General features: G+C 59.8%; 38 protein-coding genes (1 of these 38 running past the window's edge). 15 read left to right on the forward strand and 23 right to left on the reverse strand.

All coding sequences use genetic code 11. From position 1 onward, the window contains the following. On the reverse strand, positions 1 to 990 hold the 5' portion of the coding sequence (locus OK411_RS19255; protein ID WP_024013629.1) for a lipoprotein-releasing ABC transporter permease subunit. Its footprint begins 261 nt before the window's first position; 990 of the gene's 1251 nt are visible here — the first part of the coding sequence; its start codon is at positions 988 to 990; its stop codon lies beyond the left edge, outside the window. A gap of 94 nt (positions 991 to 1084) precedes the next feature. On the opposite strand from OK411_RS19255, the gene OK411_RS19260 reads away from it, so the two are divergent. Together OK411_RS19260 and OK411_RS19265 are read left to right on the forward strand one after the other, a co-directional pair. Next, on the forward strand, positions 1085 to 1666 hold the full coding sequence (locus OK411_RS19260; RefSeq protein ID WP_016775478.1) for a PilZ domain-containing protein: 582 nt from the start codon (positions 1085 to 1087) through the stop codon (positions 1664 to 1666). 14 nt (positions 1667 to 1680) lie between these two features. After that, on the forward strand, positions 1681 to 2403 hold the full coding sequence (locus OK411_RS19265; RefSeq protein WP_008087738.1) for a glycerophosphodiester phosphodiesterase: 723 nt from the start codon (positions 1681 to 1683) through the stop codon (positions 2401 to 2403). Positions 2404 to 2445: 42 nt separating this feature from the next. On the opposite strand, the gene sthA is transcribed toward OK411_RS19265, so the two are convergent. Beyond that, on the reverse strand, positions 2446 to 3840 hold the full coding sequence (sthA, locus tag OK411_RS19270) for a Si-specific NAD(P)(+) transhydrogenase (RefSeq protein ID WP_016775479.1): 1395 nt from the start codon (positions 3838 to 3840) through the stop codon (positions 2446 to 2448). A gap of 201 nt (positions 3841 to 4041) precedes the next feature. Continuing rightward, positions 4042 to 5088 (reverse strand): FAD:protein FMN transferase, encoded by a 1047-nt coding sequence (locus OK411_RS19275; RefSeq protein WP_136493876.1) that lies wholly within the window; start codon positions 5086 to 5088, stop codon positions 4042 to 4044. Positions 5089 to 5162: 74 nt separating this feature from the next. On the opposite strand from OK411_RS19275, the gene OK411_RS19280 reads away from it, so the two are divergent. Continuing rightward, positions 5163 to 6464, forward strand: coding sequence for an MFS transporter (locus OK411_RS19280; protein WP_136493877.1), 1302 nt, complete (start codon positions 5163 to 5165; stop codon positions 6462 to 6464). Between the two features lie 107 nt (positions 6465 to 6571). Here the strand turns inward: OK411_RS19280 and OK411_RS19285 are convergent, their stop codons facing one another. Next, positions 6572 to 8035: a glyceraldehyde-3-phosphate dehydrogenase gene (locus tag OK411_RS19285; protein WP_016775482.1), complete on the reverse strand. Its 1464-nt coding sequence runs from the start codon at positions 8033 to 8035 to the stop codon at positions 6572 to 6574. A gap of 354 nt (positions 8036 to 8389) precedes the next feature. Here OK411_RS19285 and mfd point away from each other — a divergent pair, with 354 nt between their 5' ends. The 3 genes from mfd to OK411_RS19300 are packed head-to-tail and all read left to right on the forward strand — an operon-like array spanning position 8390 to position 15118. Beyond that, entirely contained in the window at positions 8390 to 11839 is a 3450-nt protein-coding gene (gene mfd, locus OK411_RS19290) for a transcription-repair coupling factor (protein ID WP_264365546.1), read from the forward strand. 10 nt (positions 11840 to 11849) lie between these two features. Next, the gene (locus OK411_RS19295) at positions 11850 to 12416 is read left to right on the forward strand and encodes a CsiV family protein (protein ID WP_071173055.1); all 567 of its coding nucleotides are present in this window, start codon (positions 11850 to 11852) and stop codon (positions 12414 to 12416) included. Positions 12417 to 12427: 11 nt separating this feature from the next. After that, positions 12428 to 15118: a DEAD/DEAH box helicase gene (locus OK411_RS19300; protein WP_264365547.1), complete on the forward strand. Its 2691-nt coding sequence runs from the start codon at positions 12428 to 12430 to the stop codon at positions 15116 to 15118. 125 nt (positions 15119 to 15243) lie between these two features. Here the strand turns inward: OK411_RS19300 and OK411_RS19305 are convergent, their stop codons facing one another. From OK411_RS19305 to OK411_RS19320, 4 genes are all read right to left on the reverse strand, one after another. After that, on the reverse strand, positions 15244 to 18537 hold the full coding sequence (locus tag OK411_RS19305) for a DEAD/DEAH box helicase (RefSeq protein ID WP_264365548.1): 3294 nt from the start codon (positions 18535 to 18537) through the stop codon (positions 15244 to 15246). 9 nt (positions 18538 to 18546) lie between these two features. Further along, positions 18547 to 19284 (reverse strand): S-methyl-5'-thioinosine phosphorylase, encoded by a 738-nt coding sequence (locus OK411_RS19310; protein ID WP_016775487.1) that lies wholly within the window; start codon positions 19282 to 19284, stop codon positions 18547 to 18549. Positions 19285 to 19297: 13 nt separating this feature from the next. Next, positions 19298 to 20308: a beta-N-acetylhexosaminidase gene (gene nagZ, locus OK411_RS19315; RefSeq protein WP_264365549.1), complete on the reverse strand. Its 1011-nt coding sequence runs from the start codon at positions 20306 to 20308 to the stop codon at positions 19298 to 19300. A 158-nt stretch (positions 20309 to 20466) separates the two neighbouring features. Beyond that, positions 20467 to 21174: a TetR/AcrR family transcriptional regulator gene (locus tag OK411_RS19320; protein WP_016775489.1), complete on the reverse strand. Its 708-nt coding sequence runs from the start codon at positions 21172 to 21174 to the stop codon at positions 20467 to 20469. A 229-nt stretch (positions 21175 to 21403) separates the two neighbouring features. Here OK411_RS19320 and lexA point away from each other — a divergent pair, with 229 nt between their 5' ends. Continuing rightward, entirely contained in the window at positions 21404 to 22012 is a 609-nt protein-coding gene (lexA, locus tag OK411_RS19325) for a transcriptional repressor LexA (protein WP_016775490.1), read from the forward strand. Between the two features lie 10 nt (positions 22013 to 22022). Further along, positions 22023 to 22496, forward strand: a complete 474-nt coding sequence (gene sulA / locus OK411_RS19330) for an SOS-induced cell division inhibitor SulA (protein WP_024013637.1) — start codon at positions 22023 to 22025, stop codon at positions 22494 to 22496. Between the two features lie 97 nt (positions 22497 to 22593). Here the strand turns inward: sulA and OK411_RS19335 are convergent, their stop codons facing one another. The 7 genes from OK411_RS19335 to OK411_RS19365 all read right to left on the reverse strand — a co-directional run bounded on the left by OK411_RS19335 (position 22594) and on the right by OK411_RS19365 (position 30997). After that, the gene (locus tag OK411_RS19335) at positions 22594 to 22827 is read right to left on the reverse strand and encodes a hypothetical protein (protein WP_003226592.1); all 234 of its coding nucleotides are present in this window, start codon (positions 22825 to 22827) and stop codon (positions 22594 to 22596) included. Positions 22828 to 22933: 106 nt separating this feature from the next. Further along, positions 22934 to 23458: a DUF6586 family protein gene (locus tag OK411_RS19340; protein WP_095182364.1), complete on the reverse strand. Its 525-nt coding sequence runs from the start codon at positions 23456 to 23458 to the stop codon at positions 22934 to 22936. Positions 23459 to 23602: 144 nt separating this feature from the next. After that, positions 23603 to 26236: a type I DNA topoisomerase gene (gene topA, locus OK411_RS19345; RefSeq protein ID WP_041477349.1), complete on the reverse strand. Its 2634-nt coding sequence runs from the start codon at positions 26234 to 26236 to the stop codon at positions 23603 to 23605. Positions 26237 to 26350: 114 nt separating this feature from the next. Then, positions 26351 to 26587 carry a DUF1653 domain-containing protein gene (locus OK411_RS19350; protein WP_125918335.1) on the reverse strand — a complete coding sequence of 79 codons (237 nt, stop codon included), beginning with the start codon at positions 26585 to 26587 and terminating at the stop codon, positions 26351 to 26353. 92 nt (positions 26588 to 26679) lie between these two features. Further along, a complete protein-coding gene (gene fadA / locus OK411_RS19355; RefSeq protein ID WP_016775495.1) occupies positions 26680 to 27855 on the reverse strand; it encodes an acetyl-CoA C-acyltransferase FadA in 1176 nt (391 codons plus the stop codon). Between the two features lie 29 nt (positions 27856 to 27884). Beyond that, the gene (gene fadB / locus OK411_RS19360) at positions 27885 to 30032 is read right to left on the reverse strand and encodes a fatty acid oxidation complex subunit alpha FadB (protein WP_024013640.1); all 2148 of its coding nucleotides are present in this window, start codon (positions 30030 to 30032) and stop codon (positions 27885 to 27887) included. A gap of 527 nt (positions 30033 to 30559) precedes the next feature. After that, entirely contained in the window at positions 30560 to 30997 is a 438-nt protein-coding gene (locus tag OK411_RS19365) for a hypothetical protein (RefSeq protein ID WP_024013641.1), read from the reverse strand. A gap of 103 nt (positions 30998 to 31100) precedes the next feature. Here OK411_RS19365 and OK411_RS19370 point away from each other — a divergent pair, with 103 nt between their 5' ends. After that, positions 31101 to 31538 (forward strand): universal stress protein, encoded by a 438-nt coding sequence (locus OK411_RS19370; protein WP_016775498.1) that lies wholly within the window; start codon positions 31101 to 31103, stop codon positions 31536 to 31538. A gap of 192 nt (positions 31539 to 31730) precedes the next feature. On the opposite strand, the gene OK411_RS19375 is transcribed toward OK411_RS19370, so the two are convergent. Continuing rightward, complete coding sequence (locus tag OK411_RS19375; protein ID WP_039760799.1) at positions 31731 to 33653, reverse strand: ATP-binding cassette domain-containing protein; 1923 nt, start codon at positions 33651 to 33653, stop codon at positions 31731 to 31733. Between the two features lie 214 nt (positions 33654 to 33867). On the opposite strand from OK411_RS19375, the gene OK411_RS19380 reads away from it, so the two are divergent. Then, positions 33868 to 35796, forward strand: coding sequence for a transglycosylase SLT domain-containing protein (locus tag OK411_RS19380; RefSeq protein WP_016775500.1), 1929 nt, complete (start codon positions 33868 to 33870; stop codon positions 35794 to 35796). Positions 35797 to 35901: 105 nt separating this feature from the next. Here OK411_RS19380 and OK411_RS19385 read toward each other — a convergent pair whose 3' ends face one another. Further along, positions 35902 to 36930, reverse strand: coding sequence for a Fic family protein (locus OK411_RS19385; protein WP_136493884.1), 1029 nt, complete (start codon positions 36928 to 36930; stop codon positions 35902 to 35904). Between the two features lie 55 nt (positions 36931 to 36985). Beyond that, positions 36986 to 38770, reverse strand: coding sequence for an ABC transporter transmembrane domain-containing protein (locus OK411_RS19390; protein WP_264365550.1), 1785 nt, complete (start codon positions 38768 to 38770; stop codon positions 36986 to 36988). 258 nt (positions 38771 to 39028) lie between these two features. Between OK411_RS19390 and OK411_RS19395 the strand changes: the two genes are divergently transcribed. Continuing rightward, entirely contained in the window at positions 39029 to 39208 is a 180-nt protein-coding gene (locus OK411_RS19395; protein WP_024013646.1) for a PA1571 family protein, read from the forward strand. Between the two features lie 167 nt (positions 39209 to 39375). Here OK411_RS19395 and pdxB read toward each other — a convergent pair whose 3' ends face one another. Then, complete coding sequence (gene pdxB / locus OK411_RS19400; RefSeq protein ID WP_136493886.1) at positions 39376 to 40518, reverse strand: 4-phosphoerythronate dehydrogenase PdxB; 1143 nt, start codon at positions 40516 to 40518, stop codon at positions 39376 to 39378. A 160-nt stretch (positions 40519 to 40678) separates the two neighbouring features. On the opposite strand from pdxB, the gene OK411_RS19405 reads away from it, so the two are divergent. Continuing rightward, entirely contained in the window at positions 40679 to 42088 is a 1410-nt protein-coding gene (locus OK411_RS19405; RefSeq protein WP_136493887.1) for an MATE family efflux transporter, read from the forward strand. Positions 42089 to 42136: 48 nt separating this feature from the next. Here the strand turns inward: OK411_RS19405 and tusA are convergent, their stop codons facing one another. After that, positions 42137 to 42385: a sulfurtransferase TusA gene (tusA, locus tag OK411_RS19410; protein ID WP_136493888.1), complete on the reverse strand. Its 249-nt coding sequence runs from the start codon at positions 42383 to 42385 to the stop codon at positions 42137 to 42139. A 144-nt stretch (positions 42386 to 42529) separates the two neighbouring features. Next, positions 42530 to 43603, reverse strand: a complete 1074-nt coding sequence (gene rlmM / locus OK411_RS19415) for a 23S rRNA (cytidine(2498)-2'-O)-methyltransferase RlmM (protein ID WP_264365551.1) — start codon at positions 43601 to 43603, stop codon at positions 42530 to 42532. Between the two features lie 222 nt (positions 43604 to 43825). Between rlmM and acnA the strand changes: the two genes are divergently transcribed. Next, the gene (gene acnA / locus OK411_RS19420; protein ID WP_264365552.1) at positions 43826 to 46567 is read left to right on the forward strand and encodes an aconitate hydratase AcnA; all 2742 of its coding nucleotides are present in this window, start codon (positions 43826 to 43828) and stop codon (positions 46565 to 46567) included. Between the two features lie 314 nt (positions 46568 to 46881). Here the strand turns inward: acnA and OK411_RS19425 are convergent, their stop codons facing one another. Further along, positions 46882 to 47370, reverse strand: a complete 489-nt coding sequence (locus OK411_RS19425) for an SRPBCC family protein (protein ID WP_016775506.1) — start codon at positions 47368 to 47370, stop codon at positions 46882 to 46884. Between the two features lie 176 nt (positions 47371 to 47546). On the opposite strand from OK411_RS19425, the gene OK411_RS19430 reads away from it, so the two are divergent. Beyond that, the gene (locus OK411_RS19430) at positions 47547 to 48461 is read left to right on the forward strand and encodes an ADP-ribosylglycohydrolase family protein (RefSeq protein ID WP_136493891.1); all 915 of its coding nucleotides are present in this window, start codon (positions 47547 to 47549) and stop codon (positions 48459 to 48461) included. Positions 48462 to 48501: 40 nt separating this feature from the next. Next, complete coding sequence (locus tag OK411_RS19435) at positions 48502 to 48906, forward strand: lysozyme inhibitor LprI family protein (RefSeq protein ID WP_110646747.1); 405 nt, start codon at positions 48502 to 48504, stop codon at positions 48904 to 48906. A gap of 46 nt (positions 48907 to 48952) precedes the next feature. On the opposite strand, the gene mrdA is transcribed toward OK411_RS19435, so the two are convergent. Beyond that, complete coding sequence (gene mrdA, locus OK411_RS19440; RefSeq protein WP_123441975.1) at positions 48953 to 50845, reverse strand: penicillin-binding protein 2; 1893 nt, start codon at positions 50843 to 50845, stop codon at positions 48953 to 48955. Positions 50846 to 50975 lie beyond the last annotated feature (130 nt).

A 50975-nucleotide genomic window follows, 5' to 3' on the forward strand; every position in this document is an offset into this window, starting at 1 on the left:
CACGCCGATTACCGTGCCCTGAACCATGAACGTGCGCATGATCGTGCCCGGTGTCGCGCCGAGGGTGCGCAGAATGGCGATGTCGCCCTTCTTGTCGTTCACCACCATCACCAGCGTGGAAATGATGTTGAACGCGGCGACGGCGACGATCAGCAGCAACAGCAGCCCGATCATGGCTTTTTCCATGCGGATCGCTTGATACAGGTTGCCGTGGGTACGCGTCCAGTCGCGGGCGTAGTAACGATCTTCGCCGAGCTGCTGGGCAATGTTCCACGCCTCGCGCGGGGCCTGGAACAGGTCGTCGAACTTCAGCCGCAGGCCCTGCACCTGATCGGCTTTCCAGCGGTGCATTTTCGCCAGATCCTGCAGATTGGTCACGCCGAGGTAGCCGTCGAGCTCACCGGCGCCGACATGGAAAATCCCGACCACGGTGAAGCGCTTCATGCGCGGGAACATGCCGGCCGGGGTCACACTGACCTCGGGAGCAACGAACGTAACCTTGTCGCCAATGCCGACGCCGAGCTTGGTCGCCGCCTTGTCGCCGATGACGATGCCGAAGCTGCCCGGTGTCAGGTCGTCGAGTTTGCCCTGCTTCATGAAGTTGTCGATGATCGACACATTGCGCTCGAGCGCAGGATCAATGGCATTGAGCAACACCTTGGAAACCTGACCGTTGTTGGTCAGCAGGCCCTGCATCTGGGTGAACGGCGCCACCGCCGTCACCTGCCGGTTCTGCTTGACCTTGTCGGCCAGGCTCTGCCAGTCATTGATCGGCTCGCCGGTCTCGAGAGTAGCGTGGGGCACCATGCCCAACACGCGGGTGCGCATCTCATGATCGAAGCCGTTCATCACCGACAGCACGACGATCATCACGACCACGCCAAGGGCGAGCCCGATCATCGAAGTCAGGGAAATGAATGACACAAAATGATTGCGACGCTTTGCACGGGTATAACGCGTGCCGATAAATACGAAGAGAGGTCTGAACATGTCGGGGCTTGTTCGGAGGGAAAAGGAACGTCCTTGTGGCGGGGGTCGAAAACCAGCTTTACACTCAGACCACCGCCGCTACCATGGGTTCGCCATGTCGACATTAGATGAAGAAGATCGCCGCGAATACTACCGTATCGAGGACACGATCGCACTGGAAATTCGGCCCCTGTCCGCTCCCGAAGCCGCAGGCCAGGAAGTGTTGCAGGATGCATCCCCACTCTTCAACCTGCTCAGCGAACTGCACCTGAGCGAATTCGAGTCGCAGCACCTGTTGCGGCAGATCAGCGAGCGCGACCGCGCCATCGCCGCGTTTCTCAAATCGCAGAACAAACGCATTGACCTGCTCAGCCAGGTGATCGCCCTGACCGTGCTCGGCCACATCGGCGAGCCGCAGCCAGTGATCATCTCCGAGGGCGGGATCGACTTTCAGTACCCGACCCCGATTGCCACTGGCGCACACCTGTCGGTGAAACTGGTGCTGATGCCGCAGGCACTCGGCCTGCTGCTGCGTGCCCGGGTCACCCATTGCGATCCCAAGGGGGATGGGTATGACGTCGGCACCGAGTTCGAGCGTCCGACCGATGCCCAGCGCCAATTGCTCGCGCGCTACATCTTGCAAAAGCAGGCTCAGGAACGCCGTCTGGCCCGCGAACAGAACGAATCTGGCATTTAACTTAAGGAAGCACCGTGACCCTCATCTACGGCCACCGCGGCGCCAAGGGCGAAGCACCGGAAAACACCCTGAGCAGCTTTCAGGAATGCCTCAAGCACGGCGTGCGCCGCTGCGAACTGGATCTGCACCTGTCCAAGGACGGCGAGCTGATGGTCATCCATGACCCGACCCTCAAGCGCACCACCGACCGTCGCGGCAAAGTCGTCGAGCACACCGCTGCCGAGCTGGTCACCTACGACGCGCGCAAGGGCGGCCCGGGCTGGATCAAGCCGTGCCCGATTCCGACGCTGGAAGAGTTGTTCGAGCAATGTGATTTCGAGCACTGGCAGCTGGAAGTCAAAAGCGCATCACGCACCCGCGCGGCGACTACCGTGCTGGCGATTCGGGAAATGGCTCAGCGCCACGGCCTGCTCGACAAGGTGACGATCACTTCGAGTTCGCGGGAAGTCTTGAAGGCAGCGCTGGATCTGGTACCCGACGTATCCCGTGGCTTGGTGGCCGAATATGCCTGGCTCGATCCGCTGAAAGTCGCGGCGAGCTACGGCTGCGAGATTCTCGCCTTGAACTGGACGCTGTGTACGCCGGAACGCCTGCAGAAGGCGCAGCGTCAGGGCCTGCATGTGTCGGTGTGGACCGTCAACGAGCCTGCGCTGATGCGCAGACTCGCCGACTTCGGCGTTGACAGCCTGATTACAGACTTTCCCGGTTTGGCCACTGCCACCCTTGAGAATTGCTGAAATCGGTCTCCCCGGCCGGCTCAGGCCACCGGCCGGAGCCCGTCAAAAAAGCCGGTTGAGGCCGTCGTACGCCGCGACCCGATAGGCTTCGGCCATGGTCGGGTAGTTGAACGTGGTGTTGACGAAATACTTCAGCGTATTCAGCTCACCCGGCTGGTTCATGATCGCCTGACCGATGTGCACGATCTCCGACGCCTGATAACCGAAGCAGTGCACGCCGAGCACTTCCAGCGTTTCGCGGTGGAAGAGGATCTTCAGCATGCCCTGCGGCTCGCCGGCAATCTGCGCCCGCGCCATGCTCTTGAAGAAGGCCTTGCCGACTTCGTACGGCACTTTCGCCTGGGTCAGCTCCTGCTCGTTCTTGCCGATCGAGCTGATCTCCGGAATGGTGTAGATGCCGGTCGGCACGTCATTGACGAAGCGCCAGCTGCCATTGTCGACGATGCTGCCAGCGGCCGAACGACCCTGGTCGTGGGCGGCACTGGCCAGGCTTGGCCAGCCGATCACGTCACCGGCGCCGTAGATGTTTTCCACGCAGGTGCGGTAGTTCTGGTCAACTTCGATCTGGCCACGGCTGTTGACCTTGACCCCGATGTTTTCCAGACCCAGCGTGTCGGTGTTACCGGTACGGCCGTTGCACCAGAGCAAGGCGTCGGCCTTGATCTTCTTGCCGGATTTGAGATGCAGGATCACACCGTTGTCCACGCCTTCGACGCGGTCGTACTCTTCGTTGTGACGCACGGTGATGTTGTTGTTGCTGAAGTGGTAGCTCAACGCCTGGGAAATTTCCGAGTCGAGGAAGCTCAGCAACTGGCCACGGTTGTCGACCAGCTCGACCAGCACACCCAGACCACTGAAGATCGATGCGTATTCGCAACCGATCACACCAGCGCCGTAAACGATCAGTTTGCGCGGGGTGTGGCCGAGGCTGAGGATGGTGTCGCTATCGTAGATACGCGGGTGGTGGAAATCGATGTCCGCCGGGCGATACGGACGCGAACCGGTGGCGATGATGATGTGCTTGGCCACCAGTTTTTCGACCACACCGTTGCCGCAGACCACTTCGATGGTTTGCTCGTCGGCGAAGCTGCCGGTGCCGAAGAACACGTCGACGCGGTTACGGGCGTAGTAGCCGGTGCGCGATGCGACTTGTTTGGAAATGACTTTTTCGGCGCTTTTCAACACGTCCGGGAAGGAGAACCAGCGTGGCTCGCCGATCGCGCGGAACATCGGGTTGGTGTTGAACTGCATGATCTGCCGCACCGAGTGACGCAGTGCCTTGGACGGGATGGTGCCGAGGTGGGTGCAGTTGCCGCCGACCTGGCGACGGCTGTCGACCATCGCGACCTTGCGCCCCGCTTTGGCGGCGTTCATTGCCGCGCCTTCTCCCGCCGGGCCGGAACCCAGTACCACCACGTCGTAGTTGTAGACAGCCATGCGTACTCCTCAGAACAGGCCGCGGTGCCAGCAGCACCGGCGGCTAAATCACGCCGAACGGCGGCGCGAAGGAACAATTGGGGGCCAGTGAAGAACCCGGACACAGTCTATAGAAGCGTCAACGCCGCGCACATTAACCCTTGGTCGCGTCGTAGGCTACTTTTGCCTGCACTACAACGCCAGCTTTCGTCTTGTCTTCGGTCAGTTTTTTTCACCGACAAGCTGCGCAAATGCCTGACTGCTGCGGGTGACGAAACCTGTATCGGCACGCAAGACAAAGAATGCAGCAATGTCATGCTCTTGGGCATAGTCCCGCGCCCTTTCCGGCCCGAGAATCAGCAACAGCGTCGATAGTCCATCGGCCATCAACGCTGAAGGATGAATCACCGTGACTGACGCCAGGTCGTGTAGGACCGGTCGCCCGCTGCGGGCATCGAAGGTGTGGGAATAACGCCGACCGTCCTGCAGAAAATAGTGGCGGTAGTCACCGGAGGTGGATACGCCATAGCCGTCGACATCGATAATCCGCTCGGCCACTTGCTGGTCATCGCGAGGCTCTTCGAGAGCGATGCGCCACGCTGAACCATCCGGCTTCTTGCCCCGGGCTTTGAGTTCGCCCGTGGCTTCGACCAGATAATTGTCGATGCCCATGCCCTGCAATCTGGCAGCAATGATATCCACGGCGTAACCGGCGGCAATGCTGTTGAAGTCGACTTCGACGGCGGCGTCCTTGCACAACCGCTCGCCATCAATACGCAGATGCTGATGGCCGACCCGCTGCATGACTTCGGCCACAGCGGCCGCATCAGGGATCTTTTCTTCGCGTCCTTGCGGGCCGAATCCCCAGAGGTCCAGCAGCGGTTCCACGGTCAGGTCGTAGGAGCCTTCGCTTTGAGTTGAAAGCTGTTCGCCGATGCGGACCAATTCGAGCACCGCTGCCGGCATGGCTTGGCAGCTATCGGCGGGCAAGGCGTTGAAACGTTCGATGGCGGAGTCACTTCGGTAAGTCGACAGCTGTTGATCGACTTCACCGAGGATGGCCTGCACTTCGCCGCGCACCCGCGCAGGATCGGCGACCCCGGCGTGGCGCACGTACTTGACCGACCAGGTGCTGCCCATGGTCGAACCGCCAACCTGTTCCAGGGAATCGCCGGTGCCGCAGCCGCCGATTGCCACCGCCAACACCACAAGCCCCCACCAGCGTCCAGTTAACAATTCTTCATCTCCCCGCAAAACCACGGCGGCCATTATGAACTACAAGCGCCCGCTCGCTTCCCCATGGCTGCAACGCCTTTATACAAATTGAACAGTGAGTACCTTCCATGTCCTCCACCACGGGCAAAGGCAAAGCGATCTTTCGCGTTGTCAGCGGCAACTTCCTCGAAATGTTCGACTTTATGGTCTACGGCTTCTATGCCACGGCCATCGCCAAAACCTTCTTCCCCACCGACAGCGCCTTCGCTTCGCTGATGCTGTCGCTGGCGACCTTCGGCGCCGGCTTCCTGATGCGCCCGCTGGGGGCAATTTTCCTCGGCGCCTATATCGACCGTCACGGACGGCGCAAAGGGCTGATCATCACTTTGGCGATGATGGCCGCCGGTACGGTGCTGATTGCCTGCGTGCCCGGTTACGCGACGCTCGGCGTCGCCGCACCGCTACTGGTGTTGTTCGGCCGCCTGCTGCAAGGCTTCTCGGCGGGCGTGGAATTGGGCGGCGTGTCGGTGTATCTGGCGGAAATTTCTACGCCGGGGCGTAAAGGCTTTTTCGTCAGTTGGCAGTCCGCCAGCCAACAGGCAGCCGTGGTATTCGCTGGCTTGCTCGGCGTTGCTCTGAATCACTGGCTGAGTCCGGAGCAAATGGGCGAATGGGGCTGGCGCGTGCCGTTTCTGATTGGCTGCATGATCGTGCCGGTGATTTTCTTCATCCGTCGCTCGCTGGAAGAAACTCCGGAATTCCAAGCGCGCACCCACCGCCCTACCCTCGGCGAGATCGTCCGCTCGATCGGCCAGAACTTCGGCATCGTCATTGCCGGCATGGCGCTGGTGGTGATGACCACGGTTTCGTTCTACCTGATCACTGCGTACACGCCGACGTTCGGCAAGGCCGAGTTGCATCTGTCGGACCTCGACGCCTTGCTGGTGACGGTGTGCATCGGCTTGTCGAATTTCTTCTGGCTACCGGTGATGGGCGCGGTATCCGACAAGATCGGCCGAAAACCCTTACTGCTGGCAGCGACGATTCTGGCGATCCTCACGGCGTATCCGGCGCTGTCGTGGCTGGTGGCGAACCCCAGCTTCAGCCATTTGCTGATTGTCGAACTGTGGCTGTCGTTCCTTTATGGCTCGTACAACGGCGCGATGGTGGTGGCGCTGACCGAGATCATGCCGGTGGAAGTGCGCACGACCGGTTTCTCGCTGGCGTACAGCCTGGCGACGGCGACGTTCGGCGGCTTTACCCCGGCGGCGTGTACCTACCTGATTCATGTGCTGGACAACAAGGCAGCACCGGGGATCTGGCTCAGTGGCGCGGCGGTGTTGGGGTTGATTGCGACGTTGGTATTGTTCCGTGGCAACCGGCATGAGTTGCGCACGGCGCAGGCTGCTGTGGTTGGCGGCGCCAGCTAGATCTCACCCGCCAGCGCGATCGTTCCCACGCAGAGCGTGGGAACGATCACTCCACAAACAAAAACGCCCCGACAAAATGCCGGGGCGTTTTCATTCAAGCCTGAGGCTTAGCGCGGGAACGCTGGCGGATTCACATCAGCCATGTCTTCCATTACGCGAACTACCTGGCAGCTGTAGCCGAACTCGTTGTCGTACCAAACGTACAGAACGACGCGGTTGTCCTGCACGATGGTCGCTTCAGCGTCGACCACACCAGCGTGACGCGAGCCAACGAAGTCGGTCGACACCACTTCCTGCGAATTGACGAAGTCGATCTGCTTGTGCAGCTCAGAGTGCAGCGCCATGTAGCGCAGGTACTCGTTCATCTCTTCACGGGTGGCGGCTTTCTCAAGGTTGAGGTTGAGAATGGCCATCGACACGTTCGGCGTCGGAACGCGGATCGCGTTACCGGTCAGCTTGCCGGCCAGCTCAGGCAGAGCCTTGGCAGCAGCGGTGGCGGCACCGGTCTCGGTGATCACCATGTTCAGCGCGGCGCTGCGGCCACGGCGATCGCCCTTGTGGAAGTTGTCGATCAGGTTCTGGTCGTTGGTGTACGAGTGAACGGTTTCGACGTGACCGTTGATGATGCCGAACTTGTCGTTGACCGCTTTGAGCACCGGCACGATGGCGTTGGTGGTGCAGGAAGCAGCCGAGACGATCTTGTCGTCAGCGGTGATTTCACCGTGGTTGATGCCGTGAACGATGTTCTTCAGCTTGCCCTTGCCAGGCGCGGTCAGAACAACGCGGTCGATACCCGGGCAGGCCAGGTGCTGACCCAGGCCATCGGCGTCACGCCATACACCGGTGTTGTCCACCAGCAGCGCGTCTTTGATGCCGTACTGGGTGTAATCCACCTCGGTCGGGTTCTTCGCGTAGATCACCTGGATCAGGTTACCGTTGGCGGTGATGGTGTTGTTTTCTTCGTCGATGGTAATGGTGCCGTTGAACGAACCGTGCACCGAATCGCGACGCAGCAGGCTGGCGCGCTTGGTCAGGTCGTTCTCGGCGCCTTTGCGCACGACGATGGCGCGCAGACGCAGGCCGTCGCCACCACCGGTTTTCTCGATCAGGATGCGCGCCAGCAGACGGCCGATACGACCGAAGCCGTAAAGAACAACGTCGGTGCCTTTGCGGGCCGAAGCGTTCTGCTGGCCAACCACGTCAGCCATCTCTTCACGCACGAACTGCTCGGCGCTGCGGCCGTTGCCTTCGTTACGGAATTTGAACGCCAGCTTGCCCAGATCCACCGATGCCGCGCCGAGCTTGAGCTCGCTCATGGCCTTGAGCAGTGGGAATGTTTCGTGGACGGAGAGTTCGCTGTCGTCCGAAGAACGGTGGCGAGCAAAGCGGTGAGCTTTGAGAATCGCGATGACAGACTGGTTGATCAGGCTGCGGCCATAGATCGAGCTAACCACGTTGTTATTGCGGTAGAGCTGACCGATAAGCGGGATCATCGCTTCTGCGAGTGCTTCACGGTCGATCCATTCACCAAGACACTGGTCGGGCTTCTGAGTCACGGTAACCTTCCACATGTAGGGGCAGAAAAAAGGGGCTACATTATGCCGCCGACAAGCCCTTTCAGCAATGCGCGCTTGTCGCGCAATCGGTAACAAATTCCCGTTCAAAAAATTTACGCCTTTCTCCAGCCCAGTAAAACCGGGGCTTTCAGCGCAGTCAATTTTTCGACGACTGTTAGACGATGTCTGTAACCCTCCGTAACACCACCCGGTTTCGGCACTACATAACCATGAAAAAAGTGCTCGTTTTTATGGTTACCACTACATTTCGTCCAAACCATGAAGATAGACGTAGTCTGCAACTGACAGGCGGCACCGGAGGCCGCTACAATTACCGACTTTGTCGCAACGCCTGGAGCTCAACCTTCCGTGCCTGTTCTGCGTCTACCGCTACTCCCTGCCGAAGCAGGTAAACAGCACTGGGGCAATCTGCCCGGTGCCGCCCTCAGCCTGGCGATTGCCGAGGCTGCCAGCGCTGCCAAGCGCTTTACCCTGCTGCTGACCGCCGACAGCCAAAGCGCCGAACGGCTGGAACAGGAGCTGAGTTTCTTCGCCCCGGATTTGCCCGTACTGCATTTCCCCGACTGGGAAACCCTGCCCTACGACCTGTTCTCGCCGCACCAGGACATCATCTCCCAGCGCATCGCCAGCCTGTATCGCCTGCCGGAACTGGCCCACGGCGTGCTGGTGGTTCCGATCACCACCGCTTTGCATCGCTTGGCGCCGACCAAGTTCCTCCTCGGCAGCAGCCTGGTGCTGGACATCGGCCAGAAGCTCGACGTCGAACATATGCGCGCGCGGCTCGAAGCCAGCGGCTATCGCTATGTCGACACGGTGTACGAGCACGGCGAGTTCACCGTACGCGGCGCGCTGATCGACCTGTTCCCCATGGGCAGCAAACTACCGTATCGCATCGACCTGTTCGACGACGAAATCGAAACCCTGCGCACCTTCGATCCGGAAACCCAGCGTTCGATCGACAAGGTCGAGTCGGTCAAGCTGCTGCCGGCCCGCGAGTTTCCATTGCAGAAAGACGCAGTCACCCGCTTCAAGGCGCGTTTCCGTGAGCGCTTTGACGTCGATTTTCGCCGCTGCCCGATCTTTCAGGATTTGAGCAGCGGTATCACCCCGGCCGGTATCGAGTACTACCTGCCGCTGTTCTTCGACGAAACTTCGACGCTGTTCGATTACCTGCCTCAGGACACACAAGTGTTTTCGCTGCCGGGCATCGAGCAAGCGGCGGAAAACTTCTGGAACGACGTGCGCAATCGTTACGAAGAACGCCGCGTCGATCCTTCGCGTCCTTTATTGCCACCGGCCGCACTGTTCCTGCCGGTGGAAGATTGCTTTGCGCGCCTGAAGAATTGGCCGCGAGTCGTCGCCAGTCAGCAAGACGTTGAAACCGGTGTCGGCCGTGAACGCTTCCCGGCGCACGCGCTGCCGGATCTGGCCATCGAAGCGAAAGCCACGCAGCCACTGGCGGCGCTGGCCGGCTTCCTCGAAGAATTCCCCGGTCGCGTGCTGTTCACCGCCGAATCGGCGGGTCGTCGCGAAGTCCTGCTGGAACTGCTGGAACGCCTGAAGTTGCGGCCGAAAACCGTCGACAGCTGGCCAGACTTCGTTGCCAGCAAGGATCGTCTGGCGATCACCATCGCCCCGCTCGACGAAGGTCTACTGCTCGACGACCCGGCGCTGGCGCTGGTGGCGGAAAGTCCGCTGTTCGGCCAACGGGTCATGCAACGTCGCCGCCGCGAGAAGCGCAGCGACGTCAGCAACGATGCGGTGATCAAGAACCTCACCGAACTGCGCGAAGGCGCGCCGGTGGTGCATATTGACCACGGCGTCGGGCGCTACCTGGGCCTGACGATTCTGGAAATCGACAATCAGGCCGCCGAATTCCTCACCCTCGAATACGCCGAGAACGCCAAGCTCTACGTGCCAGTGGCCAACCTGCACCTGATCGCGCGCTACACCGGCAGCGACGATTCGCTTGCGCCGCTGCACCGCCTCGGCTCGGAAACCTGGCAGAAAGCCAAGCGCAAAGCCGCCGAGCAGGTGCGTGACGTCGCCGCCGAATTGCTCGACATTTACGCCCGTCGCGCCGCGCGCGAAGGTTATGCCTTCGCCGATCCGAAAGCCGATTACGCCACCTTCAGCGCCGGTTTCCCGTTCGAAGAAACACCCGATCAGCAAGCGACTATCGAGGCGGTACGCGAAGACATGCTCGCGCCGAAACCGATGGATCGTCTGGTCTGCGGCGACGTTGGCTTCGGCAAGACCGAAGTGGCCATGCGCGCCGCGTTCATCGCCGTGCACGGCGGTCGTCAGGTGGCGATTCTGGTACCGACTACCCTGCTCGCCCAGCAGCACTACAACAGTTTCCGCGACCGCTTCGCCGACTGGCCGGTGACGGTCGAAGTGATGAGTCGCTTCAAATCGGCCAAGGAAGTCAACGCGGCGATCGCCGATCTTGCGGAAGGCAAGATCGACATTGTCATCGGCACGCACAAGCTGCTGTCCGACGACGTGAAGATCAAAAACCTCGGGCTGGTGATCATCGACGAAGAACACCGTTTTGGCGTACGCCAGAAAGAACAGCTCAAGGCCCTGCGCAGCGAAGTCGACATCCTCACCCTGACTGCGACGCCGATTCCGCGCACGCTGAACATGGCGGTGTCGGGCATGCGCGATCTGTCGATCATCGCCACGCCGCCAGCGCGTCGCCTGTCGGTGCGCACCTTCGTCATGGAACAGAACAAGAGCACAGTCAAAGAGGCCCTGCTGCGTGAACTGCTGCGTGGCGGTCAGGTTTACTACCTGCACAACGATGTGAAGACCATCGAAAAATGCGCCGCCGACCTCGCCGAACTGGTGCCGGAGGCGCGCATCGGTATCGGCCACGGGCAGATGCGCGAACGTGAACTCGAACAGGTGATGAGCGACTTCTACCACAAGCGCTTCAACGTGCTGATCGCCTCGACCATCATCGAGACCGGCATCGACGTGCCGAGCGCCAACACCATCATCATCGAACGCGCCGACAAGTTCGGTCTGGCCCAGCTGCACCAGTTGCGCGGTCGTGTCGGCCGCAGTCACCACCAGGCTTACGCCTACCTGCTGACGCCGCCGCGCCAGCAGATCACTTCCGACGCGGAAAAGCGTCTGGAAGCGATCGCCAATACCCAGGACCTCGGTGCCGGTTTCGTCCTGGCGACCAACGACCTGGAAATCCGTGGCGCCGGCGAACTGCTCGGCGATGGTCAGAGCGGGCAGATTCAGGCCGTCGGTTTCACCCTGTACATGGAAATGCTCGAGCGCGCAGTGAAGTCGATCCGCAAGGGCGAGCAGCCGAACCTCGATCAACCGCTTGGTGGCGGCCCGGAAGTCAATCTGCGGGTGCCGGCGCTGATTCCGGAAGATTATCTGCCGGATGTGCATGCGCGGTTGATTCTGTATAAACGCATCGCCTCGGCCACCGACGAGGAAGGCCTCAAGGATCTGCAGGTGGAGATGATCGACCGCTTCGGCCTGTTGCCGGAGCCGACCAAGAACCTGGTGCGGATCACCGCGCTGAAATTGCAGGCGGAAAAGCTCGGCATCAAGAAAGTCGACGGCGGGCCGCAAGGCGGACGTATCGAGTTCGAAGCGCAGACGCCGGTTGACCCGATGACCCTGATCAAGCTGATCCAGACGCAGCCCAAGCGCTACAAGTTCGAAGGCGCGACGATGTTTAAATTCCAGGTGCCGATGGAGCGCCCGGAAGAACGTTTCAATACTGTCGAGGCGCTGTTTGAGCGTCTCATCCCGAAATCCGCTTGAAGGACGCCCGATGCGCCTGTTCCGCTCTCTGACTTTGTTGCTTGCACTTGCAGCACCGACGGCGTTTGCCGATGACACCTATCAGGTCGAAATGATCCTGGTGCGCCAGAATGCTGTCCCGGCCATCGTCAGCCGCGCCGCCCCGGAAGACTGGGCCGCAGGCGCCCAGCGTCTGGGCAGCGACAGCCAGCGCACCCCGGCGCTGAATGATGTGGTGAGCAAACTCACCGCCAGCGGCGAGTACACCGTTTTGATGCACAAAGCCTGGCAGCAGAGCCTCGGCGAAGCGCCGGCGAAAGTCGCGGTGAGCGAAGGTCAGGAGCAGTTCGGCCAGTTCCCGATCGAGGGCACGCTGGAAATGAAACTCGGCCGCTTCACCGACGTGACCGCCGATTTCTGGGTCAATCAGATCGACGCCAATGGCCTGGTCACTGCCAGTGAGCGCCTGCGTCAGGACAGCCACACCAAGAACGGCCAGCTCAATTACCTCGACAACGGCCACCTGGCCCTGCTGATCAAGATCACTTCCCTGACCGCGCCAGCGCCTCGCGAAGCGCCTGAAGTCGTGCCGGACTGATCGAAGTCCTTATGCCGCCGCCCCTGAGCAAACCGCTGGCCCCGTCGTGGGTCAGCCGATTCAAAGAACAGAGTCTGGAGCGCGGCCGCCGCTACGCTTTGGAGAATCGGGTGCGCATCGCCCAGGTCGGCGATGCGACTATCACCGCCAGTTGCGAAGGCTCCGGCGGCAGTGTTTACCGGCAAACCATCCATCTGCGCGAGTCAGCCAAAGCGACGCTGTTGCTGGTCGACGCCACCTGCACCTGCCCGGTGCGCAGCAATTGCAAACATTGCGCGGCGGTGCTGCTGAAAATCCAGGAAACCCTCGACTACCCCGCCGCCGCGAAAGATGCCGAGCTGCTGGAGAAGCTCCAGGCCGTGCTGGAAAACCGCAGCCCGAAAGCGCCACCGCAAGTGCTGGTGGACAACGTGCAACCGGTGCCACGCCTATGGCTGGCGAGCGTCGAGTTCAGCGCCTTCGAGCCGCGCAACGGCAAGATGCAGCGCTACATTCAGCACCGCGCGGCGCTGTCGTTCAGCTATCTGGACGAATACGTCAGCGGGCAAAAACACAGCGATATCCTGATCCGTCAGGAAGCCCAGACCCTGCGGATAAAACGCCACCCGGATGTCGAACAGTCCTACCGCGAACAGTTGCGCATCCTCGGTTTCCGCATCGCCACCCGGCAGAGCAAAGCCCTGCCGGAGAGCGCCGGCGAACTCTACGAAATGGTCAACGACAGCGCCTGGCTGACCTTCACTCTGAATGACCTGCCAAAGTTGCGCAGCCAGGGCTGGGAGTTGCAGATCGACGAGGAATTCGGCTTCGACCTGACCGCCGTCGACGACTGGTACGCCACCGTCGAACAGGCGCCGGAGCGCGACTGGTTTGATCTGGAGCTGGGCATCATCGTCAACGGCGAGCGCCTGAGCCTGCTGCCGATCCTGCTGAATCTGATGCGCTCGCACACCGAGATCCTCAACCCGGAACGACTCGCCCGCCGTCGCGATGACGAGCTGATTCTGGTCAACATTCCGCAACGCACCAGCGAGCACGGCCCATTGCAAGTGGCGCTGCCGCTCGGTCGCTTGAAGCCGGTATTGATGACGCTGGGCGAGTTTTATTTGCAGGAGCCGGGCGAAACCACCCTGCGCCTGAGCAAGGCTGACGCCACCCGGCTCAATTCGCTGGAAGGCCTGCCGCTGTTGTGGGAAGGCGGCGAGCAGATCCGCACCTTCGCCCAGCGCCTGCGCGACATCCGCGATTTCACGGCCGAAGCGCCGCAAGGTCTGAATGCAACGCTGCGCCCGTATCAGCTCGAAGGTTTGAGCTGGATGCAATCGCTGCGGCAACTGGAGGTCGGCGGGATTCTTGCGGATGACATGGGCTTGGGCAAAACCCTACAGACCCTGGCGCATATTCTCAGCGAGAAGAACGCCGGACGCCTCGATCGTCCGTGCATGGTGGTGATGCCGACCAGCCTGATTCCGAACTGGCTAGATGAAGCGGCGCACTTCACCCCGCAACTGAAAGTGCTAGCCCTGTATGGCGCCACGCGCAAGAAACACTTCGACAATCTGGCCGACTTCGACCTGATCCTCACCACTTACGCCCTGTTGCCCAAGGACCTTGAGCGCCTGGCCAAACAGCCGCTGCACGTGCTGGTGCTGGACGAAGCGCAATACATCAAGAACCCCAACAGCAAAGCCGCGCAGGCCGCCCGCGAGCTGAACGCGCGCCAGCGCCTGTGCCTCAGCGGCACGCCGCTGGAAAACCACTTGGGCGAGCTGTGGTCGCTGTTCCACTTCCTGCTGCCGGGCTGGCTCGGCGACGTGAAAAGCTTCAATGCCGATTACCGTGTGCCGATCGAAAAGCGCGGCAGTGAAGTCAGACTGCAACACCTCAACGGTCGGATAAAACCGTTTCTGCTGCGCCGCACCAAAGAGCAGGTCGCCACGGAGCTGCCGCCGAAAACCGAAATCATCCATTGGGTCGAACTCAACGAAGCGCAGCGCGACGTGTACGAGACCATGCGCCTAGCGATGGACAAGAAAGTCCGTGACGAGATCACCCGCAAAGGCGTGGCGCGCAGCCAGATCATCATTCTCGAAGCGCTGCTCAAGCTGCGCCAGGTCTGCTGCGATCTGCGCCTGGTCAACGACGCCACCCTGCCCACACGCGGCAGCACCTCGGGCAAGCTCGACAGCCTGATGGAAATGCTTGAGGAGTTGTTCGAGGAAGGCCGGCGGATTCTGCTGTTTTCGCAATTCACTTCGATGCTGACATTGATCGAAGAGGAATTGAAAAAACGCAAGATCGCTTACGCCCTCCTCACTGGCCAGACCCGCGACCGGCGCACACCGGTGAAGGAATTCCAGAGCGGCACGCGTCAGATTTTTCTGATCAGCCTGAAGGCCGGTGGCGTCGGCTTGAACCTGACCGAAGCCGATACGGTGATTCACTACGACCCGTGGTGGAACCCGGCAACCGAGAATCAGGCGACTGACCGGGCCTATCGAATCGGCCAGGAGAAACCGGTGTTCGTCTACAAGATGATTGCCCGGGGCACAGTGGAAGAGAAGATTCAGCACCTGCAGAAGGAAAAGTCTGACCTGGCAGCGGGCGTGCTCGATGGGCGCAAGGCCGGGGACTGGAAGTTGCAGAGCGATGATATTGAAGCGCTGTTTGCGCCGTTGCCGGACAAGATCGACAAGCGCTGAAATCGGCGTCGCTGGTTAGATAGCTTTTCGCGAGCAGGCTCGCTCCCACAATTAATCCAGATTCGCTCGAGATCCAATGTGGGAGCGAGCCTGCTCGCGAATGGCCCCGCCGCGATTCAAACCCTTCAATCTCTGGAAGCCGGCAACGGCGCAAACAGCGCCTCGATATCACTCTGTTCCAGTTTGAATCCGCCCGTCGTGCCACCCTCCAGTACCGCCCCGGCCAGCGCCGCTTTCTCCTGCTGCAACGCCTGGATCTTCTCTTCGACGGTGTCTTTGGCAATCAACTTGTAGACGAACACCGGATTGTTCTGCCCGATGCGATACGCCCGATCAGTCGCCTGATTCTCCACCGCCGGGTTCCACCACGGATCGAAGTGAATCACCGTGTCCGCCGCCGTCAGGTTCAGACCAGTGCCCCCGGCCTTGAGGCTGATCAGGAACAACGGCACCTTGCCGCCCTGGAAATCCCTCACCGGCGTGCGCCGATCGGTGGTGTCGCCGGTCAGCAACGAGTAGCCAAGCCCGCGTTGCTGCAATTCCTGCTCGATCAGCGCCAGCATCGAGGTGAATTGGGAGAACAGCAGAATGCGCCGACCTTCGCCGAGCAATTCTTCGAGCATCTCCATCAGGCTGATCAGCTTGCCGCTGCCCGAGCGCAACGCCTTCGCCGTCAGCGGCATATTGACCAGGCGCAGATCGCAGCAGACCTGGCGCAGCTTGAGCAGCGCATCGAGGATGATGATCTGACTGCGCGCCACGCCGCTGCGGGCGATTTCGTCGCGGACCTTTTTGTCCATCGCCACACGCACCGTCTCATAGACGTCGCGCTGACCATCGCTGAGTTCGACCCAGTGGATGATCTCGGTTTTCGGCGGCAACTCGGTGGCGACCTGATCCTTCTTGCGCCGCAGCAAAAACGGCTTGATGCGCGCGGTCAGGTGCTGCATGCGCTGCACATTGCCGTGCTTCTCGATCGGCGTGCGGTAATCGCGGTTGAAGGATTTGCTGTCGCCGAGCCAGCCGGGCATGAGGAAATGGAACTGCGACCACAGCTCACCGAGGTGGTTTTCCAGCGGCGTACCGCTCAGACACAAGCGCTGACGGGCCTGCAAGTCACGGGCGGCCTGGGCGGCTTTGCTCAGCGGGTTCTTGATGTTCTGCGCCTCGTCGAGAATCAGCACGCTCCACGACTGCGGCTGCAAGATTTCCAGATCCCTGGGCAGCAATGCGTAAGTGGTCAGCACCAAGTCGTATTCGCCCAGATTGGCAAAGTCCTTTTGCCGCCCGGTGCCGTGCAGCGCCAGGACTTTCAACTGCGGCGTGAAGCGCTCGGCTTCGTCGAGCCAGTTGGGAATCAGGCTGGTGGGCATCACCGCCAGTGCCGGACAGTCCAGGCGCCCGGCGTGTTTCTCCGTGAGCAGATGCGCAAGGGTCTGCAAAGTTTTGCCCAAGCCCATGTCATCGCCCAGAATGCCGCCGACCTCCAGCTCGCGCAGGGTCTGCATCCAGTTCAGGCCTTCGAGCTGATACGGGCGCAGTTGCGCATTGAGGCCGGCCGGCGCAGCAATGTGGGCGTGGCTGGAATTCTGCAGACGCTTGGCAAAAGTGCGCAGACGTTCGCCGCCCTGCCAATCCAGCGGCACGCCATCGAGCATACTCAGACGCGCGGCGTCTGGAGCGGTCAAGCGCAGCGCATCACCCTGATGGCCGCCCAGGTACAACTCGCCCAGCGTCGCCATCAGCGGTTTGACCCGACTCAGCGGCAACGCGACTTTGGCGCCCGCCGGTTCGCCAAAACCGCTGGGCTTGAGCTCGATCAGGAGCTTTTCATCATCGCTGCGCTGCGCCAGATTGACCGGGTCGAGCAAGCGCGGCTGGGTCCGCAACAGGTGCAGAAGGATCGGCAGCAAGCTGTAGCGTTCGCCGTTGACGACGATACCCAACTGCAGATCAAACCACTGATGCGTGGCCTCTTCTTCGACCTCGGCATACCACTGTTCAACCGGTTGTACATCGAAATGGAAACCGGGACTGATCTCGATTTTCCAATCTGCGGCGCGCAGTGTGGCCAGCCCTTCGTGCATGAACCCGAGCCAGGCGGAATCATCCGGCAAGGTAAACATCTCGCCGGGACGATCCATTGCACTCTTGCGCGTGGCTTTCTTGAAGCCATGTTTTTGCAGGTTCTGGCGCAGCTTCTTTTCCAGCGCCGGTTGACGCTGAATGCGCTGGGTTTCGCTGCCGTTGAGGATCATCACTTCCGGGTTGCGATCCACCGCCGGATGACCGTTGTAGGTAAACAGCAGAGCGGCGCGGTGCTCCAGCACATATTCCCAGCGCGAGCGTTCTCGGCCGCTGACCAGGGTCAGTTGCGGCTGCGGCAGCACGTCATCGATGATCCGTTCGGTGAGCTTGTGTGGTGGCGCAATTTGGGTCGCCGCGCTCATGCGATGGCTGAACTGCATGGCCTGACGCGCCGGAATGTCTGGCGCCAGGGTCAAATGGCAGGCGAGTTTTTCTTCCAGCTCAGTGAACAGCGGGCCAACCTGGCGCTGCTCACGATCAAGGTAATAAAGCGGCTCCAGCGCCAGCACGGTTTCCTGCGCGGCTTCGGCACTGCTCCACTGCGCGCGGAATCCGCCGTCAGCCTGCTCGGCCCAAGAGAACTGACCGACGCGTTTCGCCCCCGGTGTCAGCGCTCGCAGGTCTTCGAAGTCGAGGAACAGCCGCGAGGTGCGCAGGAGCATTTCCAGCAGTTCGGGGCCACTGCTGCCTTCCAGCGGATAGCCGCTGTAATAGGCGTGATGGGAATGCATGGCGACCAACAGCCGGGCGATGCGCAGATCCAGCTCGGACAGGTAGCCGGGCTGGCGCATGAGCATTTCCGCGAGCGAGTACATCGGTTTGACTTCGCGTAACTCGCCGCTCTTGAGCTGGTAGACCTTGAAAATATCCAGCAGCCACTTGCCGTTCGCAGACGTCGGCTTGAGCTTGTAAAACAGACGCGTACCTGCGGTTTGCGCACTTTCTTCAGCGGGCTTGGCCGGCACGGGAATTGTCGAAAGCCAATGCTCCAGCGCTCGTCCCAACGGGGTCTGCGCGTCACTTCCAGACGCATCCTCGCCAGTGCCCAGCAGGTGATAGAGCACCGCTGCGCTGTGCTTGCAGTCGATTGCAACAGGACAGCTGCACAGGCAACGCAGGTTTACCGACCCCAGCCGATCTTCGGACAGGTAAATGCTTTGCGCATACGTCTGGGGGTGAGAACCGACGCAGAACGCCTCAATCTTCCTGTCATCGATCTCGAGGATCTCGACCCGGTCATCGGCGGCATAAGCCCGGGCCTTGGCCAACGCCTTGCTACTGAATGCGTGGGTCCATGTCAGCCCTTTAAGCCGCTCGATGAAAATGCTCATGGACAGTCCTTAGCTGGCCAGCACCCGGGCCAGCGTCGATTTCACCTTGCCCATGCCATCGTGCAGGGCCTGCTCGATTTCGGCCATGGTGATCACTTCGGTGGTCTTGCCGGCTGCAGGATTCACGACGAGCGCCAGACAGGCGTAATCCAGATCCAGCTCACGCGCCAGCGCCGCTTCCGGCATGCCGGTCATACCGACGATGTCGCAGCCGTCACGCTCCAGTCGGACGATCTCGGCGACCGTTTCCAGACGCGGACCCTGGGTGCAGGCGTACACGCCTTGATCGCTGTATTCGCAGCCTTCGGCGGCGACCGCGGCAATCAGTTGCTGACGCAACGGCTCGCTGTAGGGAAAGCTGAAATCGATGTGGGTGACGTGCTCCAGATCATCGGCGAAATAGGTGTGCTCGCGCCCACTGGTGTAGTCGACGATCTGGTGCGGCACGCAGAAATGCCCGGTGCCCATGGCCGGATGGATCCCGCCAACGGCATTTACGGCGATGATCGCTTCGGCACCCGCTTGCTTCAACGCCCAGAGGTTGGCGCGGTAGTTGACCTTGTGCGGCGGGAAACGATGCGGGTGACCGTGACGGGCGAGAAACAGCACTTCCTTGCCGGCGTACTCACCAATCTGCACCTCGGCCGAAGGCGCGCCGTACGGGGTGTCGACTGCCAGCGACTGGCGAATGCTCAGGCCTTCGAGCTGAGTCAGGCCAGTGCCGCCGATGATTGCGTAAACGGTCATAACGAAAAAATCCTTAATCGATCAGTTGAGCGTCTTTGAGCGCGCCGAGGGCGGTGAGCCAACGCGGGTCCTGACGATAGTCGGTGCTGGCGAAGGCCTGACCGCGCATCTTCGCGATGCGCGCGGAAGGCTTGATCTTCATACGCTGGGCGGCACTCAACGCCAGCTCGGCTGCCGCGCGGTCGTTGCACACCAGACCCATGTCGCAACCGGCACTCAGCGCGGCTTCGATGCGGCTGGCGGCGTCGCCGACCACGTGGGCGCCGGCCATCGACAGATCATCGCTGAAGATCACGCCCTCAAACTGCAATTCGCCGCGCAGGATGTCTTGCAGCCAGCGTCGGGAGAAACCGGCGGGCTGCGAGTCGACTTGCGGATAGATGACGTGGGCCGGCATGACGGCGGCCAGTTGTTTGCTGAGTTTGGCGAAGGGCACCAGGTCGTTGGCGCGGATCTCGTCGAGACTGCGCTCGTCGTTCGGGATCGCCACGTGGGAGTCGGCTTCCGCCCAGCCGTGGCCTGGGAAATGTTTGCCGGTGGCGGCCATGCCGGCGCTGTTCATGCCGCGAATGAATGCACCGGCGAGCAAGGCTGCGCGTTCGGGATCGCCTTCGAAGGAACGGGTACCGACCACAGCGCTGCGCTGATAGTCCAGGTCCAATACAGGGGCGAAACTCAGATCGAGCCCGACCGCCAGCACTTCGGTGGCCATGATCCAGCCGCATTGCTTGGCGAGATACTCTGCATTCGGGTTATCGGCGATGGCGCGCATCGCTGGTAGACGGACGAAACCCTGACGCAGGCGCTGCACGCGCCCGCCCTCTTGATCCACCGCCAGCAGCAGATCCGGGCGAATCGCGCGGATCGCGGCGCTGAGTTCGCGCACCTGGCGAGGATGCTCGATGTTGCGGGCGAAAACGATCAGGCCGCCCACTTCGGGCTGACGCAACAATTGGCGATCTTCGGCCGTCAGCCAGGTACCGGCGACGTCCACCATCAACGAGCCTTGCAGGCCAGCAGTCATAGAGATTCCTTGAAAACGAAAAACCCGATCTGCTCGCATTCGCTACCGTGGGCATTGCCCGGACGGTCAGCAGAATTCATGCAGATCGGGTTCAGTACGAGAGTCGGCATGGCCGGCTAGCTTAGCGGATACCAGCTGCCGCGCCCACCCGTGCGCGGTCAAACCTTGGCGGCGACCGGCATGGATTTGCTGCGCGGACGCAATTGCGCGCTGGCCATGGCTGTATCGGTGACGCCGGTTTCGGCGCGCATGCCGGCAGCGAGGAACGGCACCATCAGGCGCATCACTTGTTCGATGGAGGTATTGACGCCGAAATCGGTCTCGGCAATCGCGCGCAAGGCCTTGATCCCGGACATGCTGAACGCAGCGGCGCCAAGCATGAAGTGCACGCGCCAGAACAGCTCGATTGGCGGAATGCGTGGCGCCGCCTCATTGACCAGCAGCATATAGCGGCGGAACACCTTGCCGTACATGTCTTCCAGATAACGTCGCAAGTGGCCCTGGCTTTGACTGAACGCGAGGCCGAGCAAGCGCATGAAGATCGACAGGTCATTACCGCTGCGAGGCTGCACGACGAGCGCTTGCTCGACGAGAATTTCCAGCAATTCTTCGAGGGTCGGCTTGTTCTCAGGCTTGGCCTGACGGCGCTCCAGCTCTTTATCGAGACTGACGCAGAACGGACCGAGGAAGCGCGAGAATACCGCCTGGATCAGCGCCTTTTTCGAGCCGAAGTGATAATTCACCGCAGCCAGATTGACGCCAGCCTTGCTGGTGATCAAACGCAATGAGGTTTCAGCGAATCCTTTCTCCGCGAACAACTGCTCGGCAGCATCAAGAATGCGTTCAACGGTTTCCGACTGGGCCATGGCTACTCCGCCTGACAAACACTTGTTTGAAACATACGTTTCAGCCTGTGCCTTGTCAAGCCTGCCGGTTCGTTTTGGGAATGGTCGGTCAGCTATTTAACCACACAAGGCGCCGGCATTAATAAGTGCCCTGCGCGACCGCTCGGCGGGCGGCAAAAAAACGCCCATTGCCAAGACCGCTTCACTGTATATAATCCCAGTCACTGTATAAAAAGACAGAGCGATCAATATGCTAAAGCTGACGCCACGCCAAGCCGAGATTCTGGCCTTTATCAAACGTTGCCTCGAAGACAACGGCTATCCGCCCACCCGTGCGGAAATCGCTCAGGAACTGGGTTTCAAATCGCCCAACGCGGCGGAAGAACATCTCAAGGCCCTCGCCCGCAAAGGCGCGATCGAGATGACCCCAGGTGCTTCCCGCGGCATCCGTATTCCCGGCTTCGAAGCCAAGGCCGACGATTCCACCCTGCCGATCATTGGCCGAGTGGCTGCCGGCGCGCCGATCCTCGCCCAGCAGCACATCGAAGAATCCTGCAACATCAACCCGACCTTCTTCCATCCTCGCGCCGACTACCTGTTGCGTGTGCACGGCATGAGCATGAAGGATATCGGCATCTTCGACGGCGACCTGCTGGCAGTACATACCACCCGCGAAGCGCGTAACGGCCAGGTTGTGGTTGCGCGTATCGGCGACGAAGTGACGGTCAAACGCTTCAAGCGTGAAGGCAGCAAGGTCTGGCTGATCGCTGAAAACCCCGAGTTCGCCCCTATCGAAGTCGACCTGAAAGATCAGGAACTGGTGATCGAAGGCTTGAGTGTCGGCGTCATTCGCCGCTAAAGGAGGCTCCATGCAGTTCCCACACACACCTCAGCAAACACAACTGCCTTTGTTTGAAGCGTTTCTGGCGCAGCCGCTAGCGCCGATCCTCAAAGACGTGGTCGAGCGTGACTGGAACGCCAAACCTGACGCCTTCAGTGAGCTATCACTGCGCGGTGCGGCCGGGAACTGCCTGAACCTGCTCGCCCCGATCCTGCGTGAGCTCAGCGAGGATCAGGATGCTCGCTGGCTGACGCTGATCGCCCCACCCGCCAGTCTGACGCAAACCTGGCTGCGCGATGCCGGCCTGAATCGCGAACGCATTCTTCTGCTGCAACCGCGCGGCACTCAAAGTGCTCAGCAACTGGCGTGCGAAGCGTTGCGACTGGGTCGCAGCCACACCGTGGTGACATGGCTAAACCCGTTGAATGCCAATTCGCGGCAACAACTGATCAGCGCCGCGCGTACGGGCGAAGCGCAGAGCCTGAACATTCGTTTGGGTTGATTGATTGGTAATGCGCGCTGTGTGAAGCGCAGGGCTTCTCCAAGGACAGAGAAGCCGATCTGAAGCGCAAGCGACCGAGCAAAGGCCAAAGCGTGAATCAATGAAGAACCCGCGGCCCCTCTTCCTTATCAAACTCGCCTTCAACCATACGACCCGCCATCTGCACGCCAACGCTCAACATCGCTTTGGCGATTTCAACGTGCTGGCCCTGCAGGAACGCTTTGGCATCCTCGGAGAAATCCAGCGTCACCAGAGAACCTTCGTCCTCAGCCCTGCGCAGTTCGATTCGGCCGTCTGGTAACTCGACAATTTCTAGAAAGGACGTTGGCATATAGGTCTGTTCTCCACGAAAGGCAGCGATTATATAGACATCATTCGAGCTTCGCTCAGGATCTTGACCAGCAGCATGTTTCAGATTGCCACTGCGCCAAACTACCTCAGCACTCGTTCAAGCCTTCCCGGAAACGCAGGGCCAGGCCCTTGAGGTTCTGCCGCCAGCTCTCCAGCTCATCTCGACTGAGCTCTTCTGGCGCCTCTTCTTCATCAAGATTAATCGCTTGAATCAGCGGCTGCGTCACGTCGCCTTTCGGCTTGCGTGGCGCCCTCGGTGGCTGAAACAGTGCTGCGTGCGCTGCCAGCAGTTTCGCCAGCCAGGTTTCCGGATTGCCGGCCAGCTCGACCATTTCCGCCAGCTCCGGGATCGCTATCGATTCCAGCACTTCGCGCCTCAGCAACTCCTCCGCCCTCGGCGAATTGGCCTGCGGCAGACGATAAAAGCCAGCGATCTCATGACACAAGCCCAGCAGCGCGCCGTATAGGTGGAACAACGCCGACTCACGCCCGGCCTGGATCAGCGCCAGAGAATTCATCGCCCGCCCTTCTTCAGCACGAGCCAGAGCTTCGAGTGACAGCCCAGCGAAATAGATCTTCTGGTTGGTGCGGGTATAGAGCTCGTGGGCCATGACGGCAGCCTCCACAACGAAATAATTGCTTCACACAGGCCCGGCAGTGTCATGGATCAACCAATGCCAGCGCAAGCACAAAACAAAAAGGCCGCATGAAACCCCCAAGGTTTCATGCGGCCTTTTCGCTGTTCAGACTAGCGCTTACTCAGCCTTGGCCTTTGCGCTGCGCTTGTCTTCAACAGTCCACTTGCCACCGTCGTAATACGCCTTCCAGCCTGTCGGTTTGCCATCGACTTCTGTCTGTACGTATTGCTCCTTGGTCTTGCGGCTGTAGCGGATGACCGCTGGCAGACCGTCAGGATCCTTTTGCGGAGCCTCGCACAGGAAGTGGTACTTCGGATCGATCTCGTCCTTGTGCGGCAGAATCTCGATCACCAACGGAGCGCGGGTCTCGCGGTTTTTCGGGAACTGACTGGCGGCCAGGAACAGACCGGACGCACCATCGCGCAGGATATAGGTGTCGTTGACCTTTTCGCATTTCAGCTCAGGCATCTTCACCGGATCCATCTTCGGCGGCGCCGCGTCACCGCTCTTCAGCAGCTTGCGGGTGTTCTTGCACTCCGGGTTGGTGCAACCGAAGAACTTGCCGAAACGGCCGGTCTTGAGCTGCATCTCACTGCCGCACTTATCGCATTCCAGACTCGGACCTTCATAGCCCTTGATGCGATAGCTGCCTTCTTCAATTTCGTAACCGGCGCAATCCGGGTTGTTGCCGCAGATGTGCAGCTTGCGCTTTTCGTCCAGCAGGTAGGCGTCCATCGCCGTGCTGCAGATCGGGCAGCGATGCTTGCCACGCAGTACCAGCGATTCCGATTCGCCCTCGTCGTCTGCGGCGATTTCATCGCCCGGCACCAGGTTGACGGTAGCCTTGCAGCGTTCTTTCGGCGGCAGGCTGTAGCCCGAGCAGCCGAGGAACACGCCAGTCGATGCGGTACGAATCTGCATCGGACGACCGCAGGTGGTGCACGGAATGTCAGTCATGACCGGCTGGTTGGCGCGCATGCCGCTGTCCGGGTTTTCCGCTACTTCGAGCTTCTTCTTGAAGTCGCCGTAGAACTCGTCCAGCACATTTTTCCAGTCGCGCTCGCCCTGCGCCACGTCATCGAGGTTCTCTTCCATGCCGGCGGTGAAGCCGTAGTCCATGAGATTGGAGAAGCTCTCGGACAGACGCTCGGTGACGATGTCGCCCATCTTTTCCGAGTAGAAACGACGGTTGTGCAGGGTCACATAACCGCGATCCTGAATGGTCGAAATGATCGCAGCGTAGGTCGAAGGACGACCGATGCCGCGCTTTTCCATCTCCTTGACCAGACTGGCCTCGGAGTAACGCGCCGGTGGTTTGGTGAAATGCTGCGACGGATCGAGCTTGATCAGCTTCATCACATCGCCTTGGGCCATGTCAGGCAGCACGTCATCATCGCCAGGCTTGGCAATCTGCGGCATCACCCGGGTGTAACCGTCGAACTTGAGGATACGGCCCTTGGCGCGCAGCTCGAAGTCGCCAGCGCCGACGCTGACGGTGGTCGACAGGTACTGCGCCGGCAGCATCTGGCAGGCGAGGAATTGGCGCCAGATCAGCTCGTACAGACGCTCGGCATCACGCTCCATGCCCGCCAGCTTGCTTGGCGTAGTGTTGGCGTCGGACGGACGAATCGCTTCGTGAGCCTCTTGCGCGCCTTCCTTGCTGCTGTAGACGTTCGGCGTTTCCGGCAGGTACTTCTTGCCGAACTCGTCTTCGATGTAAGTGCGCGCCATCGCCACGGCGTCGGCCGAGAGATTGGTCGAGTCGGTACGCATGTAAGTGATGTAGCCGGCTTCGTACAGACGCTGGGCCATCATCATGGTTTTCTTCACGCCGAAACCAAGGCGGTTGCTCGCAGCCTGCTGCAAGGTCGACGTGATGAACGGCGCCGACGGCTTGCTGCTGGTCGGTTTGTCTTCGCGCTTGACGATGCTGTAGCTGGAGGACTTGAGCTTCTCCAGCGCAGCCATGGCCTGGGCTTCGTTCAGCGGCTTGAAGGCTTCGCCTTTTTCGCGAGCCACTTCGAAACGCACGGTCGAGCCTTTGGTGGTGCCGAGATCGGCATGCACTTCCCAGTATTCTTCGGGATTGAACGCACGGATTTCGCGCTCACGCTCGACCACCAGTTTCACAGCAACCGATTGCACGCGCCCGGCAGACAGACCACGGGCGATCTTGGCCCACAGCAGCGGCGATACCATGTAGCCGACGACGCGGTCGAGGAAACGACGCGCCTGCTGGGCGTTGACACGATCAATGTCCAGCTCGCCCGGCTCGGAGAAGGCTTCCTGAATCGCCTTCTTGGTGATTTCGTTGAACACCACACGCTTGTAACGGCTGTCATCACCACCGATGGCTTCGCGCAGGTGCCAGGCAATGGCTTCCCCCTCGCGATCCAAGTCGGTTGCGAGATAGATGGTGTCAGCATCCTTGGCGAGCCGGCGCAGCTCTTCGATGACCTTTTCTTTGCCCGGGAGGATCTCGTACTGGGCTTTCCAGCCGTGTTCGGGATCGACGCCCATGCGCGAGACCAGCTGCTTGCGCGCTTTCTCTTTCGGCGAGAGCACCGGACCTTCGCCCGCAGCAGCCTTGCCGCGCTTGGCGGCTGGCTCTTTGCTGGCGCTAGCCGAACCGCTGGTGGGCAGGTCTCGGATATGGCCGATACTCGACTTCACCACGTATTGGTTACCCAGATACTTGTTGATGGTCTTGGCCTTAGCCGGGGATTCCACAATGACCAGCGATTTGCCCATGGATCAGAAAATTCCTGAATTCTAGAAGTGAAAGGCGGTTGGCGCCTGACGCGGCACCGCTATATATAGTTGATACAAGGTGAGGTCAAGCGCAGGGTTGTCTGCGCAGTCGCCTCATGCCTTGTCAAAAAGGCTCGGTTCGGCTTGCACCAAAGCAAAGCGCGGCACCTGCTCGCCGTCAACCTCGACCGACTCGACGAACATGCTCAGCGGGCGCACCCAAAAACCGTAATCGCCATACAGGGCTTGGTAAAAGACCACTTCTTCTTCGGTTTCGGAATGCCGCGCAATACTGAATACACGGTATTGCGGACCTTTGTAATGTTGGTAGAGCCCAGGTTGTATCGGCATGCTTCGGCCCTCACTGAAATCTTTTCAAAAATAAATAAAAAACCCAAAACAAAAACCGGGGCACTGGGCCCCGGCTTCCATCGACGAGACGCTTAAACGCGTTCGAAGACGGTGGAGATGCCTTGGCCGAGACCAATGCACATAGTGGCCACCCCGAAGGTGCCGCTATTCTGCTTCATCACGTTCAACAGGGTGCCGGAAATACGTGCACCGGAGCAACCGAACGGGTGACCCAGGGCGATCGCGCCGCCGTGCAGGTTAACCTTCTCGTTCATCTTGTCGAGCACTTTCAGATCTTTCAGCACTGGCAAGGCCTGTGCGGCGAAAGCTTCGTTGAGCTCGAAGAAGTCGATATCGTTAATGCCAAGGCCCGCACGCTTCAGGGCTTTTTGTGTCGCCGGCACTGGACCATAGCCCATGATCGCCGGGTCCACACCCGCTACTGCCATCGAACGGATCACCGCCATCGGCTGGATACCCAGGTCCTGTGCACGCTGCGCCGACATCACGATCATGCACGAAGCACCATCGGTGATCTGCGACGAAGTACCGGCAGTCACGGTGCCGCCTTTCGGATTGAATGCCGGCTTGAGCGCCGCCAGACTTTCCAGGGTGGTTTCCGGACGAATGGTTTCATCGTAGTCGTACAGTTTCAGGAAACCGTTCTCGTCGTAACCCTGCATCGGGATGATTTCGTCCTTGAACTTGCCTTCCACGGTTGCCTTGTGGGCCAACTGGTGGGAACGCACGCCAAAGGCATCCTGTTGCTCACGAGTGATGCCGTGCATCTTGCCAAGCATTTCAGCGGTCAGGCCCATCATGCCCGAGGCTTTCGCCGCGTACAGCGACATGTGCGGGTTCGGATCGACACCATGCATCATGCTTACGTGGCCCATGTGCTCGACGCCGCCGACCACGAACACGTCACCGTTGCCGGTCATGATCGCTTGCGCAGCAGTGTGCAGCGCGCTCATCGAGGAGCCACACAGACGGCTGACGGTCTGGCCGGCCGAGGTGTGCGGGATCTGGGTCATCAGCGACGCCATGCGCGCGATGTTCCAGCCCTGCTCCAGGGTCTGGTTGACGCAGCCCCAGATCACGTCCTCGACTTCCGCCGGGTCGACTTTGCTGTTGCGTTCCAGCAGTTTGCTGATCAGGTGCGCCGACATATCTTCGGCGCGGGTGTTGCGGTGCATGCCGCCCTTGGAGCGGCCCATCGGAGTACGACCGAAGTCGACAATCACGACGTCTCTAGGATTCAAGCTCATAAGTTCACTCTCACTCTAGTTGGGGGCGCTTAACCGAAGAAGCTCTGGCCGTTCTTGGCCATTTCGCGCAGCTTCGCGGTCGGGTGGTACAGCGCGCCCAAATCAGCGTACTGGTCAGCCAGGGCAACGAACTCGGCAACACCGATCGAATCGATGTAGCGCAGCGCACCGCCACGGAATGGAGGGAAACCGATACCGTAGACCAGACCCATGTCGGCTTCGGCGGCGGTTTCAACGATGCCGTCTTCCAGGCAACGCACGGTTTCCAGGCACAGCGGGATCATCATCCAGTTGATGATGTCTTCGTCAGTGACTTCGCGCTGCTCGTAAACGATCGGCTTGAGCACTTCGAGTACCGACGGATCGGCGACTTTCTTCTGCTTGCCTTTCTTGTCGGCCTCGTAGGCGTAGAAGCCCTTGCCGTTCTTCTGGCCCAGGCGTTTGGCTTCGTACAGCACGTCGATGGCCGAACGACGGTCATCCTTCATGCGGTCCGGGAAACCTTCAGCCATCACGTCACGACCGTGGTGACCGGTGTCGATGCCGACCACGTCCATCAGGTACGCAGGACCCATCGGCCAGCCGAATTTTTCCATGACTTTGTCGATGCGGACGAAGTCGACACCGGCGCTGACCAGCTTGGCGAAACCGCCGAAGTACGGGAACAGCACGCGGTTGACCAGGAAGCCCGGGCAGTCATTGACCACGATCGGGTTCTTGCCCATTTTCTTCGCGTAGGCAACTGTGGTGGCGATCGCCAGTTCGCTGGACTTCTCGCCACGGATCACTTCCACCAGCGGCATCATGTGCACCGGGTTGAAGAAGTGCATGCCGACGAAGTTTTCCGGACGCTTGAGGGCTTTAGCCAGCAGGCTGATGGAAATGGTCGAGGTGTTGGACGCGAGGATGGTGTCCTCTTTGACCTTGTCTTCGACTTCAGCCAGCACCGCTTGCTTGACCTTCGGATTCTCGACCACAGCTTCGACGACCAGATCGACGTGACCGAAGTCGCCGTACGACAGCGTCGGACGAATGCCGTTGAGCACTTCAGCCATCTTCGCCGCGGTCATGCGACCCTTGTCAACGCGGCCGACCAGCAGCTTGGCGGCTTCGGCCAGACCCTGCTCGATACCGTGCTCGTTGATGTCCTTCATCAGGATCGGCGTGCCTTTGGAGGCCGACTGATAAGCGATACCGCCACCCATGATGCCGGCGCCCAGTACGGCAGCCTGCTTCACGTCTTTGGCGATTTCGTCGTAGGCCTTGGCCTTCTTCTTCAGTTCCTGATCGTTCAGGAACAGGCCGATCAGGCTCTGCGCAGCAGAGGTCTTGGCCAGTTTGACGAAGCCTGCTGCTTCCACTTCCAGCGCTTTGTCGCGACCGAAGTTCGCGGCTTTCTGGATGGTCTTGATCGCTTCAACCGGCGCCGGGTAGTTCGGGCCGGCCTGGCCAGCCACGAAACCTTTGGCGGTTTCGAAAGCCATCATTTGCTCAATGGCGTTCAACTTGAGTTTTTCAAGTTTCGGCTGACGCTTGGCCTTGTAATCGAACTCGCCGGAGATGGCGCGCTTGATCAGCTCGAGGGCAGCTTCCTGCAATTTTTCAGGGGCGACTACGGCGTCGACGGCGCTGACTTTCAGCGCGTCTTCCGGGCGGTTTTCCTTGCCGGCGGCAATCCACTCGATGGCGTTGTCGACACCGATCAGGCGCGGGAGACGCACGGTACCGCCGAAGCCCGGGTAGATGCCCAGTTTGACTTCCGGCAGACCAATCTTGGCCTTGGTGGACATGACGCGATAGTCAGCCGCCAGGCACATTTCCAGACCGCCACCGAGGGCGATGCCGTTGATGGCCGCGACGGTTGGCACGTTGAGGTCTTCGAAATCGCTGAAGATCTTGTTGGCTTCGAGATTGCCAGCAACCAGCTCGGCATCCGGCAGCTTGAAGTTGTCGACAAATTCGGTGATGTCGGCGCCGACGATGAATACGTCCTTGCCGCTGCTGACGATCACGCCCTTGATCGAAGCATCTGCCTTGATGGTGTCTACGGCCTGACGCAGTTCGTTCAGGGTTAGACGGTTGAACTTGTTGACGGACTCACCCTTGAGGTCGAATTTCAATTCGACGATGCCACTTTCAAGAGCTTTAACCGTGATGGCTTTACCTTCGTAAATCATCAACTGATCTCCACGATATGGAAGCTGAACAGTACACGTCGGACGCAGGCTTATGGCTCAGAAGGACGCTTTGCTCGTCGATTACTGACACCGTCCGCCTGGCACACCCGCCAACGCGATAGTCGGGATTCTGTAGGAGCAGTCTGTAAGACAAACGCTCAATTCATACGCCCGTTTGATTCGGGTACGTCACCTTCACGGAATTTCTGACAATTGTCAATCGCCCTAAATTCGGGCTGAAATGCGACTTTGCAGTCATTTCTGCACCATGATGAGCAGCAACACCCGTCTCGATGTTGAGCCATTCATAGAATCAATAGTTAGAAAAGTCGCCCTAATTTCCGCCGAGCCCTGTTCAGAAGGCTACGCTGGGGGGACTGCGAGGAAATTTGCCGGGGCGATCGAAGCGCCTGCCGCAAAAAAAGATTACCGGCCTGCCTGGCCAACCCGCCCGACGAATCATGTCGGGCTTTTTATTGCTCGTCTGCCAGACCTTCCACACCGTTGCAGTGAGAAAAGTCGCCGTTTCACGCCAGCGCTTTCAGCGTCGCGTCGATATCCTGCAGAACCGTCGCCTCGCCCTTCTCGCCCCAGTACAAGGCGATCATCTGCTTGTCCGCTTCGATCTTGAAAACATTCCCCGGCAATTTTTCGAAATAATCGAGCAGGGTCCGGTCACTGCAGACTTCCTGCCATTGGTTGACCCACACGCCCGGGGTTTTCTGCCAGTAGGTCCAGCACGCCGGTTGACTGCCACGCCGCGGCCGGTGGTATTGGGCGCAGGGATTCGGCGGCTCCGGCAGCAGCCAGTGCGGCCACTCCTGCGGCGCCAGCTGCATGGCCAGGCCGATGCGTCGCGCCTCCATGCGCAGGGCCATGCGCCCGCTCTGCGTGCGCGATGGGCGCAACCATGCCAGTGGACTTAAAACTACCAGCAGGATTGACACCACCAGCCAGACCGTCATATCTGTACTCCCGATTTTTGATGAGCCCATTGTGTCACTTGCGAACCAATGCGCTTGAAACCAGCCATACTTACCAATATCGAACCCTCAGGAGGAGCACCTCATGCCCTACCACCACATACTGGTCGCCGTAGATCTGACCGAAGAGTGCGACCCTGTGATCCACCGCGCCCGCGAGCTGTCGGTGAGCAACGCTGCCAAGTTGTCGCTGGTGCATATCGTTGAACCAATGGCCATGGCCTTCGGTGGCGACGTGCCGATGGACCTGTCACAACTGCAACAACAGCAGTTCGATCAGGCCAAGGAGCGTCTTGAAAAACTCAAATCGAAATATCCAGAGCTTGAAGGCGCCAATTGCCATCTGACCTACGGCCAGCCCCGCCAGGAAATCCATCATTTTGCCAAGGAACAAGCGTGCGATCTGATCGTGGTCGGCAGCCATGGCCGTCATGGCCTGGCACTGCTGCTCGGCTCGACCGCGAATGACGTGCTGCACGGCGCACCTTGCGATGTACTGGCGGTGCACCTGGTCAAACGTTGATCGGTCTTGCTCTTTGTGGGAGCGAGCCTGCTCGCGAATACGTCGGCACATTCAATATGAGTGCTGCCTGACACACCGCTTTCGCGAGCAGGCTCGCTCCCACAGGTGACCTGCTCCCGCCTGTAGATCGCGCTACATATGAAAAGCCCGGCGCTCATCACTGAGCGCCGGGCTTTTTCACATCAGGAGCAATCAGGCATCCAGCTCGGCCCAACGCTCCACCAACGCATCCAGCTCGGCCTGCAATTGCTCCAGCGAAGCAATCACCTTGGCCGTTTCCGCCGGCGGACGCTGATAGAAACCGGCTTCAGCCATTTCTGCTTCAACTGCGGCGATCTGCTGCTCCTTGGCGTCGATGTCGCCCGGCAAGGCTTCCAGCTCGCGCTGCAGCTTGTAGCTGAGTTTCTTCTTGGCAACCGGAGCAGCAGCGGCAGGCGCAGCCACCGGAGCCGGCTCAGCGGTAACCACCGCCGAATTCAGGTCAGCCTTGCCCGACTTGCTTTCAGTCACACCCAACAGACGCGGCGAGCCGCCCTGACGGATCCAGTCCTGATAGCCGCCGACATATTCACGAACCTTGCCTTCACCTTCGAAGACCAGGGTGCTGGTCACCACGTTATCGAGGAATGCCCGGTCGTGGCTGACCATCAGCACGGTGCCGTTGAAGGTCAGCAGCACTTCTTCGAGCAGCTCGAGGGTTTCCACATCGAGGTCGTTGGTCGGTTCGTCGAGTACCAGCAGGTTCGCCGGCTTGCTGAACAGCTTCGCCAGCAACAGACGCGCACGCTCGCCACCGGACAACGCCTTGACCGGCGTGCGTGCACGCTGCGGGCTGAACAGGAAGTCGCCGAGATAGCTCAGCACATGGCGGCTCTGCCCGTCGATGTCGATGAAGTCGCGACCTTCGGCGACGTTGTCGATCACGGTTTTTTCCAGATCCAGCTGATGGCGCAACTGGTCGAAGTAGGCGACGTCGATACGCGTGCCCTCTTCCACTTTGCCGCTGGTCGGTTGCAGACCGCTGAGCATCAGTTTCAACAGGGTGGTCTTGCCGGTACCGTTGGCGCCGAGCAGACCGATACGGTCGCCGCGCTGCAGGACCATGGAGAAATCCTTGATCAGGAACGGCCCGCCCGGGTGCGCGAAGCTCACGTTCTCGAGCACCATCACCTGCTTGCCGGATTTGTCGGCGGTTTCCAGCTGGATGTTGGCCTTGCCGGTACGCTCGCGACGCTCACTGCGCTCAACGCGCAGGGCTTTCAGAGCGCGCACGCGACCTTCGTTACGAGTGCGGCGGGCCTTGATGCCCTGACGGATCCACACCTCTTCCTGAGCCAGACGCTTGTCGAACAGCGCGTTGGCAGTTTCTTCAGCGGCCAGCGCGGCTTCTTTGTGCACGAGGAAACTGGCGTAGTCGCCGTTCCAGTCGATCAGCCCACCGCGATCCAGTTCGAGGATGCGCGTGGCGAGGTTTTGCAGGAAGGAACGGTCGTGCGTGATGAACAGCACGGCGCCCTGGAAATCTTTCAGCGCCTCTTCGAGCCAGGCAATCGCACCGATGTCCAGGTGGTTGGTCGGTTCGTCGAGCAGCAGCAGATCGGGCTCGGACACCAGCGCCTGCGCCAGCAGCACGCGACGACGCCAGCCGCCGGACAGCTCGGCGAGGGTCTTGTCGGCCGGCAGTTGCAGGCGGCTGAGGGTGCTGTCGACCAGCGTCTGCAGGCGCCAGCCGTCACGGGCTTCGAGGTCGTGCTGAACGTGCATCAGCTTGTCCAGATCGGCGTCGGTGACGATGTTCTGGCTCAGGTGATGGTATTCGGCGAGCAAGGCGCCAACACCGTCGAGGCCTTCAGCCACCACGTCGAATACCGTCCGGTCGTCGGCCACTGGCAATTCTTGCGGCAGTTCGCCGATTTTCAGACCGGGGGCACGCCACACCGAGCCGTCATCGGGCTTCTGGTCGCCCTTGACCAGCTTCATCATGCTGGACTTGCCAGTGCCGTTGCGGCCGATGATGCACACCCGCTCACCACGGGCGATCTGCCAGGACACCTTGTCCAACAACGGCATAGCGCCGAACGCAAGGGACACATCGCTGAATTTGAGCAGGGTCATGAGCTTCTCCAAAAACCGGGCGCGCATTCTACCTGACTTGAGGCTTGAGCAGGCCGGCAATTTGTCTGTCGAAGCACTCTGCACAACATTTGTTGCGAACTTGTGCAGCGAGGCTCGCAAAGCTTTCGCCGCTTGCTGGCAAAAGGCTAAGCTACAGGCAATTCAGTGCGGATTTCGATCGGCACTTGTCATGATTTCTCTGCCCGGATGTCTCATGCGCAGTCGCCTTTTCAGTGTTTTGTCCTGCTTGTTTCTTACCGCCACTGCCGCTCAATCCGTCCAGGCGGTGGACCTGTCCACCCAACGCCAGTATTACGATGAAGCCAAGCGCGCCTTGGCCAAGGGTGATACCGGCCCGTATTTCCGTTACAGCCAGGCGCTGGCCGATTATCCGCTGGAGCCGTATCTGGCCTACGACGAACTGACCGCCCGCCTGAAGACGGCGAGCAACGCGGAAATCGAGAAATTCCTCGCCGAACACGGTGACCTGCCGCAAGCCAACTGGATGAAACTGCGCTGGTTGCGCTGGCTCGCCGACCGTGGCGACTGGGCGACCTTCGTCAAGTATTACGATCCGAAGCTGAATTTCACCGAACTGGACTGCCTCAACGCGCAGTACCAGATCAGCCACGACAAGAAAGCCGAAGGATATGCCAGTGCGGAAAAACTCTGGCTGACCGGCAAATCGCAACCGGCCGCCTGTGACGCGCTGTTCGGCATCTGGGCTGCCGACGGCCAGCTTACCGAGCAGAAACGTTGGGAGCGCACCAAACTTGCCGCGCAGGCCCGCAACTATCCACTGGCCAACAGCCTGATCAACGGCCTGACCACCCTCGCCCCGCGCGGTCGCTTGCTGGTCGACGTGGCGCAGAAACCCGAACTGCTCAACCAGCCGTCGCGCTTCACCCCGGCCGACGAGCCGATGTCAGACGTCGTCAGCCTCGGCCTGCGCCGCCTCGCTCGGCAGGATCCGGACAAGGCCATGGCTTTGCTCGACGGTTACGCCAGCAGCATGCATTTCTCTCGTGATGAAAAAGTCGCGATTGCTCGCGAGATCGGCCTGACCCTTGCGCGCCGCTTCGACAGCCGCGCGCTGGATGTCATGACCAAATACGATCCGGAGCTGCGCGACAACACCGTCTCGGAATGGCGCCTGCGCCTGCTGCTGCGTCTGGCACGCTGGAACGATGCCTACGAATTGACCAAACGTCTGCCGCAAGACCTGGCCACCACCAACCGTTGGCGCTACTGGCAGGCGCGCAGCCTGGAACTGGCCGAGCCACAAAACCCGCAAGCGCTGACCCTGTACAAGAATCTGGCGCGGGAACGAGACTTCTACGGCTTCCTCGCCGCAGACCGTTCACAATCGCCTTACTCGCTGAACAACAAACCGCTGGTGCTCAGCCAGGCGCTGATCAACAAGGTCCGCAACACCCCCGGCGTACGTCGCGCGCTGGAGTTTCATGCACGTGGGCAGATCGTCGATGGGCGTCGCGAGTGGTATCACGTCAGCCGTCATTTCAACCGCGATGAAATGGTCGCCCAGGCCAAACTGGCCTACGACCTGAAATGGTACTTCCCGGCGATCCGCACCATCAGTCAGGCGCAGTACTGGGACGATCTGGACATCCGCTTCCCGATGGCGCACCGCGATACCCTCGTGCGTGAAGCCAAGGTGCGCGGCCTGCATTCGAGCTGGGTGTTCGCCATCACCCGGCAGGAAAGCGCCTTCATGGACGACGCGCGCTCCGGCGTCGGCGCCAGCGGCCTGATGCAATTGATGCCCGGCACGGCCAAGGAAACCGCGCGCAAGTTCAGCATTCCATTGGCCTCACCGCAGCAAGTGCTCGATCCGGATAAGAACATTCAGCTCGGCGCCGCTTACCTCAGCCAGGTGCACAGCCAGTTCAACGGCAACCGCGTGCTCGCCTCCGCCGCTTACAACGCCGGGCCAGGCCGCGTGCGTCAGTGGCTGCGCGGCGCTGATCACCTGAGTTTCGACGTCTGGGTGGAAAGCATCCCTTTCGACGAAACCCGTCAATACGTGCAGAACGTGTTGTCCTACTCGGTGATCTACGGGCAAAAGCTCAACTCGCCGCAACCGCTGGTGGATTGGCATGAGCGGTATTTTGATGATCAGTAACGGGTAACGCCGGTTACGTAAAAGCCACCGAAGACAGCGATCTTTTGATCTGGCTCAACAAAAATGCCCGCACTGCAATGCGGGCATTTTTTTAGCGCAGCAGATCTATCTTTTCGCCTGCACGACCTTGAGCTTGCCCTCCTCTGTGAGCAGGTATTTCTGAACGGGACTGTTCGGACTTTGAGGATCCGTCATTTCGACCAATCCCGCTGCCAGCGCCGGTTTAAGGTAGTTGGATCTAAATGTCGCCTTATGTGTAAGACCCAATTCGCCCATTAGCTCACTGGTTTTCAGCGCCCGGTTTTGCAACGTTAGCAAAAGCCTCTTTACTGGGTCGGTTACTGGGTCGGTTACTGGGTCGGTCAAAGACTCGCTTTCGACGGCTTCGCGCAGTGCAAGACTCAACGCGTGGAGCATGAATTCAACAAACGGCGTCGATTCTGCCATCCGGTCCGCCGTCGAGAGCGCAGCGTAATAGGCGTCCTGTTGATCCCGGATAACCGCCTCAACTGGCAAGTAGGCAAGCACCGGTCGCCACTGACTGAGAATCAGAGTTTGCCAGAGACGCCCCATCCTCCCATTTCCATCCGCGAAAGGATGAATAAACTCGAATTCGTAATGGAAGACACAACTGATGATCAACGGATGCCAATCAGATGAGCCAAGCCATGCCAAGAGGTCATCGACCAGATGCGCAATCCGGCTCGGGGGCGGCGCCATATGCACCAACTGATCGCCTCGATAGATGCCAACGCCCGTACGGCGTAATTGCCCACTATCCTTGATCAAACCGTGCATCAATAACTCATGGGCTCGCAACAGATCAGGCTTGCTGGCCGGATTCCAGGTCGGCATCGACTCATACGCCGCAAAAGCGTTGTGAACTTCCTGTATCTCCTTGGGCAACCCCAGGACTCGACGCCCGGCAATGACCGCAGTGACCTGTTCAACACTCAATGTATTGTTTTCGATAGCCAGCGAAGCCTGAATCGTACGGATTCGATTGCTTCGACGCAGCTGAGGCGTCTGCCGACTATCGTCCACAGCCAAGAGCTGACCTATCTGTTCGCTGATTTCGGCGATCAGCGTAATCATTCGTGCAGTCAAGGTCAGCGGCGGCTGATAACGACTCATATCCTCATCCTGAAATCATGCAGTTCGTAATGATGCCCGATGTTGGCGCCATGCATCAGTTCTGTTTAGTCGCCTCATAACCATCATTAAACTGCAACGCCGCCAGCCGCGCGTACAGCGGGTTGCTGGCGATCAATTGCTGATGTGTCCCCACCGCTACCAGCTTGCCTTGATCCATCACTGCAATGCGGTCAGCGTTCTTCACCGTGGCCAGCCGGTGCGCGATGACCAACGTGGTGCGGTTTTCCATCAGCGTTGGCAGGGCCTGCTGGATCAGATGCTCGCTTTGTGCGTCGAGGGCGCTGGTAGCTTCGTCCAACAGCAGGATCGGCGCGTCTACCAGCAAGGCGCGGGCGATGGCCAGACGTTGGCGCTGACCGCCGGACAACCCGAGGCCGCCGTCTCCCAGATGAGTTTGATAGCCGTCCGGCATTTGTTCGATGAAGTCGTGGGCGTGGGCAATTCGCGCAGCTTCCTTGACTTGTTCAAGCGTGGCCGTCGGGCAGCCGTAGCGGATGTTGTCCTCCACACTGCCGAAGAACAATGCAGGGGTTTGCGAGACCAGGGCGAAACAGCGGCGCAGATCCAGCGGGTCAAGGCTGGTCAGCGGCACGCCATCGAGGAAAATCTGCCCCTCGCGTGGATCGTAGAAGCGCAGCAACAAGTCGTAAACCGTAGACTTGCCGGCGCCGGACGGCCCCACCAATGCCAGGGTTTCGCCCGCCCTCACCGTCAGACTCAAGCCATCAACGGCGTAGCTTTGCGGACGCGACGGGTAGGAAAAACGCACGTCGCGCAGTTCAAGTTCTCCTTTGACTCGCGCTGGCAGAGTGACCAGTCCGGTCGACGGTGGCTGGATGATGTTTTCCGAGCGCAGCAATTCCGCGATGCGTTCAGCGGCACCCGCAGCGCGTTGCAGTTCGCCGATCACTTCGCTCAGCGTGCCGAACGCGCTGCCGACAATCAGGCTGTAGAAAACGAATGCCGCCAGCTCGCCGGCCGAGATACGCCCGGCCATTACGTCCATGCCGCCGACCCACAACATCACCGCCACCGCGCCAAGCACCAGCACGATCACCAAAGTGATCAACCACGCTCGCTGGAAAATCCGTTTGCGCGCAGTTTCGAACGCCTGCTCGACGGTCGAGGCGAAACGCTGCTCGTCCTGAACCTGGTGGTTGTAGGCTTGCACGGTTTTGATCTGGCCTAGGGTTTCCGACACATAGCTGCCAATGTCGGCGATACGGTCCTGGCTCTGGCGCGAAAGATTGCGCACGCGGCGGCCGAAAATCAGGATTGGCGCGATCACCAGCGGCAGTGCAATCACGACAATGCTGGTCAACTTCGGATTGGTGATGAACAGCAGCACTACACCACCGATGACCATCAGCAAATTGCGCAGGAACAGCGAGAGCGACGAGCCGATCACCGATTGCAGCAGCGTGGTGTCAGCGGTCAGGCGCGACTGGATTTCCGAGCTGCGGTTGTCCTCATAAAAGCCCGGATGCAAATACACCAGGTGATTGAACACCTGACGGCGAATGTCGGCGACCACGCGTTCGCCTATCCACGACACCAGATAGAAACGGGCAAAGGTGCCCAGCGCCAGCCCGAGCACCAGCAACATGAAAATGCCGATGGACTGATTGAGCAGATGCGGCGAACGGGTCATGAAACCCTGGTCTACCAACAACTTGATGCCCTGCCCCATCGACAGGGTAATGCCGGCGGTGACGATCAGCGCGAGCAAAGCGCCGAAGGCATGCCAGCGGTACGGCAGGAGAAAATGACTGGTCACGCGCAGGGCGCGCCGGTGTCGGGAAGAAAGCATGGAGATCATGGAGTTCACGTCTGCGCAAATGGATCGGGCCAGCCCACAGACTCAGATGGGGTGGAACTCTGTAAATCACAATGAGTCAGGTTAAATATGCCCGGGATGTCCGGATGCTAGAAACGATTGGTCTAAGGTTGCGGTTGAGACGAGCGGTCATTTCTGTTTGAGTAGAGATGCCGCCCGCCGACAGACCGCAGGGAGTTGTCACAGCCTGGTCACGTGGCGGTTTTAACTTAGGCACACAACCTGATGAGGAGACAGGCCATGTCCTTGCAACACAGCAGCGAAGACAAGATTGAAGTGATCCGCACCAAACCCGACCAGTCTCTGGGTTGCTCGATTATCGATGAGCAGGGCCGCGAAGTACCGATCACTGAAGACATGATCCAGGACGCTTGCCGCGAACTGGAGAAGCGATTGGTCAAGCCTGCCGAACAAGAGTGATGTAGCCACCGTCTTCCTGACCCGGCCCTGATTGGCCGGGTTTTTTATATCTGCAATTCGGGATTGGTGGTGTGGCTTTCGCGAGCAGGCTCGCTCCCACCTTTAACTTTGCTGCACTGTAGATCCCCTGTGGGAGCGAGCCTGCTCGCGAAAAGGCCAGCGCTGATTCAGACAGCCACCGCCCCCAGCGCCTCAACAATCTGCCGCAACCCCGGCGCATCACCTTGGATTCGCACCTTCAGCCCTTCGATCTCGCGTCGCACCGGATATTGCTTGCGCAACACGTCAAACGCCGCACGCTGCTCAGCGACATTTCCCACCAGACTGCGGCGGAAATCCGCATCATCGCGGCGCGGGTCGTACACGCCCCGGCACAACATCGCCAGCGCCCATGCCGGATCGCTGTCACCGTGCAGGGAAACTTCCGACAACCAGGTTGCTGGCAGCAGATCACTGAGCGCGATAGCCGCAGGTTGGCCAATGAAAGCGCAGTAGGCCTGATAGATCTGCGCGGTCCCGCGTTGCTTGCCGTCGAGGCTGTAACCGGCAATATGGGGCGTGGCCAATACGCAGAGCTCGGCCAGCGCAGGGTCGACTTCCGGCTCCTTCTCCCAGACGTCGAGCACCGCTTGCAGGTCCTCGCGCTCCAGCAGCACCTCACGCAGCGCAACGTTATCCACCACAGGGCCGCGCGCCGCGTTGATCAACCATGCACCCTGCTTGAGTTGCTGCAAACGCTGTTGATCGAACAGGTGCCAGGTTGCAGAGTTGCCGCTGCGGGTCAAAGGCGTATGCAGACTGATCACGTCGCACTGTTCGATGATCTGCTCAAGGCTGACATAATCGCCGCCCTCGGCAGCCTGACGTGGCGGGTCGCAAACCTTGACGTTCCAACCCAGGCCCTTCAGGACCTTGATCAAGCGCCCCCCCACTTCACCGGCGCCGACAACGCCGTAAGTACGCTGAGTCAGATCCGCGCCTTCGATTTCGGCCAGCGTCATCAGACTGCCCAGTACGTAATCGACCACGCCACGGGCATTGCAACCCGGCGCGCTCGACCAGCAGATCCCGGCCTCGTTGAAGTAATCGAGATCCAGATGATCGGTGCCGATGGTGCAGGTGCCGACAAAGCGCACCTTGCTGCCATCAAGCAGCGCGCGATTGACGTTGGTCACCGAACGCACCAGCAACACATCGGCGTGCTCGACCGTCGCGCGGTCAATGGAGCGGCCCGGCACTCGGCGGATGTCGCCGAAACCGGCAAAAAAAGCATCGAGCAGCGGAATATTTTCGTCGGCAACAATCAGCATGGCGGGCTCCTTGGGCGGATCGGCAGTTTAGGTGCTGACGCGTCGATCAGCCAGCAGGGTTTACGCTTACAAATGCGCAACAGAGGATTTTTCCTGACCGAGGTGTCAGCGGCGTAGAATGCGCCGCTCTGCGCATCAATACTTTCTGGACGCTTTGCCTGTGAACCCTGTAACTGACCAACCTGTCGCCGTCTCCCTGACCCGCCCTGCGCGGATTCGCCTGGAGTTGAAAAACCTGCTCGCCCTGGCGCTGCCGATCATCATCGCGCAACTGGCGACTACGGCCATGGGCTTCGTCGATGCGGTGATGGCCGGGCGCGTCGGGCCCAAGGATCTGGCGGCGGTGGCGCTGGGCAACTCGATCTGGGTCCCGGTGTTTCTATTGATGACCGGCACCCTGCTGGCCACCACGCCAAAGGTCGCGCAGCGTTTCGGCGCAGGCAAGCACAGCGAGATCGGCCCGATCGTGCGTCAGGCGTTGTGGCTGGCATTGGTAGTCGGATTGATCGCCACCTCGATGCTGATCGCCGCCGAGCCGGTGCTGCATCTGATGAAAGTCGATCCCGAGTTGATCGGCCCGTGCATGCAATATCTGCACGGCATCGCCAGCGGCTTGCCGGCGGTGGCCTTCTATCACGTGCTGCGCTGCACCAGCGACGGCATCGGCCGCACCCGCCCGGCCATGGTGCTGGGCCTCTGTGGTCTGGCGCTGAACATCCCGCTGAACTACATCTTCATTTATGGCCACTTCGGCGTGCCGGCCATGGGCGGCGTCGGCTGCGGCTGGGCCACGGCAATCGTGATGTGGGTGATGGCGCTGGGCCTGGCCGGGTATGAACGCTGGGCACCAGCCTATCGCTCAAGCGAACTGTTCAGCCGTTTCGACTGGCCGCAGTGGGCGGTGATCAAACGTCTGCTGTCGATTGGTTTGCCGATCGGCATCGCGGTGTTTGCCGAGTCGAGCATTTTTGCCGTGATCGCCCTGCTGATCGGCAGCCTCGGCGCGACGGTGGTGGCCGGGCATCAGATCGCGCTGAACGTCAGCTCGCTGGTATTCATGATCCCGTATTCGCTGGGCATGGCGGTCACCGTGCGTGTCGGCCAGGCGCTGGGCCGCGAGGAACCGCGAGAGGCACGTTTTGCCGCTGGAGTCGGCATGGGCACGGCGCTGGCCTACGCCTGCCTGTCGGCGAGTCTGATGCTGGCGCTGCGCGAGCCGATTGCGGCGATCTATACCGCTGATCCAACGGTGATTCACATTGCGGCGATGCTGATTGTCTATTCGGCGCTATTCCAGTTTTCCGATGCAATCCAAGTGACCGCAGCAGGCGCACTGCGTGGCTATCAGGATACTCGGGTGACGATGATCCTGACCCTGTTCGCCTACTGGGGGATTGGTTTGCCGGTCGGTTATGCGCTGGGCCTGACCGATTGGCTCGGCGAGCCACGCGGTCCGAGCGGTTTGTGGCAGGGTTTGATCGTCGGTTTGAGCTGCGCGGCGCTGATGCTGTCGATCCGGCTGACACGCAGCGCGCGCAAGCGGATTCGGATCAGTCGTTCGGCGGGTTGAACACCCATAAAAAAAGACCTGCTTCTGCAGGTCTTTTTTGGCCCTGATTCAGGACTTCTTGCGAATCCAGTACAGATAGGTGCCGGCCTCTTCGTGCTGGCTGACCAGCTCATGGTCAAGAAACACGCAGAACTTGGGGATATCGCGCTTGGTCGAGGGATCGGTGGCGATCACCTTGAGCAGGCCGCCGGGCACCAGATCGCGGATGTGCTGATGCAACATCATTACCGGTTCCGGGCAATTCAGACCGGTGGCGTCGAGGGTGCCTTCGACTGGGGTGTTGATCATTTCGCTCATGGTTTACTCCAAAAACTGGCCGGCATTGTCGCGCATTGCTTGGGATATCGTCCAACCCATGTGGGAGCGAGCCTGCTCGCGAAGGCAATCCGTCAGCCCCACCGCTTTCGCGAGGAGCCTCGCTCCCGCAGGTTCAGTGTTGTGTCAGCGCGATTTGGGTTTTCTGGTGTCGTGCCGGCGCAGATGGCAAGTCACTTCCTCGCGGTCGTGATACAACTGCTTGCAGCCGATATCAACCTTGATCCCACGTGCCATGAAACCGTCGGCAATGCGCTCGAGCAGACGTTTCACTTCGGCATAACGCTGCTTCATCGGCAGCTTCAGGTTGACCACTGCTTCGCGGCAATGTCCTTCGCCGATCCACTCTTCCAGCATCGCCGCGTTGCGCGCAGGTTTCTCGACAATGTCACAAACCATCCAGTCCACCGGCTGCTTGGGCTTGAAGGTGAAACCATCCGCCATCAGATGCTGGACCAATCCGGTTTCCATCAGGCTTTCGGCCATCGGGCCGTTGTCGATGGCGGTGACCAGCATGCCACGGTTGACCAGTTGCCAGGTCCAGCCGCCCGGCGCGGCGCCAAGGTCGACGCCGGTCATGTCGCTGTGCAGGCGGTCTTCCCACTGATCACGTGGAATGAAGTGGTGCCACGCCTCTTCCAGCTTCAAGGTCGAACGGCTCGGCGCCTCGCGGGGAAACTTCAGGCGCGGAATGCCCATCGGCCACATCGCCGAATTGCCGGCATCGGCCATGCCGAGAAACACTTCGCGACCACTTTTGAAGGTCAGCAACAAACGCGGCTTGCTGGCGTCTTCCACCAGTTTGCCAGCGGCGGTCAGCGCCTTGCGCAGCGGGCCTTCGAACTTTTTGCAGAAATTCGACAGTTCCTTGCCGTCATTGGTATCGACCACTTCCAGCCACAGACTGCCAAACACCGGGAAATCGGCCATGTGCGCGAGGATTACGCTGATGCGATCGTTTTCCGGCAGATCGATGAAAAAGCCGCGCGCCCACTGCCGAGGGAAGATCAATTCGGCGAAACGCTGACCGCGCATCAGGCGTTCGGCGCCGTCGGCTTCGGTGCAGACAAACTCGGCGCAGGCCGTGGCGGTTTTGGCTTTGGCGTAACCGGCGACATTGAGACGGGCGGCGAGATCGGAAATCTCCGAACAGACTTCGCCTTCGAAGCCGGGCCGGCAATGCATGAATAGGGTGTTCATTCTTACTCCTGGGCAGCGGTCGATCATTCGGCCGCTGCGCGATGCTCAAGCCTTGCGTTGCCGCAATGCCTGTCACGAAAACCGGCGCATGATAGCTGAAGTCGGAACCATGGTTGCGCCGATAGAGTCCAGTTATTAGCCAGCTACTCAAAACAGGGCTAGGTTTAATGCTCTGCCCGTCCCCTCAGTCCGTAGCCGTGCGGACTCAAAGGAGTGATCGTAATGCCGTCCCTCGATAGTCTGAAGTCACTGAAAACCCTACAAATCGACGCCACGACCTACCACTATTTCAGCCTGCCGGAAGCCGCCAAAAGCCTGGGTGACCTCGACAGGCTGCCGATGTCATTGAAGGTCCTGCTGGAAAATCTGCTGCGCTGGGAAGACGAAAAAACCGTCACCGGCGCTGACCTCAAAGCCATCGCCGCCTGGCTCAAGGAGCGCCGCTCCGATCGCGAAATCCAGTACCGCCCTGCCCGTGTATTGATGCAGGACTTTACCGGCGTCCCCGCCGTGGTCGATCTCGCCGCCATGCGTGCGGCAATGGCCAAGGCCGGCGGCGATCCGCAGCGGATCAATCCGTTGTCGCCGGTGGACCTGGTGATCGACCACTCGGTGATGGTCGACAAGTTTGCCAGCGCCAGTGCGTTTGAACAGAACGTCGACATCGAAATGCAACGCAACGGCGAGCGCTATGCCTTCCTGCGCTGGGGCCAGAGTGCGTTCGATAACTTCAGCGTGGTCCCGCCGGGCACCGGCATCTGCCACCAGGTCAACCTCGAATACCTCGGCCGCACCGTATGGACCAAAGACGAGGATGGCCGCACCTACGCCTTCCCCGACACCCTGGTCGGCACCGACTCCCACACCACCATGATCAACGGCCTCGGCGTACTCGGCTGGGGCGTGGGCGGGATCGAAGCGGAAGCGGCGATGCTCGGGCAACCGGTGTCGATGCTGATTCCGGAAGTGATCGGCTTCAAGCTCACCGGCAAGCTCAAGGAAGGTATCACCGCAACCGACCTGGTGTTGACCGTGACGCAGATGCTGCGCAAGAAAGGCGTGGTCGGCAAATTCGTCGAATTCTATGGCGACGGTCTCGCCGACCTGCCATTGGCCGACCGCGCGACCATCGCCAACATGGCCCCGGAATACGGTGCGACATGCGGCTTCTTCCCGGTCGACGATGTCACCCTGGAATACCTGCGCTTGTCCGGCCGGCCGCCGGAAGTGGTGAAGCTGGTCGAGGCCTACACCAAGGCTCAAGGCCTGTGGCGTCTGCCGGGCCAGGAGCCGGTGTTCACCGACAGCCTGGCCCTGGACATGGGCAGCGTCGAAGCCAGCTTGGCCGGGCCGAAACGACCGCAGGATCGCGTCTCCCTGCCGAACGTCGCGCAGGCCTTCAGTGATTTCATCGACCTGCAATTCAAACCCACCAGCAAAGAAGAAGGACGCCTGGAAAGCGAGGGCGGTGGCGGCGTGGCGGTGGGCAACGCCGATCTGGTCGGTGAAGCGGACTACGAATACGAGGGCAAGACCTATCGCCTGAAAAACGGTGCCGTGGTCATCGCCGCGATCACTTCCTGCACCAACACTTCCAACCCGAGCGTGATGATGGCTGCTGGACTGCTTGCGAAAAAAGCCGTCGAAAAAGGTCTGACACGCAAGCCATGGGTCAAAAGCTCACTGGCCCCCGGCTCGAAAGTGGTCACCGACTACTACAAGGCTGCCGGATTGACTCAGTACCTTGATCAGCTCGGGTTTTCGCTGGTCGGCTACGGTTGCACCACCTGCATCGGCAACTCCGGGCCACTGCCGGAGCCGATCGAGAAAGCCATTCAGAAAGCCGATCTGACCGTCGCGTCGGTCTTGTCCGGCAACCGCAACTTCGAAGGTCGCGTGCATCCACTGGTGAAAACCAACTGGCTGGCCTCGCCTCCGCTGGTCGTCGCCTACGCACTGGCTGGCAGCGTGCGCACCGATATCAGCAGCGAACCGCTGGGTGAGGATCAGCAGGGCAATCCGGTATACCTGCGCGATATCTGGCCGAGCAGCCGGGAAATCGCTGAAGCGGTGAATCAGGTCAATACGGCGATGTTCCACAAGGAATACGCCGAAGTGTTTGCCGGCGACGAACAATGGCAGGCCATCGAGGTGCCGCAAGCGGCGACTTACGTGTGGCAGGACGATTCGACCTACATTCAGCATCCACCTTTCTTCGACGACATTTCCGGCCCGCTGCCGGAAGTCAAAGACGTCAAAGGTGCGCGGGTTTTGGCCTTGCTCGGCGATTCAGTGACCACCGACCACATCTCCCCCGCCGGCAACATCAAGATCGACAGCCCGGCCGGGCGATACCTGCAGGAAAAAGGCGTCGAGCCGCGCGACTTCAACTCCTACGGTTCCCGTCGCGGCAATCATGAAGTGATGATGCGCGGCACGTTTGCCAACATCCGTATTCGCAACGAGATGCTGGGTGGCGAGGAAGGCGGGAACACCATTTACATTCCCACCGGGGAAAAAATGGCCATCTATGACGCGGCGATGAAATATCAGGCTTCGGGTACGCCGCTGGTGGTGATTGCCGGTCAGGAGTACGGCACCGGGTCGAGCCGTGACTGGGCGGCGAAAGGCACCAATCTGCTGGGCGTCAAAGCCGTGATTGCGGAGAGTTTCGAACGTATTCACCGCTCGAATCTGGTCGGCATGGGTGTGCTGCCGTTGCAGTTCAAGCTTGATCAGAACCGCAAGAGCCTCAATCTGACCGGCAAAGAGACGTTCGAGATTCTGGGATTGACCGGCGTCGAGCTGAGGCCGCGGATGAACCTGCCGCTGGTTATCACTCGCGAGGATGGGCGTCAGGAGAGAATCGAAGTCTTGTGCCGGATTGATACGCTGAATGAGGTCGAGTACTTCAAATCCGGCGGGATTCTGCATTATGTGTTGCGGCAGTTGATTGCTTCGTGACGGGGTGACATTCGCCCAGGCTGTGATCTTTTTGACTTGGCTTTCAAAAGCAGGATCAAAAGATCGCAGCCTCCGGCGGCTCCTGCATTCAGGCGAAAAAAAACCCGCCGAAGCGGGTTTTTCCCAAGACCATTATCGACTCCCTGTCGGCAGCGATCCTTGCGATGGTCGATCGTCCATGATCCTGAAACACTCCCTGTGTCTCAGTTGATGTGTGTAGATTACCCAGTGGATCCAATCAGCAATAGTCGTAAAAGCTACCAACGCGTGTAAGACATTCGCCATACAAACACTTCCGAAAACCCTTAGACCTGTCAGGCACCGCCGCTTTCACGAGCCCTGGCGCTTTCGGCGAGAAACTGTTCAAGCCTGCTCAACTGCTCCTCCCAGCCGCGACTGTCCATGTAATACGCCTCTTTCTGACGGATATCAGGAATGTGCGCGAAGCCGGATTCCGAGACCTTGAGTAGAGTGCCGTCTTCAAAGTCCTGCAATTCGAACTTGACCAATGTGGTTGGCTCTTGTGAGTAGTCGATCTTCGGGTTGACCGCATACGGGTGCCAGCGGAAAGAAAACAGCTGCTGCGGCTCGACCCGCTCGATCAGCACATTCCACAATACGTGTTCATAACCGGGGTAAGTGACCTGACCCTGCGTCCACTCGCCGGCAATGAAACGCCGGCCCTCGAGCGCCACGCCAAACCACTGGCCAAACGCCTCTGCATCGACCAATGCACGCCAGACATGGGAACGCGACGCCTTGAGCGTGATCTTGCGTTCGAAACTGTTAGGTACTGGTTTCATACGTCACCTCCTGTTCTGAACACTAGGCTTGTATGACCACATGTCCAATGCGAAGTTGTATCGAAGCGCTGCAGACACCGATTCGAGCGGACACATTCTGCGGTAGTTTGCGCTCTGTGATCGGCGCCGCATGACCTGTTATCTTTCCAGCGAATCCGCAGAAACAAGGACGAATCATGCAGCCCTCTCTTGCCGATCGGTATCGCGGCGCCCTCCTCGGCCTGGCTTGCGGCGATGCGGTCGGCACAACAGTTGAGTTCCAACCGCGAGGATCATTCCAGCCGCTGAGCGATATGGTTGGCGGCGGGCCGTTCCAACTTAAGCCAGGGCAATGGACCGATGACACTTCAATGGCACTGTGCCTGGCCGAGAGCCTGCTGCGCAAAAACGGCTTCGACGCGGCTGATCAGATGGGCCGCTATCTCAATTGGTGGAAATGGGGATACCTGAGCTCCACCGGTGAATGTTTCGACATCGGCATGACCGTCAGCCAGGCGCTGGAACAGTATCAGCGAACCGGGGAGCCTTTCGCAGGGTCGACTGATCCGTTGACAGCTGGTAACGGGTCGCTGATGCGGTTGGCACCAGTCGTGCTGTTTTATTTTCCGGACGCTCGACAGATCCAGATCCACGCTGCCGACAGTTCGCGCACAACCCATGCGGCGCCGGAGGCAATCGAGTGCTGCCAATTGCTGGCTGATCTGATTGCACGAGCGCTTGAGGGTGCGGAGAAAACACAGCTTCGCCGGGCGCCACTGCTCAAGCTTTCCCAGCCCAAGGTGGTTGCGATTGCTCAGGGTGAGTACCTTCACAAAGCGGAAACTGAAATAAAAGGCAGTGGCTATAGCATCCAATCGCTGGAAGCCGCTTTGTGGTGCTTTCACCATACGCAGACATTCGCCGAAGCGGTGTTGAAAGCAGCCAATCTCGGTGATGATGCGGATACAACGGCTGCTATCGTGGGTCAGTTGGCAGGTGCTTACTACAGCGCTCGGGCGATCCCCGAACACTGGCTGGAGCAGTTGCATGAAGGCGAGGAAATCACCGCCACTGCGGATCGCTTGCTTGAGGCGTCCCGGCTACGTACATAACAATCGATACACCCTTTCCACTCGAGATAGCGAGAACCTTATGTCAGTGCGTCTGCTTCTGGCCTCTGTGCCTTTTTTGTTTGCCCCTTTCGCCCATGCCGCCGTTGATTGCGCCAACGCCAGCGATCAGGCGACGATGAATCAATGCGCGGGGCAAGCCTTCAAAGCAGCGGACAAGGAATTGAATACGCTCTATCAGCAGATCACCGGACGCCTGAAGGATAACCCGGACGGAAAGAAGCTGCTGGTCAACGCGCAGCGGGCGTGGGTCAGCTTCCGGGATGCCGAGTGCAAGTTTTCGGCTTCTGGGGTAGACGGCGGGAGTGTCTATCCATTGATTTACAGCGACTGCCTGACGGGAATGACCAAGACGCGCGTCGAGTCGCTCAAGCAATATTTGAAATGTGAGGAAGGTGATATGAGTTGCCCGGTACCCGGTGCATAATCACAGGCTCCGCTTATGGGGAGCCTGTGCTGTGAACCGTTACGCCTCAGACGTGAGGATCGCCCGGCGCTTTGCTCGGCGCTGCGTATTGCGGCTTGAGGTGACCTTCCTTATCGAGTAACCAGGCGTCCATGATCTGCCGCACAACGGGACCGGCAACACGACCACCCGCCTCGCCGTTCTCGATCATTACCGAGATGGCGATCTTCGGATGTTCGGCCGGTGCGAATCCTACAAACAGGGCGTTGTCACGGTGGCGCTCGAGGGTTTTCTCACGGTTGTAGCGCTCACCCTGCTTGATCGCAACCACTTGCGCCGTACCACTCTTGCCAGCGATGCGGTATTGCGCCCCCGCAGCCGCCGCTCGGGCGATGCCTCGAGCATCGTGCATGACCATCTGCATTCCGTGATTGACCTGCTCCCAATCGCGCGGATCTTTAAGCAGAATGTTCGGCATCGGGTGCTCGTCAACCGGCGCAACGCCGTCGACCGACTTGGCCAGATGCGGTCGATTCCATATCCCTTTGTTGGCAATCAGTGCAGTGGCTTGGGCCAATTGCAGCGGTGTGACCTGCATGTAGCCCTGGCCGATGCCGAGAATAACTGTCTCGCCGGGATACCACGCCTGTCGCCGTGTAGCGCGTTTCCACGCTTGCGACGGCATCAGACCTGGCGATTCTTCAAACATGTCCAGCGAGACTTTTTCTCCAAGGCCGAACATCGCCATGTAGTCGTGCAGACGATCAATGCCAAGCTTGTGCGCCAGATCATAGAAGTAGGTGTCGTTCGAGCGCATGATCGCCGCGTCCATGTCCACCCAACCATCACCGCTGTGGTTCCAGTTGCGATACTTGTGATCGAAATCCGGCAATTGGTAGTAGCCGGGATCGTATACGCGGGTCTGTGGGGTCACGACGCCCGCGTCCAGACCAGCAATGGCGACTTCCGGCTTGATCGTCGAGCCTGGAGCGTACAGGCCGCGCAGTACGCGGTTAAACAGCGGACGGTCGATGGAATCGCGCAACGCTGAATATTCCTTCGAACTGATCCCGGTGACGAACAGATTCGGATCGAAACTCGGATTGCTGACCATCGCCAGCACTTCTCCAGTGGACGGATCGAGCGCTACCACCGAGCCACGACGGTCGCCCAAAGCGGCTTCAGCTGCTTCCTGCAGCTTTACATCGAGGCTCAGGACGATGTTTTTGCCTGGCACCGGATCGGTGTGCTTGAGTACCCGTAGCACACGGCCTTGAGCATTGGTTTCGACTTCTTCGTAACCGACATGGCCATGCAACTGCGCTTCATAGAAGCGCTCGATACCGGTTTTACCAATGGATTGAGTGCCTCGGTATTCAACGGAATCGAGGGTTTTCGATTCTTTTTCATTGATCCGACCGACATAACCGATCGAATGGGCGAAATGTGCGCCGAGGGGATAGTGCCGGACAAACTGCGGTTCGACATCAAGTCCCGGTAAGCGAAACTCGTTAACCGCCAGGACGGCAATCTGCTCTTCCGTCAGCTCATAAAACAGGGTGACCGGTGTGAACGGATGCCGGGATTGCTTCATCGCCTTGTCGAATACCGTGCGGTCTTCAGCAGGCAAGTGCAGCAAGTTGATGACTTCGTCCAATTCTTGATTGACGTCGGTGGCACGCTCACGGGTGATGGTCAGGTTGTAGCTGGGGCGATTGTCGGCGAGCAACACACCGTTGCGGTCGTAGATCAATCCACGCGTTGGCGGTATCGGGAGGACATGGACGCGATTGTTTTCGGAGATGGTCGAGTGATAGTCGAATTCCACGACCTGGAGGATGTACAGGCGCACCACCAGAGCGCAGCTGATGGCGAAGACAAACAGAGCGCAGGCGATCAATCGTTTGTTGACCAGCCGCGTCTCTTTTTCATGATCCTTGATCGGGATTGGTTCAGGCATTTCTACAGCAACTCTTTGACATAAATGAGTGCCGATCCGTGGGCAGGACATCAGTCCGTTAAAAAACGAGCTGCACCATACCAAAACTCGCCATCCACTTCAGGATGAATTTCCCCGATGGCAGGCCGAA

The organism is Pseudomonas sp. RG1, assembly GCF_025910115.1.
Lineage (GTDB): Bacteria > Pseudomonadota > Gammaproteobacteria > Pseudomonadales > Pseudomonadaceae > Aquipseudomonas > Aquipseudomonas atacamensis.

Coding starts and splice junctions, on each gene's coding strand:
- OK411_RS19425 (WP_016775506.1), bottom strand. CDS start 47,370: ATGAAACCAGTACCTAACAGTTTCGAACGCAAGATCACGCTCAAGGCG.
- OK411_RS19335 (WP_003226592.1), bottom strand. CDS start 22,827: ATGCCAACGTCCTTTCTAGAAATTGTCGAGTTACCAGACGGCCGAATC.
- fadA (WP_016775495.1), bottom strand. CDS start 27,855: ATGAGCTTGAATCCTAGAGACGTCGTGATTGTCGACTTCGGTCGTACT.
- OK411_RS19340 (WP_095182364.1), bottom strand. CDS start 23,458: ATGGCCCACGAGCTCTATACCCGCACCAACCAGAAGATCTATTTCGCT.
- OK411_RS19260 (WP_016775478.1), top strand. CDS start 1,085: ATGTCGACATTAGATGAAGAAGATCGCCGCGAATACTACCGTATCGAG.
- OK411_RS19390 (WP_264365550.1), bottom strand. CDS start 38,770: ATGATCTCCATGCTTTCTTCCCGACACCGGCGCGCCCTGCGCGTGACC.
- nagZ (WP_264365549.1), bottom strand. CDS start 20,308: ATGACTGCTGGCCTGCAAGGCTCGTTGATGGTGGACGTCGCCGGTACC.
- OK411_RS19385 (WP_136493884.1), bottom strand. CDS start 36,930: ATGAGTCGTTATCAGCCGCCGCTGACCTTGACTGCACGAATGATTACG.
- OK411_RS19320 (WP_016775489.1), bottom strand. CDS start 21,174: ATGGCCCAGTCGGAAACCGTTGAACGCATTCTTGATGCTGCCGAGCAG.
- mrdA (WP_123441975.1), bottom strand. CDS start 50,845: ATGCCTGAACCAATCCCGATCAAGGATCATGAAAAAGAGACGCGGCTG.
- pdxB (WP_136493886.1), bottom strand. CDS start 40,518: ATGCTGATTGTTGCCGACGAAAATATTCCGCTGCTCGATGCTTTTTTT.
- acnA (WP_264365552.1), top strand. CDS start 43,826: ATGCCGTCCCTCGATAGTCTGAAGTCACTGAAAACCCTACAAATCGAC.
- OK411_RS19275 (WP_136493876.1), bottom strand. CDS start 5,088: ATGGCCGCCGTGGTTTTGCGGGGAGATGAAGAATTGTTAACTGGACGC.
- OK411_RS19395 (WP_024013646.1), top strand. CDS start 39,029: ATGTCCTTGCAACACAGCAGCGAAGACAAGATTGAAGTGATCCGCACC.
- sulA (WP_024013637.1), top strand. CDS start 22,023: ATGCAGTTCCCACACACACCTCAGCAAACACAACTGCCTTTGTTTGAA.
- OK411_RS19380 (WP_016775500.1), top strand. CDS start 33,868: ATGCGCAGTCGCCTTTTCAGTGTTTTGTCCTGCTTGTTTCTTACCGCC.
- OK411_RS19280 (WP_136493877.1), top strand. CDS start 5,163: ATGTCCTCCACCACGGGCAAAGGCAAAGCGATCTTTCGCGTTGTCAGC.
- OK411_RS19430 (WP_136493891.1), top strand. CDS start 47,547: ATGCAGCCCTCTCTTGCCGATCGGTATCGCGGCGCCCTCCTCGGCCTG.
- topA (WP_041477349.1), bottom strand. CDS start 26,236: ATGGGCAAATCGCTGGTCATTGTGGAATCCCCGGCTAAGGCCAAGACC.
- sthA (WP_016775479.1), bottom strand. CDS start 3,840: ATGGCTGTCTACAACTACGACGTGGTGGTACTGGGTTCCGGCCCGGCG.
- fadB (WP_024013640.1), bottom strand. CDS start 30,032: ATGATTTACGAAGGTAAAGCCATCACGGTTAAAGCTCTTGAAAGTGGC.
- lexA (WP_016775490.1), top strand. CDS start 21,404: ATGCTAAAGCTGACGCCACGCCAAGCCGAGATTCTGGCCTTTATCAAA.
- OK411_RS19285 (WP_016775482.1), bottom strand. CDS start 8,035: ATGTGGAAGGTTACCGTGACTCAGAAGCCCGACCAGTGTCTTGGTGAA.
- OK411_RS19305 (WP_264365548.1), bottom strand. CDS start 18,537: ATGAGCATTTTCATCGAGCGGCTTAAAGGGCTGACATGGACCCACGCA.
- OK411_RS19350 (WP_125918335.1), bottom strand. CDS start 26,587: ATGCCGATACAACCTGGGCTCTACCAACATTACAAAGGTCCGCAATAC.
- OK411_RS19365 (WP_024013641.1), bottom strand. CDS start 30,997: ATGACGGTCTGGCTGGTGGTGTCAATCCTGCTGGTAGTTTTAAGTCCA.
- OK411_RS19370 (WP_016775498.1), top strand. CDS start 31,101: ATGCCCTACCACCACATACTGGTCGCCGTAGATCTGACCGAAGAGTGC.
- OK411_RS19295 (WP_071173055.1), top strand. CDS start 11,850: ATGCGCCTGTTCCGCTCTCTGACTTTGTTGCTTGCACTTGCAGCACCG.
- OK411_RS19310 (WP_016775487.1), bottom strand. CDS start 19,284: ATGACCGTTTACGCAATCATCGGCGGCACTGGCCTGACTCAGCTCGAA.
- tusA (WP_136493888.1), bottom strand. CDS start 42,385: ATGAGCGAAATGATCAACACCCCAGTCGAAGGCACCCTCGACGCCACC.
- OK411_RS19300 (WP_264365547.1), top strand. CDS start 12,428: ATGCCGCCGCCCCTGAGCAAACCGCTGGCCCCGTCGTGGGTCAGCCGA.
- rlmM (WP_264365551.1), bottom strand. CDS start 43,603: ATGAACACCCTATTCATGCATTGCCGGCCCGGCTTCGAAGGCGAAGTC.
- OK411_RS19435 (WP_110646747.1), top strand. CDS start 48,502: ATGTCAGTGCGTCTGCTTCTGGCCTCTGTGCCTTTTTTGTTTGCCCCT.
- OK411_RS19375 (WP_039760799.1), bottom strand. CDS start 33,653: ATGACCCTGCTCAAATTCAGCGATGTGTCCCTTGCGTTCGGCGCTATG.